The sequence below is a fragment of the Streptomyces sp. NPDC020884 genome, from assembly GCF_044333935.1.
Taxonomy (GTDB): Bacteria; Actinomycetota; Actinomycetes; order Streptomycetales; family Streptomycetaceae; genus Streptomyces.
Genome location: NZ_JBIRRY010000007.1, coordinates 268,739 through 326,409 on the forward strand (window position 1 = coordinate 268,739; position 57,671 = coordinate 326,409).

Consider the following 57,671-nt stretch of genomic DNA (forward strand, 5'->3'; position numbering starts at 1 on the left):
GCCTCGGTGTCCGCCGAGTCCGAGCGCGTACGGCAGGAGGCGGCCAAGCGGCTGGACGAGGTGGAGGGCCGGGGCAACGCGGTCGGCGAGGTCTCGGTCAACGGACTCCCGCTCACCGCGTCCGAGGAGGTCCGCAGCGCCCTCGTCCGGGTCACCAACCCCACCGACGAGGCCGCGTTCTATGCCGTCGGGGTGGAGTTCGTCGACGCCGAGGGCAAGGTCCTGGACACCGTCGTCGTCGGTGTCCAGGACGCGCCGCCGGACCGCACGGTCAGCGTCCAGGCCAACAGCCGCAAGGCCGCCGGGGTGAAGACCTTCCCCCGGGTCGCCCAGGCCGAGCGCGGCTGAGGGGGCGGCGTACATGAGCGCCGCCGACGCGGTGACCGACTCGCTCCAGAATCTGCGCGCGCAGTTCGTCGCCGTACGGGAGGGGAAACCGGCCGACTACATCCCCCAGCTGGCCCTCGCCGACCCGGACGCCTTCGGTCTCGCGCTGGTCAGCATGGACGGACACCGCTACAGCGCGGGTGAGGCCGAGGTCCCCTTCACCCTCCAGTCCGTCTCCAAACCGTTCATCTACGCCCTCGCGCTCTCCCTCCTCGGCCTCGACGAGGTGAGCCGCTGGGTGGGCGCCGAGCCGAGCGGCGAGGCGTTCAACGCCATCAGCCTCGAACCCGGCACGGGCAGGCCCGCCAACGCCATGGTCAACGCCGGCGCGATCGTCACCACCGCCCTGATCCCCGACGCCCCCGACGAACCCGCCTTCGACCGGATCCTGCGCTGCCTCGGCCGGTTCGCCGGACGGGAACTGGACGTGGACGAAGAGGTGTTCGGCTCCGAGTCGGCGACCGGTGACCGCAACCGGGCGCTGGCCTACCTGATCCGCTCCACCGGCACCATGCCCGTCGACCCGGTCCTCGCGGTCGACCGCTACTTCCGCCAGTGCGCGATCCGCGTCACCGCCGTCGACCTCGCCACGATGGCGGCGACGCTCGCCTACGGCGGCGTGAACCCGGTCACCCGCGAGCGGGTCGTCTCCGCCGGGGTCGCCGCCCGGGTCCTCGCCGTCATGGCGACCTGCGGGATGTACGACGGCTCCGGCGAATGGCTGCTGCGGGTCGGACTGCCCGCCAAGAGCGGGGTGTCCGGCGGTCTCATCGCGGTGGGCCCCGCCCGCTTCGGGGTCGCCACGTACAGCCCGCCGCTGGACGCCACCGGCGGTTCGGTACGCGGCCACGCCGCGCTGGAGACGATGTCGGAACGCTACGGGCTCCACCTCATGCTCAACCCGGCGCTGCCGGGTTCCACGATCACCCTCGTCACGACCGCGGACGATCTGCCGTCGGCGCCCTCGGCCGAGGACGAACGGGTGCTCCACGAACAGGTCGGCGTCGTCGTCGCCCAGGGGTCCATCGACTTCACGGCCGCCGAACGCGTGCTGTACGCCCTGGACGAGTCCGGTCCGGACGGCGGCTCCGTGGTGCTCGACCTGCACGACGTCACATCCGTCGACTCCGTGGGCCTGGCCATGCTGCACACCGGCCTCGCGCGGCTCGCATCCGACGGGCGGCGCGCGGCGGTCGTCGATCCACGCGATCTGCTGGGCCCGCCCGACGTCGTCCGGGAAGGGACCGGCCAGGACCTGCCGCGCTACGCCACCCGTGAGGATGCCGTCGAAGGCTGCGCGCAGGCCCTGGCCGGGGAGGACTGAGCCGGGACTACCAGATGGAGCCGACCCACTCGGGGTGGTCGATGAACGGGTTCCGGTTGTGCTGGAACTGCTCGAATATGACGTCGTTGCGGCGCTTCTCGAAGGTGTCCGGCGGGTCTTCCTGGCTCCACTGCTTCAGGACGGACAGCTTGCCCATCTTCGGCGCGGACCCGTTGTCCACCTGGTCGTTGGGTTCGAGGTCGGCGAAGGAGTCGTCGCCCTCGTAGCGCACGGCCATGTAGAGGATCATGCGGGCGACGTCGCCCTTGACCTCGTCGCGCGGCTCGAAGGAGTCGCCGTCGGTGAAGTTGCCCGGGGCGTCGCCCAGTTCACTGCCGCCGTTGTCGAAGTCCTTGTTGCCCCGGGTGGAGTTGACCTGGACGTCCTCGGGCCGAAGGTGGTGGATGTCGGTGCCCGGACCCGTCGCGGTGCCGAAGTCGCCGTGCGACTTGGCCCAGACGTGCTCCCGGTTCCACTGGCCCGAGTTGCCGCCGTTGTCGTTCTTCGACTGGGAGCGCCCGGTGTAGAGCAGGACGACGTTGGAGGAGTTGGCCGGGTCCTCGTCGGTGGCCTTGAGGGCGTCCCACACCTGGCTGTAGGAGAGTTTGGTCTGGTCGCTGACGATCGTGTGCAGGGCGGTTTTCAGCTCGGCGCCCGTCTTGCCGAGCGCGTCCTGGTAGTAGGTGTCGTCGAGGGCGGCGGCGGTGGCGGTGTAACGGCCGGGCGAGGCGTCCGCGGGGGCCGCGGCCGCGACGCCGGCGAGCACGGTGACCGCTGCTGCCGCGGCCAGCAGCGGACGCGCGTAGAACAAGTGACGACGGGACATGTGGGGTGTCCTCTCCGAGACGCGGGCGCCGCGACGAGGACCCTGGGTGGGAGTGCCCCTGCGGCGGCCGTGTGGTAGGTGGTCAGCCGGGAGCCTTCCACACGCACCGTGCCCCAGGTGTGAACAGTCTGTATCTATCATGTGCAGGTCAAGATTTGGGCCGTCGGGACCCGCGGGGAGGCCGTGCCCCTCCGGGGGGTCCAAGGCCTCCGGAGGGGGAGCGGGCATCCCGCCGCGTGCTACCCGGCGGCCCAGTCGCGCAGCGCCCCGACCGAGGCGAAGTCGGCCACGTTCCGGTCGAGTGGATCATCGGTGTACTGGTGGACGCGCCAGTCCGCCTCGATGCGGGGCCTGCCCGCGGAGACGTAGTCGGCGATCCACAGCCCGTCGCCCGCGTAGCCGGTGGTGTCGTGGTTGAGCCAGAAGGAGCGGTTGCAGTACAGCAGGACCCGGTGGCCGGGCCGCTGCCGCTTCACCTCGCGGAGGAACCGGTCCTTGTCCGCGTTGCTCGCCCGGGTCCCACCGCCGGTCTGTTCCCAGTCGACGGCGAGCAGATCGCCCGCCTTCTCCGGGGTTTTGCTCAGGAAGTACGTCACCTGGTCCGCCACATCGCCCGGCCAGAGGAAGTGGTAGAAGCCGACGACGCACTCGGCGTCCCGGGCCCGTTTCACCTGCGCGTCCAGACGCGGATTGACATAGGTGCGGCCTTCGGTGGACTTGATGAGGACGAAGTCGAGGCCGTCCGTGTCGTAGGAGGGCTGATAGGCGCTGACGTCGACGCCGTGGAGCATGGGCACCGCCTTGAGGAATGGGGCAACGACGTCTCCTCTCCTGCCCGCTCTCCCCGCCGGGCAAGGGTTCATTCACCCTCCCGGGTAGCGGGCCGCCGCCGGGGCCCTCGGATGCGGCCGGGTCCGTGCGGCGCGAGAATTGCCGCAAGGACGAGGAGGCGGCATGAGCGAAGAGTCCGAATCCGTATCCGCAGCCGTGGTCGGGCCGGGGGGCGTCACCCCCGACCGGCTCCTGCACACCGGCGCGAGCGACCGGCCGAGCGCGGAGGACCTGGTGCTCGCTTCCGGGCGGGACCTGACGCCCGAGACCCTGGAATGGGCCCGGCGCAAGCTGGCCGTCGAGGGGCGGTCGGCCCTCGACAGGCGACTGCCCTGACGGCCCCGCGGGGCCCCCGGGAGCATCCGGCGGACGGTGCGCGGACCTGGCCCTGACCGGCGAGCCGCCCGAGGAGCCGGGGAGCGCGTGGGGCGCGCCCGGTTCCCTCGGCTAGCCTGAGTGACATATGAACCGTTTGACGACCTCACAGGGCACTTTCGAGCTCGCCCGCTTCCCCGAGCACCCGCGCGATCCCTTCCGGGCGTGGGACGCCGCCGACGAATACCTGCTCCGGCAGCTGACGGACCCCGAGACGGGCCCGGTCGACCTCTCGGGGACGGTCGCCGTCGTGGGGGACCGGTGGGGGGCGCTGGCGACCGCGCTGGCCGCGCACCGGCCCGTCCAGATCAGCGACTCCTACCTGGCCAGGCGCGCCACGCTGGCCAACCTCGACCGCAACGGTCTCGACCCGGACGCGGTGCGGCTGCTGTCCTCGCGCGACACCCCGCCGGACCGGGTCGACGTCCTGCTGGTCCGGGTGCCGAAGTCGTTGGCCTTCCTGGAGGACCAGCTCCACCGGATCGCTCCGGCCGTCCACGCCGGCACCGTGATCATCGGCACCGGCATGGTCAAGGAGATCCACACCTCCACGCTCAAGCTCTTCGAGCGGATCATCGGGCCGACCCGCACCTCCCTCGCGGTGCGCAAGGCGCGGCTCGTCTTCTGCACCCCGGACCCCGGGCTGCCGCGTACGCCGAGCCCGTGGCCGTACCGCTACGAGCTGCCCGCCGACGTGGGCCCCGTCTCGGGCCTGACCGCCGTCAACCACGCGGGGATCTTCTGCGCCGAGCGCCTCGACGTCGGCACCCGGTTCTTCCTGAAGCACCTGCCCACCCGCGGCGGGGCCGTCCGGGTCGTCGACCTGGGCTGCGGCAACGGCGTCCTCGGCCTCTCCGCCGCCATCGCCAACCCGGACGCGCACCTCACCTTCGTCGACGAGTCCTACGGGGCGGTCGCCTCCGCCGAGGAGACCTTCCGGGCCGGTGCGCCGGAGGGCGCGAAGGCCGACTTCCTGGTCGGCGACGGTCTCGGCGACCTCGCTCCGGGCAGCGTGGACCTGGTGCTGAACAACCCGCCGTTCCACTCCCACATGGCGACCACCGACGCCACGGCCCGCACGATGTTCGCCGGGGCGCGCACCGCCCTGCGGCAGGGTGGCGAGCTCTGGGTCGTGGGCAACCGGCACCTCTCGTACCACACCCACCTGCGCCGGATCTTCGGGAACTGCACCACGGTCGCGGGCGACCCGAAGTTCGTCGTCCTGCGCGCCGTCAAGCGCTGACCGGCCCTGATCGGCAGGACGGCTCCCAGGCCCTTCCGGATTCTTGCAACACGTTCTACTGTGTGCGCCGCCGCACACGGGAGACGCCGAAGCGAGACTCTGGAGGGGCCGTGCACCTCGAATACACGCCTGAGCAGCAGCGGTTGCGTACCGAACTGCGCACGTACTTCGCCGCCCTGGTGCCCGACAACGCCTACGCCCGCTACGCGGAGCCCGCGGCCCAGAAGCGCTTCTACCGCGAGACGGTCCGCAGGCTCGGCGCGGACGGCTGGCTGGGGGTCGGCTGGCCGAAGGAGTACGGCGGCCGGGGGCTGACCCCGATGGAACAGTTCATCTTCTTCGACGAGGCCGCCCAGGCCGGCGTGCCGCTGCCGCTGATGGCCCTGAACACCGTCGGGCCCACGATCATGCAGTTCGGCACCGACGAGCAGAAGGCCCACTTCCTGCCCGGAATCCTGGCCGGCGAGATCGACTTCGCGATCGGCTACAGCGAACCGGACGCGGGCACCGACCTCGCCGCCCTCAAGACCCGCGCGGTCCGCGAGGGGGACACCTACCTGGTCAACGGCCAGAAGATCTGGACCACCAACGGCGACACCGCCGACTGGGTCTGGCTCGCCGTCCGCACCGACCCCGACGCCCCGCCGCACAAGGGCATCACCATGCTCCTGGTCCCCACGAGCGACCCCGGCTACTCCTGCACCCTGATCAACACCCTCGCCTCGCACGACACGGCCGCCAGCTACTACGAGAACATCCGGGTCCCGGTCTCCCGCCGGGTCGGCGAGGAGAACAAGGGCTGGCGGCTCATCACGAACCAGCTCAACCACGAACGCGTCACCCTCGCCGCCCACGGCACGATGGCGGTCCGCGCCCTGCACAACGTCCAGCGCTGGGCCGCCGACACCAAGCTCGCCGACGGCCGCCGGGTCATCGACCTCGGCTGGGTCCGCGCCCTGCTCGCCCGCACCCACACCCGCCTCGACGCGATGAAACTGCTCAACTGGCAGATGGTCACAGCCCTCCAGGACGGCGCCCTCACCCCCCAGGACGCCTCGGCGGTCAAGGTCTACGGCTCCGAGGCCCGCCGGGACGCCTACGCCTGGCTGATGGAGGTCGTCGGCTCGGCGGGCGCGCTGAAGGAGGGCTCGGCCGGCGCGGTGCTCCACGGCGAACTGGAGCGCGGCTACCGCTCGGCCGTGATCTTCACCTTCGGCGGCGGCAACAACGAGATCCAGCGGGAGATCATCTCGTGGATCGGGCTGGGGATGCCGCGCGTGCGGCGGTGAGCGGAGCCCGTCCGGACGCACCCGTCAGCCGGCCGGGCCGGACGGGCGCCGCGAAGTGGCCAGGACCCAGGCGGCGAAGGCCCCGACGCCGTCCACGACCGCCTCGAAGCGCGGGGAGTGGAAGATGTCGAAGGCGTGCTGCCCGCCGGGGAGTTCGGCGTAGACCACGGTGCCGCCGGAGTCCCGGCGCAGCCGGCCGGCGAAGTTCCTGGCCCCCTCGACGGTCGCCAGCGCGTCCTTGGTGCCGTGGACGACGAGGAACGGCGGCGCACCGGGGTGGATGTATCCCTGCGGTTGGTACGGGGACGGCGCCTCGTCGGGCTGGTCGCCGAAGTAGTGGCCGTAGTAGCCGTAGAGGCAGATCGCGGCGGTGACCGAGGTGTCCGCGGACTCGAACCCGGGCTGGAACGCCGGGTCGTTCGGCGTGAGCGCGCACAGGCCCGCGAGGTTGGATCCGGCGGAACTGCCCGCCACGAACAGCTTCGAGGGATCGGCGCCGTAGCCGGCGGCGTGCTCGCGGGCCCAGGCGATGACCTTCTTGGCGTCGATCTGGTGGCCGGGGAAGGAGGTCTCGGGCCGCAGCCGGTAGTTGGCGCTGATGCAGACCCACCCCCGGCCCGCGAGCTCGTACAGCAGGGGCCGTGCCTCGCGGTTCTTCGCTCCGCCGGTGTAGTGGCCGCCGTGGAAGTGGATCAGGACCGGCCCGCCCGGTGGCGCGTCGCGGCGGCGGTAGACGTCCAGGAGGTTCCGGCGCCCGGCGTGCCCGTAGCGGATGTCGGGGATCCGCTCCACGTCACGCCGCCGCATGAGCCCCGGCAGCAGCAGGATGCGGACCCAGGGCCGGTGGCGGCGCAGCGGCACGTCCACGCGCTCCCGCCAGTCGGCTCCCAGCCCGTGCGCGAGGGCCCGCCCGACCACCCGGTCCGTGCGCAGACCCCGCCAGGCGGAGAGGGCCAGTCCGACGGCGGCGACGGCGGCCACCGCGGCCGTCGCCCTGGCACCGGGTGACCGCAGATCGCCCTGGCCGGCCGCCAGGGCCGTGGAGCCCACCAGGAAGTAGAGGCCCACGAACGGCACCTCGTTGAGGCCCAGACCGAACCAGAAGCTCATCCCGGCCAGCGGTCGGGGCCGGCGCGGCGCGACGACGGCGAAGAAGGTGCACCAGGCGAAGATCACCGTCGTCACCACATAACCGATCGGCAGATTCATGACCGTTCCCCCGTCGACTCGTCAACGGCCTGCGACACCCCCTCGGCGGGGCGTCCGGCGCGCCCCAAGTCTCCCCTTCTCGGCCCCGCGCGGGGAGATGCGGGAGATCGGGATCTCTCCGGCCCCGGCGGCGACGCCGGTGATCTTCGGCCACCCCCTTAATCGAACGAATATGCGAACATGGGGTTAGAGTGTGCTTCTCCCGGTCGGGATGAATCGGGATGACACGGATGGCACAGACGACACAAAGGGGGGTTATGAGCAACAGGAGGTGTGTATGTCGTTTACGCACCTTCGTGCAGCGAGCGGCTATTCGCTGCGGTACGGAGCCAGCCACCCGCGTGCGCTGGCGGAGCGGGCCGGTGAGCGGGGCCTCGACGCCCTGGCGCTGACCGACCGGGACTCCCTCGCGGGCGTGGTGCGCTTCGCCAAGGCGTGTGCGGGGGCCGGGGTCAGGCCGCTGTTCGGCGTCGACCTGTCGGTGCCCGGCGTGCCGGCGTTCGGAGCCGCGCCGGCGAAACGGCGGCGGACCCCCGCCCGGGGCGGTGCGTTCGTGACGGACGCGCCGCTGCGCGCGGTGTTCCTGGCCCGGACCGCCCGGGGCTGGGCCGAGCTGTGCCGGCTGGTGTCGGCCGCGTCGGACCAGGGCGTCACCTGGGAGGACCTGGCCTGCCCGGACGGCGAGGTGTTCGTCCTCCTCGGGTCGGACTCCGAAGTGGGACAGGCGCTGGCATCGGGGCGGCCGGACCGGGCCGCGGCACTCCTCGGCCCCTGGCGCGAACGGTTCGGCCGGTCACTGCGCATCGAGACGTCCTGGGACGGGCGGCCCGGCACCGGGCCCGGGTCGCTGCGGCTGGCCGCGCGCATGGCGGGCTTCGCCGCCGAGCAGGAGGTGACGGCGGTGCTGACCAACGCCGTGCGCTACGCCGACCCGCGGCAGGGCGAGGTCGCCGACATCCTGGACTCCGCCCGGCTGCTCATGCCCGTCGACACCCGGGACGCGTCCCGGCTGGACGGCGGGCAGAGGTGGCTGAAGGACCCCGGGGAGATGGAGCGGATCGCCGGGCGGATCGCCGAGGCGGGCGGCGGCCGGAGCGCGGAGGCGCGACGGCTGCTGAAGGCGACCGAGGAGACGGCGGCGGCCTGCGTGGTCGATCCGGGCGAGGCGTTCGGGCTCGGGCGGCTGAACCTTCCCGAGCCCGAACTGGTGGGCGCGCATGCCGGGCGTGCCGACCGGACCCTCGCGGACCGGTGCGCGGCGGGCATGCTGAACCGCGGCTACCACCGGGACGCCCGGCGCTGGGACCGGCTCGAGGAGGAGCTGGGGATCATCGCCGGACACGGGTTCGCCGGGTACTTCCTGACCGTCGCCGAGGTGGCGGCGCAGGCTCAGCGCCTCGACATCCGGGTCGCGGCCCGTGGCTCGGGAGTGGGGTCGCTGGTCACCCATCTGCTGGGGATCAGCCCGGTCGACCCGGTGGCGCACGGTCTGGTCATGGAGCGGTTCCTGTCGGCGCGGCGGTCCACGCTGCCCGATATCGACCTGGACGTGGAGTCGGCGCGCCGTCTGGAGGTCTATCAGGCGGTACGGGAGCGGTTCGGGGCCGACCGGGTGGCGACGCTCGCCGTCTACAAGACGTACCGGGCGCGCGGGGCGATCGAGGTCGTGGCCCGCGCCCGCGGCATGGCCCCGGACCGGGCGGCCCGCCTGGGCAAGGCGTTTCCGCACATCCGGGCCAAGGATGTGCGGGCCGCGCTCGCCGAACTGCCGGAGCTGCGTGAGGTCGCCGCCGAGGACCACGGGCGGCTGTGGGAGCTGGTGGAGGCGCTCGACGAGCTGCCGTTCGAGGCGGCGATGCACCCGTGCGGGCTGCTCGTCTCCAACGCCGGGCTCCTGGAGCGCACCCCGGTGGCGCCCACCACTGTCGAGAACATCGCCATGTCCCAGTTCGACAAGGAGGACATCGAGGACACCGGGCACCCGAAGATCGACGTCATCGGCGTACGGATGCAGTCGGCGCTCGCGCACGCGGCCGCTGAGATCGAACGCGTCACCGGCGAACGCCTCGACCTGGACGATCCCGCACAGGTGCCGCCGGACGACCCCGCCACGTACGACCTGATCTCCTCCGGGGACACGCTGGGCACCTTCCAGCTGGATTCTGTGTCAACTTCATGCGTGTTGCCCGCGCGTGGCAGGTGTACGCCACCGGGTCGGACGGTGGCCGGGGTGGTGTCCATCGATCTTTTGTGGTGTCCTTCCGCTGCCCGTACATACCTCGGTGTGCCATGAGAACTCCCTGTAGGCTGCGGTGCTTCGTGAGTAACGACAGAGCTTTGAGTTGTGACGGCCTTACCACGGTGCACGTCGATGAAAGCTTGTGCCAGATGATCGTTTCGATGACCTCACGATCGTCGATTGACCATCTTTCAGGGCCTGTGCGCGGCAGGACTACTCGAATGTGAGACCAGCCTTCGCGGCCGCTGGAGCGCGGTTGATTGACGCGCGCTTCCATGGGCCCATGCAGAAGCGGGCGCGGAGGTGAGCATCGCCAGCGGGTATGCGAAACCGGTGGCCGATCTGTACTGGAGTGTGGTGAGGTTGGCGAGTGAGTTCTAGATCAAAGCGCCGCAAGGTGCGAAACAAGCGGCACCGCCACTCCGTTCCGGCGTCGTCAGGGTTTGACCCGCACGCACAGGTCATTGTTGATACCTGGGGCGCATTGGAAACGCTCCTAGAGCAATTCGCTGCGGCTGACGAACCTGTGGAGGCGATTAGCGCTGCATTCGACGAGGCCGTCACCGAGTTCGTCCAGAAACTGCAGCGATTCGACGCGATCCGGCTCATCGAGGTGGCTCGTCTGGCGTTCCTGCCCTTTGCACCGGTGGGCGCGATGCTGGTCACGCCGGAAGCAGGCGCTGCGCACGTGGAGTTGCTGGCGCTCATTGCTCTCGCGTCCCAGCAGGATGCGGCTGCCGCAGAAGGACTTGACAACGATGCGGTCGAGGACCAGGAGATGAGTCACTTCATCTCCGAGGCGCAGGAACAGATTGTCGCGCTTCTGCACCTCGCGCAGCTGCGGTCCTTTGCGACTGTGGACCGGACAAACAAGCTCGCCCTGATGTCACTCCTTATCCAGGGCGCCGAGGTTTGGATTCGCAACCCGTCCTACCCGGAGATGGTTGAGGCAACCAATCTCGCGCTCCTTGACGGCGACCCGCTCGTTCGTGCGGCTCTCAATGCAGAGCTCGGGTTTGATGCCACCGATGCCCTGGCTGTTCTCAATGCGTGCCACCACCTCCAACAGGTCAATATGAACGGCCGCATGGAGGCCATGGCCACAGCGGCAGAGCGTGCGATGGCATCCACGCGGGACGGCGAGCCTGATCTTGAGTTGACGGAACGGGCCAGGTCCGGGTTCGTGTCGCTGTTCGAGCCCAGCGCTGACGAAGCCACGGTTGCGATCGCGGATGTCGCCGCTCACACGGGGATCACCGAGGAACGTGTCCGAGCTGTAGTCGGACGGTTCAGCCTCGCCCTGGGGACGACCACACCGGCGGAGGCCATCGACAAGTTCACTGCCGGTAACAATCCGCTGCGCATGCGGCCCTTGATCGCCAGTGACGGTGCGCGCATCATGTTGCCGCACCCTGCACTCAGTGTGGTTGCCGTTCGGGAAAACCTCGAAGAGCATCTCAAGACATCATCCGCGTGGAACACATACGCGAAGCACCGCGGTGACCTCCTGGAGTTCCGCACCCGTGCTGCGCTCGGCCGGGTGCTGCCTGGCGCACACTACCGGGACGCGTTTGAGTACTTCGTTCCTGCGAACGACGCCGAAGAGGAGACTGCTGATCCGGCGAAGTACACCAAGCGCGTCGAGGGTGACCACCTTGTTGTCCTCGACGATGTCGCGATCATCGTCGAGGACAAGGCTGTCGCCCTGAGCGCCCTTTCCCGTGGTGGCAAGACCACACGTATCCGCACCGACCTGACCGGCATCATCACGAAGGCGGCCGAACAAGCCGGTCGGATGCGGGACGGCATCGAGCGTGACGGCGGTCTCCGCATCGAAGGTGAAGGATGGGTGGATTTCAGCCATATCCGCGAGATCCACATGGTGACCGTCAGCCTCGATGACCTCTCGACTGTTATGACGGCCACCGCGGAACTGGTGAGGGCGGGCTTGCTCAGCCTCGACAGCATCCCGTGGACCGTGTCGCTGCACGACCTTGACCTCATTACCGAACTCGTCGCTCGACCAGCTGAGTTCCTCCTCTACCTTCGGCGGCGCCGTAACCCCGACGTCACCGTAATGTTCAACGCGCCTGACGAATTGGATCTGTTCCTGTACTTCTTCGAGGCGGGCCTTTGGGTCGAACCCGACCCCGCACGGGTACGCACCACGTTCCCGTTCATGCCCGAGCCAACAACCGCCGAGCTGCGCCGCTACCGCGCGCAGGAGCCAGTCTTCTTGAGCAGCCGTACCGACGCACTAGACCAGTGGTACTACACCAAGAACCGAGCCGGGGACGGCCAGGAGACTACGCCGAAGCCGGCGATGCCAGCGCCTCCGGTCGCGCCACTCATTGACGAACTGCAGTCACGAAATGTCACCGGTTGGCTAAGCATCGGCGCAACACTTCTGTCGGGGGCAACGACGGCCCAACACCAGTTCGCACGAAACGGCGAAGACTTGCTGAACAGCCCTTCGCCGGGCGACAACGGCCGCAGCCTAACCGTACCTGCCACAGGGAGCGTGGATCCGGCTGAAGGATGGCTGCTTGTCTGGGCCACTCGCCCGGCCGGGAAAGATCCACTCGGCGAAGAGAAGAGCCTCCGCGACTACCTGCGCGCAAAGAAGCATCAGCTCGGCATCCCGCGAGGCGTCGTCTTCCTGTACGACGAACCAACTCGGGATCTTGTCGGTGCCTACTACGACGGACACATCGGGTCGCTTGATGCCACCCTCACGGCATCCCTCAAATCGTTGCGGCCCGCCTCGGACCTCCAGAATCGACTCCACCCGAACGCCAAGCGGTCGCCGCGCGGTACGAGGCGAGCCCCGAGAGCCAGCGCGACGCGAAAGTAAGAGTGCTTCCAGACTGAACCAGACCGGTTGAGCCGTTCGTTCGCAACTGTGGTGGTGAGAAATCGGGAGCCTTCGACACGGTTTGGTTATTTCTGCGTCAGCAGGGTGTTTGACGGTGGAGAATGCTGACGACATGAGTGATCTAACTGCAGCCCACCGCGGGTATGAGTACCAGGACTTGATGGAGGCAGGCCGCGTCGTCGACCTGCTGCTCGGCGGGATCGCCAGGGTCCATGTCGACAAGAAGCTGGTGACAGACGACCGCTTCGACGACCTCACGGTGATCAACGCGGACGGATCCCGTGAACGGACCCAGTTCAAGCACTCGGACGAGAAAGGCCCCCTCGGCTACGCCACGTTCACGATTGACGACCACCGCGGACTGGGGCTGGACCGTCTCGTGGCGGCTGCTGTCGCCGATCGGGACGGACCGGGCGCGGACGCCACCGCCCACCGGCTACGCATCGTGATGCGCGACGCACTTCCGGATCACGAGGCACTGAACGCGGTGATGGTGCCAGCCCGCTCCTCCGACGTGCCGTTCCTGCCGGGGATGAACAGCACACTCCTGCGGTTCGACGCGGAAGCACTCTGGCGAGGGTACGACCTGCCCGCACGGGGTCGGCGCCCGGCGGGCAATATTTTCGGGTTCCTGACCAGCGGTGACAGGGCCGTGTCCAAGCAGGACCTGGAATGGCTGTGCGAGCACTTGGTGGTGGAGGTCGGCGCACCGGCCATGACGACGGACCTCCTGCAGCCAGGGCCGGCCGAACAGCTCCTCCTCCAACGGGTGCGTGGCGAGCTCGGTGCGGGGATCTATCCCAACGAGGGACGCTCACCGGTGGACGTAGCCGAGGCGCTGATCCGCGCAGTCCGCTCCGCCCGGCAGCGCGGAACCGACGTGACACCCCGCGAGCTACTGCGCCAGGCCCAACTGCGCAGCGACCTCGGCGCCGTGGTGCGCGCGAACCCTGTCGACCGAGCCCTGGAAGTGGCCAGGCCTGCCACGGTCGGCGTCCTGGCGGAAGCGGCCGGGACAGCGGCAGCCGACGGGGGATTCCTGCTGGTCACGGGCTCTCCGGGACAGGGTAAGTCCTGGGCGTGCCAGCAGTTGGTCGACCAACTCACCAGTGATGGATGGCTGGTCGCCGAGCACTACTGCTACCTCGGCGACGCCGACGGTGACCAGCTGACCCGGGTGGTCACCGAAACGGTCTTCGGCAGCCTGCTGGGCCGGTTGGCCGAGTCGGACCCCGACCTCGTCCAGGAGCAGCGCCCACGTTTTGCCGCCGATGCGCAAGCACTGACTACGGCTGTGGACACCGCTCTGCGCAAGGACCCCACCCGGCGCGTGGCGCTCGTCGTGGACGGACTGGACCACGTCACCCGCGTACAAGGAGGAAGGACCAGGAGAGCCGATCCGTCCCTGGCCCTCGCCGCGGTCCTCGGCTCGCTGTCTCTTCCGCCCGGTAGCGTCCTCATCGTCCTCAGCCAGCCCGGGAACCACCTCGTCCCCCTCCAGGACGCCGAGGTGGCTTCCGTCGCCGTGCCGCCACTGACCGCGCACGAGTGCCGCGCCGTCGCGGAGCGGCTCGGGCTCGTCCCGGCGGCGGACGACGAGCGCACTGAAGCCCTCCTGACCGACAACCGCGACGTGACCGACTTCCTGGACGCGCTGCAGGAACGCTCGGGCGGCAACGCCCTGTACGCGACATACCTCTGTCGCGAGGTCGCCCTCCGGCCGGAGACGATCACGAAAGCCGCGGCAGTGGTGCGGGCACTTCCGGCCTACCAGGGATCGTTGGAGGGCTACTACGCCCACCTCTACGACACGCTCGGCGCGGAAGCCGATGTTGTCGCGGACATCATCGCCCTGCTCGGAATGTCCGTCACCCGCGAGGAGCTCGGGCAGATCATCCCGGACCGGGCGCACAGGATCGACAGCGCGCTGAAGGTGCTGGCCCCGGTGCTCTCCGGGACGGCCGGACCCGGCGAAATCCGCGTCTACCACGAGTCGTTCGCCCGCTACCTGCGCCTGGGCTACGGCAGCGACTCTGGGGCCCTGGAATCGACGCTGGCGCTGATCGCCACCTGGCTGACTGGGAAGGGACTGTTCGACGACTCGCGGGCCTTTCGCCGCCTCCTGCAGATCCTCGCCGAAGCTGGACGCGACACGGAGGTGGTGGACTACATCGGGCGAGACTTCGTCACCCGGGCCGTCGCCACCGCCCACCCGGCCTCGGCGATCAGGGACAACCTGGCCACCGGCGTGCGCTGTGCCGCGCGGACGGCGAACTGGCCGGTCGTCGCGCGGTGCGTCGAACTCGCCAGGGCCGCGCAGACGTACGAGTTCGAGCGCTTCGACTCGGACCTGGTGGAATTCGCCGACGTGCCGATCGCCTTGATGGGGGCTCAGGCGCTGTCGGACCGGATCCTGCACGACGGCCGGACCGTCATGCCCGCCCGGGCAGGTCTGCAGATGTGCGCCGTCCTCGACGCGGCAGGCGCCGTGGCACCCTGGCACGCGTACATCACGGCACACGACCACGAGGCCGAGTCGGACAACACCTCCTACGGGGCGGAGTCCGACCGAGCCGTCGAACTGGCTTACCTGCGGGGCTGGTTGCGCCTGTCGGCTACCGATCAGGGGATAGGTGAGGAGTCCCCCGAGGACAGGACTGACCGGCCGGTGTCGCTGGACCGCATCGCCGAGTGGTTCGACGAACGGGGTGACCAGGCAGCGGCCGACGCCGTCGTGAAGATGCTCCTCGACACCGTCGGGATCGAGGCCGTCACCGACCTGGTGCCGCGCCTTGAAACGGGCGGCCCAGTATGCCTCGCACTCGCCGAGCAGATCGCCGCAGGCGCGGTGCCCGGAGAGGCGGGCACCGCCACGGACTGGGCGCAGAAGGCCGCCGACCTGGGCTACCTGCCGGGAGCGACGCACCGGCTGCTCGCACTGGGGGTCGCCGCCGCCGATCTCGCCGCCGACCTTGCGGTAGACGAGACTTCGACCGCCCGCGACACCCTGTTCGCCCTCACCCGCGGCGTACAGAACGAACAGGTCCGGTGGAGCCCCGAGCCCGTGGCCAGGTGGCTCGATGCCCTGGCGATCACGACCCGGACCGATCTCATCGCCCTGGACGCGGTACCGGCTCTCGTCCAGGGGGCTGGCTGGTACCCCTGCTGGCTGCGGTTCGCGATCGCCCTCGCACGTGCCGAAGCCGCCGAAGCATCCACCCGGTCCGGCCTGGTCATCGAAGCCCTCGGGCTCCTGACCGCAGACCTCAGCCCCTTCGCCGGCGAACCCCGTGCGTGCGACCTCTACTCGATCCATCCGCTCATTGAAGAGTCGGTACGCCGGGCGGCCGCCCTCGTGTCCGACCAGGACTGGCCGCAGGCGTGGAAGACCCTCATCCACGTCAGCCGGAAAATCAGTGTCAGCCTGGGCGGCGAGATGGGCGGACCGCTGCCAGTCGACACACTCCTTACGACCGCTGTCGAGCACACCACGCCCGCACGGCGGGCTGGCGTCGCCGAAGCTGTTCGCAACGAGTTCCTCCAGCAGGCCGGCGGACGCTTCTACAGCGACCTCGCCCGTTACCTCCTCATCCACGCGCGCCTCGCCCTCACCGCCGAGGATCTCGCCGAGGCCGAGAAGCACTGGCTGGCGGCCTGCCACTTCCTAGTGGCCTACGGCTGGCGCAAGGACATCACCGTCTATGAGGTCCTGGATCCGCTGCCCGCCCTGGTCACTGCGGACCCGGCCCGGGGGCGGGCGCGGGTGGCGCGAATCCAGCCACTGTGCGAACGCCTTGTCCTTCACACCGACGGCAAGGAGACCAACGCTGCCCGCCCGCGGTGGTGGAACGCCCTGGCCGGGGCAGACCCTGCGGCCCTTGCCGATCTCGCAGCCACCGGCCTGCTCAGCGACTGCAACGGCCCGAATACCATCCTCCATGGCGCCCGAGAAGACCTCTGGCGCGCGTGGAACGACACCGCCGATCCAGTCGTGGCAACCGCGCTCCGCATCACCTTGGACACCCCGCTCCTCCAAGCTGACGCCGCGCTTCTGGACCGGCTCGCCCGGACAGTCTGCCCCTCCACGCCCGATGGCGTTCGACAACTGCTGCGCATCGCACTGAGCAGGGCCGACGAACGGCAAGCCAACCGCGACTCCTCCAGCGACCAGACCAGGCCGGCCGACGCACAACTGGTCGCGGAACTCAACGCCGTCGCCGAACGCTTCGGCGCCCCGCAGCTCACCCGCCTGCCCGAACCACCGGTCACCGACGAGTCTCAGCCCCGCCGCAGCACACCTGTCCCCGCGCAGTCCGCCACGGCCCCGACCTCACCTGCCGCCCCGTCGCCCGCGCCCTCCGAACCGGTCGGCCTGATCCAGGTACTGCGCGCATGGCACCTGAGCCCGTACGAGGCCGACGCACCACAACACACCCTCGAACAGATGACAGACCTCGTCGGCGACGGCCTGCTCAACCTCGCCACCCGAGGACAGACCGACAAGGCCGCACAAGTCCTGCGTGCCATCGCCGGCCCCTTCGACTTCCGGGACGGCCCACTCCTGCTGCGCCAACTCGCGGACAAGCTCCGTCAGAACGGCCACGACACTCTCGCCGCCGAAGCCTACGCACTGACCTGGGTACGCACCCGCGGACAAGGCGGATGGCTGAACTTCGGAGGCGAAACAGCCCTCGACGCCCTTCGTATCGCCGCGCAACTCGATCGCACGCTCACCCATCGCGTCATCACCGAAGAGGCGGAAGCAGTGGTGAGCGCCGGCCGGTACGGGACCCACGGCATCACCCAGGCACTAATCTTCGCCTTCGCCCAACAAGCCTTCGGCCTGCCCCCGAACGACTCCCTCGACCTGGCCTTCGCCCTCTGGGACGAAGCCGTAACGGTCATCGAGAGCAGAGCACCACGGGTCCACGACAGCGACGACCCCCAGCACCCCTACCGCGCCCCCGACAACGGAACCCCCGCTCCCGGCGATCTCGATCACGCCTTCGCGACCGCGGCACTGGCCGCAGTCGCACACGCGGACCGGGAAGGCAAACGCCGAGCGATGGTTGCGACGCGATCTCTGGTCACACTGCGCCCCGAAGCCACGGCACCCGCCATGGCCCTCGCGCTGGAGCAACTCTCCGATCCGGCGACCCTGATGTGGCTGCTGTGCCTACTCCAGGAGCAGGGGCCGCAAGCCCAACCTGTCGTGGACCACTGCCAGGAGGCGCTCGAGGCACTGGCCCGAGGACCGCTGCTCACCGTCCGCGCCCTCGCCCGTCGGCTGCTCACCGATGCGGCCAGTGTGTCCATGGGAGCATCAGACCCGGCCGGGCTGGACCCGCCGAGCCGCTTGTGGACCTCCGCCGCACAGGGAGACAGCCAGAGAGACCGCGTCGTGACGGGGATGGTGGCAGAGGTGGCTGGCGCGCGGCTGAACGAAGCCGAGCAACTGCAGCCCGGGCTGATCCGAGCGGTCCTCGCCAGGGTTCGCCGCGAGGTTGACACGGAGCGCACCATCGAGAGGAACAAGGTTCAGTCCCGTGCCAACCGCAGCGCCGACGAGGGCGAGCTGCCGGACGCCTATCTCACCATCGAGGAGACCATCGAAGAGGCGATCCAAACGGTGGCGGCGGGTAGCCGCGCGTACAGGCTCTCGCAGGGCTTGGGCGTGAGCGATCCGGCAGCTTGGGAGGATCAGCTGGCCACCGTGCTGACAGACGACCCCCGCTTTCCGCTGGCCTTCGAAGAGGCACGCTGGCCACGCCCCGACCTTCCTGTGCCACCCGGCCCGGACGCCCCGGCCAGCCAGGTCACTCCGCTGACCGGAACAACCGCCGAGACCATCTCCACACGGCCACTGACGCAAGCCGCCGCCCTCACCGGACAGACCCTCCCGGGCTGGCGCATCCTCGCTTCCGTGGAGGAACGCAAGTTCCTGTCACCGCAGACTCGGAAGACCGGCCTGACCGTCGTGAGCTTCTCAGGCCCGGAAGTGACGGATTACGGGAATCAGGACAGCGACGCTATCCCCTTCTCAGACGGCGACATCGAGGAGTGGACCCGACCGCAGGGGCAGCACCCCGCTGTTGACCTCCCGCCGGGGATCCCGCTCCTCGGCCTCGACCGCGCCATGACCGCCGCCGCAGACGCCGCCCAAGGCCTGGGAGTACCCGGCTTCACACTCACACCCACCCCGTGGCTTCGCACTGCACTCCGCCTGGGGCCCGGAGCCCCGCTGACATTGGAGGACGACCGAGGTCCGGCCCTGCGGCTCATCTGCTGGCGCACCGAGTATGAGCGGAGTGCCTACCGCCTGCCCTGGCCACGGACGACCGGCTGTGCCGTCGTAATCCGCCCCGACCTGCTGGACATCCTGTCCGAGCAGGAATCCGCACCGATCGTCATCCGAGATGTCGTCATCCGGTTGGAAGCGGACTGAATAGGAGCAGACGGGACACCGTGGTCTGAAGGGACGGCACGGGAACGGCACCCAGTACCAGGCACGAGTACGACCTGCCCGGCGCCAGGGCGTGCACACGACGTGTGCGGCCCTGGCGCCGGGCGTGCTCGGGATCAGGCGGTGGGCTCTGCTTCGGCGGGTTGGGGCGCGTGGGGCCGTAGGGGGCTCACGGAAGAAAAAGTAGAGGACCGGGACCACCTGTAGAGGGCCCAGACCGCGAGCTGGAGCACGGTGCGGTCGGACTGGAAGTTGAAGATGCCCTTGAGCAGGGTCCTGTACCAGTTGGTCTTTGGGATGGTGCTGAAGGTGTCGCAGGTGAGGTTCTGCAGACCGGGCAGGTTGCTGGCCTCCTGACGCCCTAGGCGACCACTCCGGCGACGATGACAACCAGCCACAGCAAGATCGGTTGGCTGAAATCTTTTTATCGAACTATTGTGCGAGTAGATCGGATGTGGCGTCCTGGGCGCAGGACGCCAGACGAGCAGGGGGTGCCAGAGCAGATTTGGAGGTGCACGATGGGCGTTTTCACGCATCTTCACGTCGCTTCCGGGTTTTCCGCCCGCTACGGGGCCTCTCATCCGCAGGACCTGGTGCGCCGGGCGGCGGAGCTCGGCATGGGTGCGCTCGCGCTGACTGATCGGGACAGTGTCACCGGCGCTGTGCGGCACGCGAAGGCGTGCCTGAGCGCCGGAGTACGCCCAATCTTCGGGGTGGATCTCGCCGTCCCGGCATTCGACACGACAAGGGCTCCTCGCCGCTCGCGCACACCGGTCCGCGGTGGTGGGCACGTGGCGGAGCCGCGCCTGAGGATCACGCTGCTGGCAGGCTCTGTGAGCGGGTGGGCGTGTATCTGCCGTCTCGTCTCCGCGGCCTACACGCATCCGGTCGACGGCTTTCCGGTCACCTCGTGGGAGGCGCTGCAGGAGGGCTTGGGCGAGGATGTGGTGGCGATCCTCGGGCCGACCTCCGAGCCTGTACGTGCGCTGGCCGCCGGGCGGCCGGACGTCGCGGAAAGGCTGCTCGTCCCGTGGCGGGAGATCGCGGGTCAGGGACTTCTCCGGCTGGAGGCGGTCGCCTACGGACTGTCCGGGCTAGGCGCGGGATCGGTGCGGCTGGCCGCGCACACCCTTGCTCTGGGTGACCGGCTCGGCATCCCGACGGTGCTCACCAACGCGGTGCGTTACGAGCGGCGCGAGCAGCACCGTCTGGCCGACGTGCTGGACGCCGCCCGGCTGCTGCGTCCAATCCCGCAGCGTGAAGCCCTCGACCCGGGCGAGCGGTATCTGAAGTCCGGAGCCGAGATGGCCGAGGTGGCAGAGCGGGTGGCCGCGGCCGCGAGCGCCCCGGCCGGTCGAGGGCGGCGTCTCATCGAGGAGACGGCAGCTACCGCCGAGCAGTGCATGGTGGACCCGGTGCGCGACCTCGGCCTGGGGCGGGCACACTTCCCCGAGCCGTACGTGGTGGGAGCCGGCACCCGGCCGGGGGACGGGATGCGGTTGCTGCGGCAGCGCAGCGAGGCCGGGATGACCGCCCGCGGCCTCGACCGGGACGTGCGGGCGATGGATCGGCTCGGCTACGAGCTCGGGGTGATCGAGCGCCTCGGATATGAGGCGTACTTCCTCGCGGTGGCCCAGGTCGTCGCGGACGTGCGGTCCATGGGGATCCGGGTCGCCGCCCGCGGCTCCGGTGCCGGGTCCATGGTCAACCACAGCCTTTTCATCGCCACGGCCAACCCGCTCTCGCACCGGCTCCTGTTCGAACGCTTCCTCAGCGAGCGCCGCACCGCCCTGCCGGACATCGACCTCGATGTCGAGTCGGACCGGCGCCTGGAGGTCTACGACCGGATCTTCGAACGGTTCGGCTCCGAACGCGTGGCGGTCACCGGGATGCCGGAGACCTACCGGGCCCGTCACGCCCTGCGCGATACGGGGCTCGCGCTCGGGATCCGCCCGCAGACCATCGACAGGATCGCAAAGAGCTTTCCGCACATCCGCGCGTGCGACATCGGCTCCGCACTGTCCGAGCTGCCCGAACTGCGGCAGCTCGCGGCCGAGGCCGACCAGTACGGTCCGCTGTGGGAGCTGGCAGAGGGCCTGGACGCCCTGCCGCGCGGCTTCGCCATGCACCCGTGCGGCGTGATCCTTTCCGACGCGAGCCTGCTCGGTCGCCTCCCGGTGCAGCCCGCCCCGGGAGGTTCATATCCGACGGTGCAGGCGGACAAGCACGATGTCGAAGACCTCGGCCTGCTGAAGCTCGATGTCCTCGGCGTGCGCATGCAGTCGGCGATGGCGCACTCGGTCGCCGAGATCCGCCGCACCACAGGCCGGCACATCGACCTCGACAGCCCCGACCACGTCGACCTCGCCGATGAGTCCACCTTCGAACTGATCCGCAGCACCAAGGTGCTGGGCTGCTTCCAGCTCGAGAGCTCAGGCCAGCAAGATCTCATCGCAAGGCTCCAGCCACGGCACATGCAGGATGTGATCGCCGACATCAGCCTCTTCAGGCCCGGCCCGGTCGCCGGGGGCATGCCCGCGAAATTCATCGCCGCCCGGCACGGGGTCGAGGAACCTCGATATCCCCACCCCGACCTTGTGCCGATCATGGATGACACGTACGGGGTGGTGATCTGGCACGAGCAGATCATGATGATCCTGGTCATGATGACCGGCTGCGACCGTGCCGCCGCAGATGTCGGACGCCGCGCCCTCGCCGACGCCGAGCGGCTGCCGAAGGTGGAGGCGTGGTTTCGCCGCTGCGCCGACGAGCGCGGCTACACCCCGGACGTGATCGGCGAAGTCTGGGACATCGTCAAGGAGTTCGGGGCCTACGGATTCTGCCGAGCGCACGCCGTGGCCTTCGCGGTCCCGGCCGTCCAGTCGGCGTGGCTCAAAACGCACTACCCCGCCGCGTTCTTCGCCGGGCTGCTCCAGCACGACCCCGGCATGTGGGCGCCCCGCGTCCTGGTCCAGGACGCGAAGCAGTTCGGAGTGGCGATCCTGCCGGTCGACGTCAACACCTCTCGCAGCACACACAGCGTCGAGCCGACCCCGAACGGCTGGGGCGTACGGCTCGCGTTGTCCACGGTGCGCGGGATCACCGAGGCGGAGAGCGCCCGCATCGAAGCCGGGCAGCCGTATGCCGGACTGCAGGATCTGTGGCTGCGCGCCCGCCCGTCCCTGCCTCTCGCCCAGCGCCTCATCAAGATCGGAGCTCTCGCTCCGCTGCAAGGCGGGCTGACCCGGCGGGATCTGCTGTTGCAGGCCACCGAGCTGCACCGCTCCGCACGCAACCGGACCGCGATCGACGGCCAACTGCCGCTCGGCGACGAGACGCACGCGGGCGAGCCGGCCGGGCTGCCCGAGATGACCGGCCGCGACGTGATGAGTGCCGAAATCGACGTGCTCTCCATCGACGTCAGCCGTCATCTGCTCGAACACCACCACCGCCTGCTCGCCGAGCTCGGCGCGACCGACGCCCGCCACTTGCAGGCGATGCACCGCGGACAGCATGTGCTGGTCGCCGGTGTGCGGGCATCGACCCAGACGCCGCCGATCCCGTCCGGCAAGAGGGTCATCTTCGTGACCCTGGAGGACGGCTCCGGCCTCGTGGACCTCGCGTTCTTCGAGGACTCCCACGACACCTGCGCGCACACAGTCTTCCACTCCGGCCTGCTTTTGGTCCGCGGAGTCGTCGAGGAACGCGGCCCTCGGCGCACCGTGGTCGGGCAGGCCGCCTGGGACCTCGAGGAAGTCGCAACCACCCGCCGCGACCTGGGCCCCGAAGCCGCTCTTGGCCTGCTCGGCCGCACCACACCCGCCCCCACACCTGCCCGCGGTGACAGCACGTCGGGTGCGGGCCGGACACTCGAAGACGGAACGACCGGGGCAAAGCTCAACGCCTGGAGCGATCTGCGACCCGCCGGATCCCGCTCCGCCGACCTGCGGCGCCTGGGACATCGATCTCCCGGATCGGCGGGGTGAGCGCCATGACCACCCGAGCCCGAAGCATCCTGCGCATTCAGCTCCACGACCTCGGCCCGACCGGCCAGGAGACGTACGAGCGGGCCCTCGCGCTGCTGCGTGATCTCACCCCGCTGGTGCAGGCCCTCCCACCGGACACCGCCGACCTCGATGTCACCGGTGCCCTACGGTTCTTCGACCGGGACACGGGTGGCCTGGCGGCCATGGCCGCACTACGCCTGGCGGCACACCTCGGACTACGCGCGACGATCGGCGCCGGCCCGAATCGGATGCTGGCCGCGATGGCGGCCGACACGACTGCTCCCGGTCAGGTCACCGTCGTCGCCTCGGCCCCCGGGGCAGTCGCCGCGTTTCTCCGTCCCAAGCCTGTCGGTGCCCTCTACGGGGTCGGCCCGGCCACCGTCCGTACGCTCAGGGAGTACGGCCTCCACCGCATCGGCGACCTTCTCGACGTTCCGTTGCTGACGCTGCAGCGCATCCTCGGCAAGGCCACTGCCGTGACGCTGTCGCAACGGGCCCGCGGTCTGGACCCGCGCCCGGTCACCTCCGAGGCGGCGCCCAAGTCCACCGGTTTCTCCTACGAGTTCAGCCACGACGAGCTTGACCCCGCCGCACACCGCCGTGCCCTGCTTGACCTCTGTGAACGTCTCGGGCTGCGGCTGCGCACCACCGGCCAGGTCGCCGCGCGGCTCGCGCTGAGCATCTCGTACGCCGACGGCGCCACGACACAGCGATCGCGCACGCTGGAGGAGTACACCGCTCACACACCGGCACTCAGCGCTGTCGCGTACGACCTGTACTCCCGCTTCGGGCTGCAGCGCGCCCGTGTCCGCACGATCACTGTTCGCGCGGACCTCACCGATGCCCAGTACACCGTCCAGCAGTTGCTCCTGGACCCGGCGGACGGCAAACGACGCCGCATCGAGCAAGCCGCCGACCGGGCGCGGGCCCGCTTCGGTGATCAGGCGATCCGCCCGGGAACCCTCGCCCAGCCCAACGGCACACCCATGTCCCACCTCGTGACCCGGGCACCTGTCAGACCACAACGGAGCGGATGTGACGGCGCGGGCACGGGTTCCATTCGCTGACAAGATCGCCCAGCTCTTGGGCCCCACCTCCCACGGGAGTTCACGGTGCTCCGCTCCTATGACCCGCTTCCCCTGCCCCGGCGGGAGGCCGCTGCTGAACTGGGAGTGCCCGGACCACGCCATCCTTCCCGGCCGACTGCCTCAGCTGCTGATTCTCGACCTCCAGCACGTGGACCACACGCGCCATCTGTTTCACGTCCACACGCAGTTGGTTGTACTCGTCGCGCAGGTCCGAGAGCCTTATCTTGAGCTCGTCGTTCTGCCGCTTGAGGCCGTCGAATGCCTTGGGTCGTGCGTCCTGCATGCGCACCAGGGCGTAAAAGAGGTCCTTAAGCCCCGTGTGCTTGTGGGTGAGCTTGTTGCGTTTCAGCCCGGCTTCCTTGGCCAGGGACTTGATCGTCAACTGCCCGTCGGAGTGCAGGGGGGTTCCGATCAAGAGGCGGACCATGGCGTCGGTGATCGCCCGGATCTCTGCGGCGTCGCCGGGGCTTGCCGGGGCTGCCGCATCGGCGGCCATTGTGTAGACCCGCCCGACTGTCTCCGCGATTCCCGCAGCGGCCGGCAGTGCGGCGTCGTCCTCGGTGAGTTCTCGCTCAGAGACTGGCGCTGATCCGAGGTCTGTCGTCACGTGCTGTCCTTTTGGTTACGGTCGGCCGGAGCGGCCTCGTGCTCCGTGATGATCTGCTCCTTGTTGGTGCGGCAGAGCTCAAGCCGTCGGCGCAACGGGTACGGAGTGAGAGGGTCCTGGCAGTCGGCGTCGATTTCCGCGATCTGCTCGCGGGCACGTTCGACGTGGGTGTCGGTGCGGGAGATGTTCGCGCAGGCCGGATTGCAGCGATTCCAGTTCGGAGTGCGCAGCGATGGCTTCCTGCCGACGGTGAGATCGCTGTCGCACACTGCCTTGTACGGATCGAGGTTGCAGGTCAGCAGAGCCTGTGGGTCCTCGAAGATCTGGAGGCGGGGATTTTGGCGCAGGCTCTTCATCTGCCCCTTGGTGGCGAACCCGCCCCGGTATCGGGTGTTGAATTCCTCCACGGTGGCCAGGTAGCGGTCGGCAGCTGGGCCGCTGATCTTCTCTCCGGAGGCGATGCGGTCGCTGGCTTCTGCGAGGGTGTCCGCCAGGGCCAGGGTCTTCTCGAAGTCGAGGATGTCGAGCATGTCGGTCTTGGTGCGCCCACCGTACGACTCGGCCATGGAGGTTGCGACATGGCCGTACTGCAGGCCAAGAGCGATGCGCCCGCCGGGCCGGCGGTAGATGAACCAAGCTACGGTCCGCCGTAGGCGGCGCATGTTAATCCGACCGTGAGGGTCGGCCGGGATGACCTCGTGGTTGCGATCCAGCCGGGAGGCGGCCTTGTTAGCCCATGCGATGAACGTCTTGATGCGATCGATGAACCTGGCGGGCATCAGTCCCTCCGCGGACAGTTGGCGATCGGCCGGCTCCCAGGTGCGGACGGTCATGGACCGGGGGAACAGCAGCCGCTCGTCGTGGAGTTGCTCCATGACCTTCACGGCGAGCGCGACGACTTCGATGACCGTCCACGGTTCTGGTCGAACCTCACCACGGGGCTTGGTGTTGCCGTCCTTGTCGGTCACTCCCTTGAAGTGCAGCCCGCTGATCTGGTGGCGGATGGCACCGTCCTCCCCTTCGATCTCCTCCTTGCTCGAGCATCCGCGCTCCAGGTGCAGCACTTCCTCGGGACGCATGCCCGACAGGTAGGCAATCGTGATCATGGCGGCTGTCATCAAGTGCCCGGCGAGCTGCTGTGCTTCGTTGAAGTCGATGGCGTCGGTCCACGGCACGCCGTCGATCCGGCCGTTCACGGCGACTGGCAGCGGAGACCCGTCTGTCACCGGAAGCGCCTGCCATCGCGCGGGCACCTTCGAGAAGACCTGATTGACGACCTCGGTGGTGACCCCCAATTGCGCAGCTAGGAGAAGGCGGTTGACTCCCTGGCTCGAAGATCCCCAGTGAGTGCGATTGTGCTCCATCAGGGGTGCGCCCCGCGTTCCGACGTATCCGGGCAGGCTGCCGCCGGTGTCCTTCAGGTGCAGCAAGTGGGAGCGGACGATGGCGTATTCGCCGGGCGTGCGGTCCAAGCACGTCTTGGCCCGCAGCGCATACCAAGCACGGTAGGCATCGACGATGTCCGGACCGAGATCGAGCACAAGGCGGACCGCCCAGATAATCAGGGGCGACATGGTGGCAGGGTGAATAACCACCTCGTTGTTCTCGCCGACCTCGCTGCGGAAGTCGTCGAGGAAGTCGATGATGGCGGCGCCGGGGTCTTCCCAGGGCGGCATCACCAGCCGGTCCCCGGGCAGCAGGTACGGCGCATACGCCCACACCCGCGTCAGGGCGTGGAGTTGCCGCTCGTCATGAGGGTCGGTCCACCCCTTCTCGCCCAAGTACTCGGCGTACTCGGAGAGCACGCTCTGGTCGATCTCGGCAATCTGCGTAATGCCCTGCTTCTCGAGCCACTTCGCGAGCTTGCGGAACCCGGTCAGGGCAGTCATGACCGAACTCGCTGAGATCACCGCACGAGACCGAGAGCCCAGGCGCGCGTGGAGCACGTCGGGGGTGGGAATGTTGATCAACGCCCAGGCGATCCGCTTGAAAGAGTCCCGCAGTGCCTCCGGAAAGTTCGACCACAAGAACGCCTTGGTACTGGTGGTGTCCTTGTGCTCCAGATGGGCCAGGTCCCACCGCAGGTGACCGAAGAGGCAGACCTCCTCCGCGCGTAGTCCCGGCCGCAACCGATGCGCCGGCACTACCGGAGTCGTCGGACCAGGGTTCACGAGGCCCACTGCCCCTTGGGCGGACGTGCTGCTATTCACGGGTCGAGTTTCCTTTCCAGCAGGCGATCGATGAGGTCGCGGTCTAGCTTCGTCAGTGCCTGCAGCAGGCCGGAGTGCTGGCCGGGGTCGGTATGCTGTTCCAACAGGTCTCCCACGCGGCGGTGGTGAGCTTTCCAGTCCGTGTTCCAGACCGCCGTCGGCACCGAGGCCCGCACAGCCTCCATGGCCCGGAACAGGTAGACGATCCGCGGAAGGTGCCGCGCAGTGGCCAATGCGTTCGGGCAGGCGAAGCACAAGAGGAACGACACCTGGCACAGGCTGCCGCCGCTGAGCGGACTGTGATCGATGTCCTCGCACGCCCCCACTGCCGTGTCCAGTTCCCCGCGGGCCACCCGATTGGCCACGTCCAGGGGCAGCCCCGCCTGATCGGCGATGTCCTGGGCGCTGGCGTCCTGGCCGTCGGCGGAGATCATCCGCATCTGGACAGTGGCCCGGGCGTGACGGAAAGCGTCCTCCAGACCTGCGGCCACCACGGATGGCGAGTTCTCGACGATCCGCTCGTCGCGGCGCAGATAGTGCTCCTCCTGCACACGTCGGCTGTTGTGGCGAGGCCGCTCGTATAGCACCTGAGCGGTATGACGCAGCAGCCGTCGGTTGAGCCGACGGCCCAGATCGGCCAGCTCTTGCTCCCCCCACGCGTCGACGGCATCGGCCAATCCGACCGAGGCGCTGCTCCACATCGGGTGACGCGCCCCACGCGACCACAGCAGCAGATCACTGGGCCGTCCAAGCAGTTCCAGGGTGCGCCGAGCCTGGGCAGTCATGGCGATGATCTGCCGCATCGCCTGCCCCGGTGAACCTTCGCCCACGTCCACCAAGTTGCTGCTGGAGTGCCGTGCCCGACCGCGGCGGGCCTTGTCGGTGTCCATGCGATGGATCGCCGGCTCGGCCTCGTCCGCGTCCGCGTTCGGCCACTGGTCAGGCACTGTCAGTTTCTCGAGCACTGACCCGTTCCAGGCCTCGTGGCATACCAGGAGCACTGCGGCGGCGCCCTTCTCGTTCACTGAAGGGAACAGCTGCATTACGGCCGTCTGCATACTCCATGCGCCGAGTCGGCGACGGCACTCGTTCTTGGCCCAATGGCGCACGTCTCTGCCGCCGGGGAAACGCGGCACGTCGCCGGTGCGGGCCAGGTGATCCAGGTACTCACCCCACAGGGCATCCGGATGCTCGGTGATCTCGCCGGCCCTCCAGCGCTCCAGGAGCGCGAGATTGGTGGCGATGCGTTGCTCGGCACGGCGCACCGTGTGCGCAGCGACCTGCCGCACACGTTTCATTTCAGTGCCGGTCAGGCTCTTCTTGGGCTTCGCCGCGACGAACCGACGGCGCTTGCTCATCGAAGCGGCCGCCGCTGCCGGCACACCGGGATCCTTCCGTAGCAGGACGGACAGGTGCTTGGCCCGGAAGAATCCGCCCGGCTCCTCCGCCCACGCCGTCCAGATCTCCGCGGTCAACTCGGACAGCGACTCCACAGGCGGCTCCACCTCCGCCATCGTCCGCAGGAAGTGCCGCACGCTCTTGTCGTAACTGGTGCAGGATGCCTCGCTGTTCCAGTGCGCGCGGGCCTGCCGGGCGAAGGCTGCGGCCACCTCGCGCCGCAGTGTCTGCGAGCCTGGCAGTGCGGAATAGTCGTAGGTCCCCAGGTCCTCACCTTTCTCACCGAGGGGGCGCACCACCAGACCCGATGCATCGACGATGGCGCGCCGCCGGTAGCCGGTGGGCGGGAGCGGAGCCCGCCGCCCCGTCGGGCTCATGCGGCATCCAAGATCAGGCCGGTGCGCCGGGCCAGCTCGGTGAACCAGGCACTGTTGCCGGAATTGTCCTCGTCGTTGAGTAGGCTCTCGATCTGCAGACCGCGGACCGGCTCGAGGTAGATCTCCCGCGTCGTGACCTCGGACTGATGGCCCAGCAGATCCTTGACCATCGTCCATACGCTCCCGTACGCGTCCTCGTAGTTCCTCCGCTGCTCGGGAGTCAGTCCGAGACGTCGGTCCAACGCGTGGTGCAGGTGCACGAGAACGCGCAACGCCATCGAATGACGCAGCATCTTCGGCGTCGCGTACACGTTCAGGCCCTGGCTCTTGCACCGCACGCTGGCTCGCTTGAAGACCTTCGTCCAACTCTTGTGGTGCATCGGCATGCCGGTCTCGGTCAGCCACAGCATCGCGGGCTCCAGGCCGTCGAGCCCCTCAACGAACATCCGTAGGCGCTGCACGACGGTGACTTCATCCACGTGCACCTCGAGCGTGCGGCCCGCCTCATCGCTCCACCGAAGGACGCGGCGGTCGTCGGAGATCTCTCTCAGTAGCAGTCGACCCTCCACTTGGTCATAGAGTCCGCGCCTTTGTGCCTTGCGGACTACCGCGTCGCGGGTGCCGATCCGATACACGTCGGTCTGCTGGAGAGCTGGTTCGCTGACGTAGTAGAAGCGCCCGGCCCGCTTGGCCACTTCTTTGGCGACCCAGCCTGAGTGGTAGCGGCGAGTAGCGAGGTTCTCCAGGGGAGGCAACTCCCAGGTCAGTAGTGTGCCGACTTCCCGCCTGCGCAGCCCACTTGAGTAGGTGTAGTCGGCGAACGCCACGTCACGGCCGTCGTTCCGGCCCGGCCAGCTCGGGTTTTCCAGACCGCTGCGAAGCATCCCTCCCAGACCTACGTCCCGCCACAGCCGATACCCCCGCGGCGAGAGCCACTTCACGTTCGAGCTGCGCACATCTGTGGGCGCGAGGTCCGCCACCTCGACCGTGCCGCCGTCCGGCGTGCTCACGGTGTGCGTCAGCACCGGCGAGTGATCCACGAACCCCAGACTCTTAGCGATCTTGTAGAAGAGGCCGAATGCGGCCAACTCCCGTTGCCACTTCGCCCCTCCGATCCTCCGGGGGTTTCCTTCGCCGCGTCGGCGCCAGTCCTCCCAGTCGTCGAGGTCCTCGTCTGTGGCCTGATCCCACCTCACTCCCCGTTGCCACAAGAAAGTGAAGAACAGCCGGTAGTCCGGCGCATACGTCTCCTTCGTGCCATCCGCCTTCCTCGCGAAATCACGGTGTCGGAAGATCTGGCTCAGCCGAGGATCGGACCGGCCTGTGGGATCGATCAGAATTGGCTGCCCGACTCGGATCTTGAGGGCCCGCTCGCGCTCGGCCAGGTCTCTCCAACCGTCGAGAACGTCCATGCCGGCCCCGTCCGGTTCGCCGCCAGCACCCACCCAAAACAGCCGCCACTCGCTCACAACTCAGTCCATCCCGTGCGCAACACGACCTCCAGCAACACGGGGACCGTACACAGAAAATCGAGAGTCCGGGCCAGCGGGAGCTGGTGCGGAATCTGCGGCCGCGGTCGTTCGGGGACCTGGCGCTCGACATCAGCCTGTTCCGGCCGGGACCGGTCGCGGCGAACATGGTGGAGCCGCTGATCAGGGCCCGCGACAGCCGGACCGGCACCCGCTACGCGCACCGGGACCTGAAGCCGATCCTCGAGGAGACCGAGGGGCAGGTGGTCTACCACGAGCAGGTCATCGCGATCATGGCGAAGCTGACCGGCTGCGACCGGGGCATGGCGGACGAGGCCCGCCGCGCCCTGTCCGTTCCCGAGCGGCAGGGCCGGGTCCGGGCCTGGTTCGCCGATCAGGCCCGCGGGCGCGGCTACTCGGCCCAGGTCGTACGGGAGGTGTGGGAGATCCTTGAGGGGTTCGGCAGCTTCGGCTTCGCCAAGGCGCATGCCGCGGCCTTCGCGCAGCCCGCCTACCAGTCGAGCTGGCTCAAGGCCCACCGGATGGCGGCCCTGCTCGCCGGGCTGCTCACCCACGATCCGGGGATGTACCACAAGCGTGTTCTGGCCGCGGATGCCCGGCGGCACGGGGTGCCGCTGCTGCTGCCGGACATCAATCGCTCCCAGTCCGCACATATAATCGAACTGGTGTCCGGTAAGTGGGGGGTGCGGATCGGCCTCGCGCAGATTCGCGGCATCACGGAGGCCGAGAGCGGACGCATCGCGGCCGGGCAGCCGTACGCCTCGCTCGAGGACTTCTGGGGACGCGCCCGGCCCAGCCGTCCGCTGGCCGAACGCCTCGCCCGGGTCGGTGCGTTGGGTGCGTTCGGTCCCCGCCGTGAGCTGCTGCTGAAGGTCGCCGAGCTGCACCGCTCGGGCCGCGGTGCGGGCGGCTCGGCCGCCGGTCAGCTCCCCATGGAGAGCACGGAGAGTACGGAGAGCCCGGAGAGCACGGAGCGTGCCGAGGCCGGGCCGGGCGACGCCCCGGCCGCCGGTACGGGCCTGCCGGCGATGAACGCGTCCGAACAGCTCGCCGCCGAACTGGACGTGCTCGGCATGGACGTCTCCCGCCATCTCCTCGACGAGCACCGCTCCCTGCTCGCGGACATCGGCGCGATACCCGCCGCCGATCTGCCGGGCCTCCGGCACGGTGCCACCGTGCTGGTCGCGGGCGTCAAGGTCGCCACCCAGACCCCGCCGATCCGCTCCGGCAAGCGCGTCATCTTCGCCACCCTGGACGACCCCACCGGCCTGTCCGACCTGGCGTTCTTCGAGGACAGCCACGCGCGCTGCGCGCACACGGTGTTCCACAGCAGCCTGCTCCTCGTGCGCGGCACCCTCGCCCGCCGTCCACCGCGCGCCTTCAGCATCACCGGCACCGCCGCCTGGAACCTGGCCGAGCTGATCGACCTGTACCGCGAGGGCGGTCCCGCCGCCGTCGCCGACCGCCTCACCCGTCCCGCACCCGCCGCGCACCGGGCCGCGCCGAGCCGCACCCTCACCCGGCCGACCGGCTTCGCCCTGCACCCGTGGGCCGACCTGCAGCCGCCCGGGACCCCCGCGTCCGCCGCCCTGACCGCTCTCGACACGCTCGACGGAAGGTCCTTCCACCATGCGAGCCCCGGAAGCGCGGGGTGACCGGGATGATCCTCTACCTCCACTTCGGCGACCCGCAGCCCGACCCCGCCTACCGCCGGCTCCTGGACATGGTCGGTGAGGTCACGCCCGTCGCGCAGGCCCTGCCGCCGGACGCGGCCCTCGCCGACGTGTCCGGGAGCACCCGCTACTTCGGCCGGGACGCCGCCGGGCTCGCGGCCCTGATCCGGATGCGGGCGGCCGCGGTCCACGGCCTCGACGTGACGGTCGGCATCGGCCCCAACCCGCTGCTCGCCCAACTCGCCGCACACCGGGGGGAGCCCGGCGCCATCCGCTCCGTACCGGACGACCCCGAGGCCGTCACCCGGTTCCTCGCCGGGCTCCCCGCCGCCGCGCTGCCCGGCGTCGGCCCGGCTACCGCCCGTGCCCTGACCTCGTACGGTCTGCACACCGCCGACCAGGTCGCCGCCACCCCGCTGCTCACCCTCCAGCGCATCCTGGGCGCGGCCGCCGGGCGCAGGCTCCGCGAACGTGCGGCCGGCATCGACCCCACGGGTGTCTCTCCCGGCGCCCTGCCCCGCACGTTCGACGCCGAACACCGCTTCGGCCGCGACGAGTTCGACGCCGCCCACCAGCGCGCCGCACTGACCCACCTGGCCGAACAGCTCGGCGCCCGGCTGCGCGACGAGCGGCAGGCCTGCCGGGCGCTGACCCTGACCGTCCAGTACGCCGACCGTTCGACGACCATCCGCAGCCGGACCCTGCCCGAGTCCACCGCGCACAGCCCCCGACTCCGCGCGGCGGCCCACGCGCTGCACGGGTCCCTGGGGCTGCAGCGGGCCCGCGTGCGCTGTCTCACCCTGCGCGCGGGCGAACTCGGCCACGCCGCAGCCGCCTCCCGCCAGCTGACCTTCGGCCCCGACGACGACCGGGCCCGCCGCATCGAGGCCGCGGCCGACCGGGCCCGCGCCCGCTTCGGTCCGGGCGCGGTGCGACCCGCCAGCACCGCGGGCCTGAGCTGAGCACCGGCGCGCCCGCCCCGGCACCGGAGTGGCCGGACCCGTGCGTCAGGACAGGTCCTCGCGGCCGTACCACGAAGGAACCTCCGGCACATCGGCGTCCCACGCCTTCGGCGGTTCGGGCGGTGGCGGAGGGGTACGGGGCGCCGGGGCCGGTGCGGGTGGTTCCGGTTCCTCCTCGGGGGAGGGGTCCGGCGCGGGCGGTGGCGCCGGGGCCGCACTGTCCATGAGCTGCTCGGCCACCGTGAACCGGCAGTGGAAGCTGTGCCAGGATCCGTCCAGGACCAGCAGGAACCCGTCGTGCTCCCGGTAGAGCCGCCGGCGCCGGGCGTGATGGGGATGGACCGGCACAAAGGCCTCGGCGCGCTCCCGCAGGGCCTGCAACGCCTCCTCGCGCGTGCCGTCCACATGGTCCAGCACGCCGGCCGACCAGACCCGGCGCTGACCTCCGAACCCGAGATTCTGCTCCACGAGCAGCCCCCACCTGGGCATGGTCCCCCCGATTGCCGTCCGCTCCACCCTGCCGGAAGCGTCCCTCCCCGGCGTACCATTGTTCCCGATCTTGTACGCGTACCGGCACCGCCCCGTGCACCGCCCAGCCGGAGGTACCCGCGGATGAACGACGCTTCCCCCGTGCGCCCCGACCCGGGGCTCTTCGGGCCCCGGTCGGTCACCTGGCAGATGCACGGCGACCCGATGATGTGGATCGCGGGGATCCGCGCCCTCTACCTCCAGGCACTGCACCCGCGCGCCGTGCGCGGAGTCACCCAGAACTCCGACTTCCGCCGGGACGCCTGGGGCCGGCTCATGCGCACGGCGTCCTTCGTCGGCACCATCACCTACGGCACCACCGACGCCGCCGAACAGGCCGGCGCCCGGGTCCGCCGGATCCACCGCGCCCTCAAGGCCACCGACCCGGACACCGGGGAGACCTACGGCGTCGACGAACCGGAGCTGCTGCTCTGGGTGCACTGCGCCGAGGTCGACTCCTACCTCCAGGTCCAGCGCCGTTCCGGCTTCCCCCTCACCGACGCCCAGGCCGACCGGTACATCGACGAACACCGCGCCGGCGCCCGCCTCGTCGGCCTCGACCCCGACCGGGTCCCCGCCACCACCGCCGAACTCGCCGCCTACTTCGACCGCGTACGCCCCGAACTCGCCGCCGGAGCCGAGGCCGCCGACGTCGACGCCTTCCTCCACAGCCCGCCCGTGCGCCCCTGGCTCGTTCCGGCGCGCGCCCTGCTGTGGCGGCGCGTGGCGGCACTCGCCTACCAGTCCCTGCCCCCGTACGCCCACGAGCTGTACGGCAGACCCGCTCCGCCGCCGGCCACCGTCGACCGGCGGTTGCGCGCCACCGGCGCGGTCCTGCGCGCGATCCCGGACCGGGTGCGCTGGCAGCTGCCGCCCGGTCACATTCTCGGGGCGATGGCACGCCTGGGACCCGGCAGCCGCCCCGCCGCGTACAAACTCCGCGGGCAGCCAGCCATACTGGACGGGCCGGGGAGGGCGCAGCGCTAGCGGGGAACAACGGGGGCGGGAAGCGGCAGATGGCGGACACCAGGCTGATCCAGAGCCGGTACCGGCTGCTCGAACTGATCGGGCGCGGAGGCATGGGCGAGGTGTGGCGCGCCCGCGACGAGTCGCTGGGCCGCCAGGTCGCCGTCAAATGCCTCAAACCCATGGGTCCCCAGCACGACCAGGCGTTCACCCGCATCCTGCGCGAACGCTTCCGCCGCGAGGCCCGGGTCGCCGCCTCCCTCCAGCACCGGGGCGTCACCGTCGTCCACGACTTCGGCGAGCACGAGGGCGTGCTGTACCTCGTCATGGAGCTGCTCGACGGGCACAACCTGAGCCAGCTCCTGGCGGAGAACCACCAGCACCCGCTCCCCGTCGAGCATGTCGTCGACATCGCGGAACAGGTCGCCGACGCCCTCGGCTACACCCACCGGCAGGGCATCGTCCACCGCGACCTCAAGCCCGCCAACATCATGCGGCTGACCGACGGCACGGTGAAGATCTGCGACTTCGGCATAGCGCGCCTCGGCCACGACATCGGCATGACCTCCAAGCTCACCACCACCGGCCTCGCCATGGGCACCCCGCACTACATGTCGCCCGAGCAGATCAGCGGCAAGGAGGTCGACCACCGCAGCGACCTCTACTCGCTGGGCTGCGTGCTGTACGAAATCGCCACCGGCGTGCCGCCGTTCGACCAGGAGGACGCCTGGGCCGTGCTCGTCGGACACCGCGACACCCCGCCGGAACCGCTGCGCACCCACCGCGCGGACCTGCCCGGCTTCTTCGACCGCGTCGTCCTCGACCTGCTCGCCAAGGCCCCCGAGGAACGGCCCGTGGACGCGGGCGACCTGCGCCGCCGCATCGTCCTCGGCCGGACCGGGGAACAGCCCGCGCTCGGGCCGGGACCCCTCGTGCCCGCGGCGGCAGGACGGCCGCCGGCCCGGCGCGGAACGGCCCTGCCCGGCTGGACCCGCTCCATGACGGCCGGCCACCGGGCGAGGGGCGCGCGTGACCCCGGCGCCGAACAGCCGGACCCGGCCGCCGGACTGACGGGGCAGTGGACCACCGCGACCGCCACCGCTCCGCACTCCCACACCCCGGTGACGGCCGGGCCCCCCGCCCAGCCCGGACGCGTCCTCGGCCCGGACCACCCCGACACCCTCGCCAGCCGTTACGAGACCGCGCTCGCCCTCAGCCGTACGGGCCGGACCGAGGAGGCGCTGGCCGAGTTCGCCCGGGTCGCCGAGGGCCGCGAACGGGCCCTGGGCGCCGACCATCCCCAGACACTCGCCGCCCGTCAGGCGACCGCCCGCGCCTTGGGCCGCCTCGGCCGGCACGCGGAGGCCCACCAGGTGTACGAGGCCGTCCTCGCCGTCCGCGAACGCGTCATGGGCCCGGACCACCCCGACACCCTGCGCTGCCGCCACAACCTGGCGTTCAACCTCAGCCGGCTCGGGCGGCCCGAGGAGTCCTGGCAGCTGGCCCGCGAGGTCGCCGACGCCCGCGCCCGGCTGTTCGGACCGACGCACCCCGACACCCTCGCGACCCGCTACGAAGTGGCGTACACCCTGGGCAGGCTGGGCCGCTGGGCGGAGGCGCTGGAGACGTATCAGGACGTCGCCCGGCTCCGGGCGAGCACCCTTGGGACCGATCACCCCGACACGTTCGCCGCCCGCTACGAGGCAGGCATCAGCCTCGGCCGGCTCGGCCGGGACGCCGAAGCCCTGGAGCTGTACCGGTCCTTGGTCGCCGACCGCACCCGGACCGCGGGAGCGGCCGACCCCGAGACCCTGCGCGCCCGCCACGGCCTCGGGGTCAACCTGGGGCGGATGGGCCGCTGGGAAGAGGCGCTCGGGGAGGCACGCGAGGTCTGCGCCCTGCGGGAACGCACCCTGGGACCCGACCACCCGGACACCGTGATCAGCCGCCGCGAGGTCGCCGCCGGGCTCGGCTGGCTCGGCCGGTGGAGCGACGCGCTGGTGGCGTACCGGCAGGTCGCCGAGGCCCGCGGCCGGGTGCTGGGCCCCTCCCACCCCCAGACCCTGGCGGCCCGCGACGACGAGGCGCACTGCCTGGAGCGGCTCGGGCGGTCGGCGGAGGCCACCGGGGGCGTCCCGTCGATCACGGCCGGGTTCGATCCGCCGGACACCGACTAGGGCTGTCCCGCCGATCGCGGCCGGGGCCGGCCGACCCTGATCGGCACGACACCCCTAGGGCTGTCCCGCCACCCCTGGCCGGGACGGAAGGCCGCGTGTTACGAAGGTGCATGCCCGCACCCCAGACACCCGCACCCCGGCCACCCGCAGGTCAGCCCGGAGCCCAGGGGTCACCCGGCCCCGGCGCGCCCGCCCGGGACCGCTACGACGCCGTGATCGTCGGCGGCGGCCACAACGGTCTGGTCGCCGCCGCCTACCTCGCGCGCGCCGGACAGTCCGTCCTGGTCCTGGAACGTCTCGACGCCACCGGGGGAGCGGCGATCTCGACCCGTCCCTTCGCCGGGGTCGACGCCCGGCTCTCGCGCTACTCGTATCTGGTGTCCCTGCTGCCCGACAAGATCGTCCAGGACCTCGGCCTCGACTTCGCCGTACGCAAGCGGACCGTCTCCTCCTACACCCCCACCGTGCGCGACGGGCGCCCCACCGGGCTGCTTGTCGCGGGCGACCGCACCCGGGAGTCGTTCGCCGCGCTGACCGGCGGCGAGCGCGAGTACGAGGCCTGGCAGCGGTTCTACGCCAGGATGCGGCGGGTCGCGACGCGGGTCTTCCCGACGCTCACCGAGCCGCTGCCCGGCCGCGACGCGCTGCGCGAGCGGATCGACGACGCCGACGCCTGGCGGATGCTCTTCGAGGAACCGCTCGGGGTGGCCGTCGAGGAGAACTTCACCGACGACCTGGTGCGCGGGGTCGTCCTCACCGATGCCCTGATCGGCACCTTCGCCGACGCCCACGACACCTCACTGCTCCAGAACCGGTGCTTCCTCTACCACGTGATCGGCGGCGGCACCGGTGACTGGGACGTCCCCGTCGGCGGTATGGGCGCGCTCACCGACGCGCTGGCCGCGGCCGCCCGTGCGGCGGGCGCCGAGATGCGCGTACGGCACGAGGCGACCCGGATCGAGACCGATGGGAACACCGCCGAGGTCACCGTCCGCACCCCCGACGGCGAACACGTCGTCGCCGCCCGCCGGGTGCTCGTCAACGCCTCCCCGCAGGCCCTGGCCGACCTGCTCGGCGACCCCCCGCCCCCGCCCGCCGAGGGGGCCCAGCTCAAGGTGAACATGCTGCTCACCCGGCTGCCGAGACTCCGCGACCGCTCCGTCGACCCCCGGCAGGCCTTCGCCGGGACCTTCCACATCGCGGAGGGGTACGGGCAGCTCGCCGACGCCCACCGGGACGCGGCGGCCGGACGGCTGCCCGCCGCCCCGCCCTCCGAGATCTACTGCCACTCGCTGACCGACCCCTCGATCCTCGGCCCCGACCTCGCCGCGCGCGGCTACCAGACCCTCACCCTCTTCGGGCTGCACGCCCCGGCCCGGCTGTTCGCCGCCGACAACGACGCCGCCCGCGCGGCCCTGCTGCGGGCGACCCTGGCCGAACTGGACGCCCACCTGGAGGAGCCGATCACCGACTGCCTGGCCCTCGACGAGCGGGGCGAACCCTGCATCGAGGCCAAGACCCCGCTCGACCTGGAGCGTGATCTGCGGCTGCCCGGCGGCCACATCTTCCACCGCGACCTCGCCTTCCCGTACGCCGCCGAGGGCACCGGACGCTGGGGTGTGGAGACCGCGCACGCCAACGTCCTGCTCTGCGGAGCCGGCGCCGTGCGCGGCGGCGGCGTCAGCGGGGTCCCCGGCCACAACGCGGCGATGGCCGTGCTCGGCCGGTGACGGGACCTGCCGGGACCGTCCGGGCCGCCGGGGGCCGAGACCCCGGCGGCCCGGCGCGGGTCAGTCCGCCGACGGCGCCCAGCCCGTCGCCTCGATCCGGCCGGCGTCCCGGGGCCGTTCCGCGTCGAAGACCGTGCGGCCGCCGTCGCGGACCTTCAGGCCGTCCACGTACGCGCCGCGTCCCACGTACAGCTGATCGGTGGTGTAGCGCCACCGCAGGCGGACGTCCCGGCCGCGCCAGGCCGTCAGGTCCGCCTCCAGCCGGTGCCACACGCGCCCCGACCAGCCGGTCACCGAGCCCGCCGGGTGCGGCTGCGGGTCCGGGTGGCGGCCGGGGCCCTGACGCACGGTGGTGAACGGCACGGGCTGCCAGTCCTGCCCCCCGGCCGACGCCTCCAGGAACAGGTGGTCGGCGGCCGGTTCGGTGTCCCACCACAGGGCGCACTCCAGCCGGGCCCGTGCGGCGTTCAGGCGCAGGGCGGGCAGCGCGAGGGTGGCGGTGGTCGCGCCGGCCATCCCGGAGAACCAGGCGGTGCGCCCGCGTTCGGGCCGGACCGGGACAGCCCGCGCCAGCTGGTTGGCGGCCGCCACCCGCGGCGCGCTGCCCGAGCGCCAGCTCCGTACCGGGTGGACGGAGTTGCCCAGCACGATGAGGAAGGTGTCCGTCGAGGGGTCGAGCACCAGGCTGGTCCCGGTGAACCCGGTGTGGCCCGCAGCGCGCGGGGTCGCCATCGCGCCCATGTACCAATGCTGGTAGAGCTCGAAGCCGAGGCCGTGCTCGTCGCCCGGGAACGCGGTGTTGAAGTCGGTGAACAGGAGGTCGACGGAGTCCTCCGACAGAATGCGCGCGCGGCCGTACACCCCACCGTTGAGCAGCGTCCGGGCGAGGACCGCGAGGTCCCAGGCGCAGGAGAACACCCCCGCGTGGCCCGCCACCCCGTCCAGGCTGAAGGCGTTCTCGTCGTGCACCTCGCCCCAGACCAGCCCGCGCTCCAGCCCGGACCAGGGCAGCCGGGCGTCCTCGGTCGCGGCGATCTTCGGCTTCCAGGAGGCGGGCGGGTTGTAGCGGGTGCGGTGCATCCCGAGCGGGGCGGTGATCTCGTCGCGGAGCAGGGCGTCCAGCGGGCGGCCGGTGATCCGCTCCAGGATCAGCTGCAGCGAGATGAGGTTGAGGTCGGAGTAGAGGTAGGCGCTGCCCGGGGCGCTCGCGGGGACCTCGTCCATGAGCATCCGGACCTTGCCCTCACGGGTGGGCTCCTCGTACAGCGGGATCCACGACCGGAAACCCGAGGTGTGCGTCAGCAGTTGACGGACCGTGATGTCCTGCTTGCCGCCGCCCGAGAAGTCCGGGAGGTACGAGACGACCGCGGCCTCCAGCTCCAGCGTGCCGCGCTCGATCTGCTGGACCGCCAGGATCGACGTGAACAGCTTGGAGATCGAGGCCAGGTCGAAGACGGTGTCCTCGGCCATCGCGATCTGCTGGTCCGCCGGGAACTCCACCCCGGTGTCGCTCTTCTCGTCGTACGCCGCGTAGCGCACCGCCTTGCCGATCGGCCGGTGCAGCGCCACCGTGCCGCCCCGCCCGGCGAGCAGCACCGCGCCTGCGTACCAGGGGTGCTGGGGGGAGTCGGAGAGGTAGGCCTCGGCGTCCCGGACGAGCTGGTCCAGCGGGCCCTGGAGCAGTCCGGCGCGCGCGGCGCTCCCGCGCCGCAGTGTGGGCCGGTGTGCCCCTGACGCCATGCCCGCTCCCGTGTCCGCCGCTCTGTCCGTCACCCCCGCGCCCGGCCCGCTCCTCGTGGCCGCGGCCGCGAGCGGGATCGGCGTCAGCGCGAGCGCGCCGCCCAGCGCCAGTATCCCGCCGCCCAGCCGCCGCCGGGCGATGCCGCCCCCGGCCGCGCGGGCGCCGGTCACGGAGTCGCGGCCCGTGGCCCGCTCCCCGCCGCTCCCCGCGCCCCGCCCGTTCCCCTGCGTGTTCCCGGTCATCCGCAACTCCTTCCCGCGCCGGGCGTCCGGTCACCGGTCCGCCCGCGTTCCGGCGCCCGCGCGAAAGTAACTTCCGAAATATCGCCGAGCAGTGAAAGTTCCTGCCGCCGCAGAGGTTACTGTCACCCCCGCGCTCCCGGGTGCGTCCCGGCCCGCAAAGAATCTGACACTGCATCAGAAAATCTCTTCCCTCGGCTGCCGGGCTGCGGCATCCTGCCGCCCATGGAGACGGAGCTGAGCCAGCAACTGGGAATCGAGCACGCCATCTTCGGCTTCACGCCGTTCCCCGAAGTCGCCGCGGCCATCACCAGAGCCGGCGGCTTCGGCGTGCTCGGAGCGGTCCGCTACACCGCGCCCGACGACCTCGCGCGCGACCTCGACCTGCTGCACGCGCACGCCGGCGGCAAGCCCTACGGCCTGGACGTCGTGATGCCGGCCAAGAAGGTCGAGGGCGTCACCGAGGCGGACGTCGAGGCGATGATCCCCGCCGAGCACCGAGGATTCGTGCAGGAGCTCCTGACCCGCTACGGCGTGCCGGAACTCGCCGACGGCGAGGCGTCCGGCTGGCGGATCACCGGCTGGATGGAGGAGGTCGCCCGCGGCCAGCTCGACGTGGCCTTCGACTACCCGATCAAGCTGCTGGCCAACGCCCTCGGCTCGCCGCCCGCCGACGTCATCGAGCGGGCCCACGACCACGGGGTCCTCGTCGCCGCCCTCGCCGGAAGTGCCCGGCACGCCCGGCGGCACGCCGAGGCGGGCATCGACGTCGTCGTCGCCCAGGGGTACGAGGCGGGCGGTCACACCGGTGAGATCGGCTCCATGGTGCTGGTCCCCGAAGTCGTCGAGGCCGTGGCCCCGCTGCCGGTGCTCGCCGCCGGAGGCATCGGCAGCGGCGAACAGGTCGCCGCCGGACTCGCGCTCGGCGCACAGGGCGTCTGGCTCGGCTCTCTCTGGCTCACCACCGAGGAGGCCGACCTGCACTCGGAGGCCCTGACCGCCAAGCTCCTCGCCGCCGGCTCCGGCGACACCGTCCGCTCCCGCGCCCTCACCGGGAAACCCGCGCGCCAGCTCCGTACCGAGTGGACCGACGCCTGGGACGATCCGGCCGGGCCCGGGACGCTGCCCATGCCCCTCCAGGGGCTGCTGGTCGCCGAGGCCGTCTCCCGGATCCAGAAGTACGAGGTCGGCGAGCTGCTCGGCACACCCGTCGGGCAGATCGTCGGCCGGATGACCAGCGAACGCAGCGTCCAGGCCGTCGTCGACGACCTCACCCGCGGCTTCGAACGGGCCGTCACCCGGATCAACCGCATCGCCGGAAGGAGCGCCACGTGAACCAGCCGCCCAACGGATTCTGGGCCCAGGCCGCCGCCGATCCCGACCGCACCGTCCTGATCGCCCCCGACGGCGAGGAGTGGAGCGCGGGCCGGCTGCACGCCGACGTCAACCGCATGGTCCACGGACTGCGCGCCGCCGGACTGCGCGAGGGCGACGCGTTCGCCGTCGTGCTGCCCAACGGCGTCGAACTCCTCACCGCCTACCTCGCCGCCTCGCAGGCCGGCCTCTACCTCGTCCCGGTCAACCACCACCTCGTCGGACCCGAGATCGCCTGGATCGTCGCCGACTCGGGCGCCCGCGTCCTGATCGCCCACGAACGCTTCGCGGCCGCCGCGACGGCCGCCGCCGACGAGGCCGGGCTGCCCGTGACCCACCGCTACGGCGTCGGCGCGGTCCCCAGCTGCCGCCCGTACGCCGAACTCCTCGGCGGCCACCCCGGCACCCCGCCCGATGACCGCACCCTCGGCTGGGTCATGAACTACACCTCGGGCACCACCGGCCGCCCGCGCGGCATCCGCCGGCCGCTGCCCGGCAAACGGCCCGAGGAGACCTATCTCGGCGGGTTCCTCGGCATCTTCGGCATCCGGCCGTTCGACGACAACGTCCACCTGGTCTGCTCGCCGCTCTACCACACCGCCGTGCTCCAGTTCGCCGGCGCAGCCCTGCACATCGGCCATCCGCTCGTCCTGATGGACGGCTGGGCGCCCGAGGAGATGCTGCGCGCGATCGACGCCCACCGGTGCACCCACACCCATATGGTCCCCACCCAGTTCCACCGGCTGCTCGCGCTGCCCGATCAGGTGAAGGACCGCTACGACGTCTCCGCCATGCGGCACGCCATCCACGGCGCGGCCCCCTGCCCCGACCACGTCAAGCGCGCCATGATCGACTGGTGGGGGAGCTGCGTCGAGGAGTACTACGCGGCCAGCGAGGGCGGGGGAGCGTTCGCCACCGCCGAGGACTGGCTGAAGAAGCCCGGCACCGTCGGCAAGGCCTGGCCGATCAGCGAGCTCGCCGTCTTCGACGACGACGGCAACCGCCTCGGCGCGGGCGAACTGGGCACCGTCTACATGAAGATGAGCACCGGCGGCTTCAGCTACCACAAGGACGAGACCAAGACCCGCAAGAACCGCATCGGCGACTTCTTCACCGTCGGCGACCTCGGCGTGCTGGACGCGGACGGCTATCTCTTCCTGCGCGACCGCAAGATCGACATGATCATCGCGGGCGGCGTCAACATCTACCCCGCCGAGATCGAGTCCGCCCTGCTCACCCACCCCGCCGTCGCGGACGCCGCCGCTTTCGGCATCCCGCACGCCGACCGGGGCGAGGAGGTCAAGGCCGTCGTCGAACCGGCCGAGGGGCACGAGCCGGGCGACGCGCTCGCCGCCGAGATCCTCGCCCACTGCGAGGAGCGGCTCGCCGGGTACAAACGTCCCCGGAGCATCGACTTCACCACCGCCATGCCGCGCGACCCCAACGGCAAGCTCTACAAACGACGGCTGCGCGAACCGTACTGGGAGGGCTTCGAGCGACCCCTCTGAGGCGGGCGCGGAGCCGTCCAGGATGGATCCCGGGCCCGGCGCAACCCGAAACGTTCCAGGCATGCGCGAGCGCGCCTGTCCCCGAGACTCGTCGTGTGCCGGGGGCGAAGGCCTGTACCCCCGGACGACGCGGACCGAGGTCAAGGGGGAACAACTGATGAAGCGGGTTCACACGCTGCGTGCCAAGGCGGGTGTCACGGCTGGGTTCATGCTGGTCGCCGGAGCGGGAATGGTCGCAACGGCCGCTCCGGCGGCGGCTGCCGGCTACTGCGACACCGGCAAGTCGATCATGAAGGGCACCTACAACCACATCTTCGTCCCGGCCAACGGCACCAGCACCAACTGCACCATGGCCCGGGGCGCCACCGGCAACCACGTCAAGGCGCTGCAGCGGGCGTTGAAGGACTGCTACAACGTGGGGCTGGAGGCGGAGAAGGACGTCGACGGGAGCTTCGGCCCGAAGACCTACTCGGCTCTGTGGGCCGCGCAGGGCAAGGCCGGCACCAAGCAGGACGGGATCTACGGACCCAACACCCGCGACGCGCTGAAGTGGCCGCGTTACAAGAAGCTGGACGGCAGCTTCCAGGGCTGCGGGTCGATCTGAGCACCGCCCCGCGCCAACGGCGGTGACCGCGGCCCGGCCGCCGCCGCCAACACGGACGGAGCCGGGTGCGGGGCGACGGCCGGTCGCCGGTGCGGAGGGGCGCCCGCCGAAGCGGACGCCCTCCGCACCGCGGACGGGCGCCCCCACCCGGTCACCGGGCTACCGCCGCTCGTGCACCCGCACCACCCGCAGATCCGGCGAGCGCGCGATGTCCTTGTCGCAGAACCGCGGCGTCACCCAGCGCTCACCCGCGTACAGCCGGGTCTGGTCGCTGTGGTGCGGCGACCGCACGTTCTCCGACTGGGAGTACGTCAGCAGCGTCCGGGCCACCGGGCAGCGGCTGTCGTCCCAGCCGACCGCCTGGATGTAGCTGGAGCCCGACACCACCTCCGTGTAGCCGCCCGCCGCCGCGTTCCACACCGGATCGGTCTTGTTCCAGATGCCCAGCGACTCCGTGCCGCCGCCGATCGGGAACCGCTTGCCGTTCCGCTCGACGAACTGGTGCTTCCCCAGGGGGGCGTCCAGCGCGATGTCCGCCGCCCGCAGCTCCGTCACGGCGTCGGCCAGGGCCCTGCCCAGGCCGGGCGCGGCGGTGTTGAGACCGCGCGGGGTGCGCACCGGGTCCGCCGGGTCGAACGGCGTCTTCCACAGCTCGGCGGCGGGCGTCGCCGAGGCCTTCCGCCAGAACCGGTCGAAGAGCAGCGCGCCCCGGCTGTCGCTGTCCACGCTCCGGTCCCAGCGCCGCAGCACCCGGCAGGCCGCCGACACGTCGACCGGTGTGCCGTCCGTGCCCACGACCGTGCCGCCCGGCAGCGCCGCACACCACTTCGCCACGTCGGACGCGGCCAGATCCCCCGCCGGCGCCCGGTTGGCGAACTGCTGCCGCTGGAGATCCGCGACGCCGAGACGGCCCTTGTCCGCCATCGCCGCGACATCCTCGATCGCGCCCCGGGTCCGCAGGGACCGGGGCGTCGCGACCGTGCCGAAGACCCGCTCGTATCCGGTCAGCGGCCGCTCCGCGTTGGTCAGCCAGGCGCTGTCGTTGGAGTTCTCCACATAGGGCCGGTTGCGCAGCGTGGGCATCCGGCTCGGGCCGAAGATCCCCGACTGCACCGCGTCCGGATCGCTCCCCGGCGCGCACTCCGTCCGCGAACCGTCCAGCACCGCAAGCCCGGAGGCGGGATAGGTGGCCCGGCCCAGCGGGGTCGAGCAGCGCTCCGCCAGCTCGTCCGTGATCCTCGGTAGCACCTGGGACTGGGAGAAGAACGAGTGCCCCGCCCGGTCCGCCGCGATGGTGTTCACCCACGGCAGGCCCTGCGACCGGTGCAGTGAACGCTCGACGTCCGCGGTGGAGCGGGCCCGGCTGAAGCCCAGACCCGTGTCCGACATCCGCAGATTCCTCGCGTTCGGGTCGTTCAACGCGTACGCCGTGTCCGCCGTCCAGGGCAGCGGCAGCGCCGCGCCCATCGCGTTGACGACCGGCCCGTACCGCGTCCACCACTGGGTGCGGGTCACGTCGGCCGCCCCCCGCACGGGGACGCTCACCGTCCGCTTCGTCATCCGCTCCCGCTTCCCGTCCACCAGATAGGCGGTCGGATCGGCCGGATCGAGCGTCAGCTGATGCAGATTCAGCGTGACGCCCGTGGCGACCGTATGGCTCCACGCCACATCGGCGTTGTGCCCGATCGAGATCGTCGTCGAGCCCAGCAGGGACCCGCCCGACACGTTCAGCTCGCCGGGGATCGTCTGCTGCGACTGCCAGAAGCGCCGCCCGCCCTGCCACGGGTAGTGCGGGTTGCCGAGCAGCAGCCCGCGCCCGTTCGCCGTGGTGGAGCCGTCGAAGGCCACCGCGTTGGAGCCCATGTCCGCGTTCTGCGCCGACAGCAGCCGCCGCGCCGCCGCGGCCGCCTCCTCGGGCGTGACCCCGGCCGCCGGGGGAGCGGCGGCCGGCGGCTGCGCGGCCGTGATGCCGTCGATCCCGCGCCCCTGGCCGCCGAGCACGGACAGCGCGTAGCCCCGCGCCGCCACGTCCAGCGCGGTCACCGGGCGCACCCAGGACGCGCCCCGGCAGGCCGGATCGCTGATCCGGTTCTGCGCGATCCATGCGTTGTACCCGGCGGCGAACCCGCGCATCGTCTCCTTCACGTCCCGGCTCGGACCGGCGGGCGCGGGCGTCTTCAGCAGCTTCTCCACCGTGCCGCTGTCCCGGACGCCCCGGAAGTACAGGTCGCTGGAGAGGTTCGTCGCCGCCGACGACAGCGAGAAGTCGGTGGCGGCGTCCGGGCCGAAGAACCTCGACCGATCCCCGCGCACCGTGAGGAAGCCGTCCGCCAGCGTGCACACCTGGTCGGCGGCCTGCGCCCACCCGGTGCCGAAACCGAGCTGCGCGTAGTCCTTCGCCACGATGTGCGGAATGCCGTACTCCGTGTACCGGATCACGGCGGACAGACCGCCGCCGGAGGGATGCCGTGTCTGCGGGGACCCGGACGCGGTGGCCGGCGGCAGCGACGCCGCCACGGTGAACAGGGCGAGACCGGCAACCCCGAGCAGTCTCAGACGGTTACGCGATGTCAAGGAGTTCCTCCCAACGGTGCGGGTGGCCAAGGCGGTTGACCGGACAGTCCGGACAGCCAAGCGCCACTCAGCCAGCCGGCCCCGGGAACTGTCAACCGTCTGGTCGGTATCCGGCCTCTTGACCCCACGGGGCCCGGCCGCACAGGATCACGCCATGACCGGTGTACGCAGCAGCACAGTCGACGGCGTCCTCACCCGCAGCGCCAGGCGCACCCCCCGACGGACCGCCGTGCGGTACGCCGACCGGGCCTGGACCTACGGCTCCCTGGACGCCGCCGTCTCCACGGCCGCCGCCGTCCTCACCGAGGACCACGGCCTCGGCCCCGGCGACCGGGTCGCCGCCTACGCGCACAACTCCGACGCCTATCTGATCGGCTTCCTCGCCTGCGCGCGGGCCGGGCTCGTCCACGTACCGGTCAACCAGAACCTCACCGGCGACGACCTGACCTACCTCCTCGACCAGTCCGGCTCCAGCCTCGTCCTGACCGACCCGGACCTCGCCGGCCGGATCCCGGCCGGCTTCACGGTGCGCGCGCTGCGCGACGCCCCGGACTCGCTGCTCGACGCCCTGGAGACGGAGCGGCCCTTCGCCCCGGCCCGCCCGCCCGCCTCCGACGACCTGGTGCAGCTGCTGTACACGTCCGGCACCACCGCCCTGCCCAAGGGCGCGATGATGACGCACGGGGCCCTGGTCCACGAGTACGTCAGCGCGATCACCGCGCTCGGCCTCGCCGCGACCGACCGGCCCGTGCACTCCCTGCCGCTGTACCACTCGGCCCAGATGCATGTGTTCCTGCTGCCCTATCTGGCGGTGGGCGCGGAGAACACCATCCTGGACGCCCCCGACGCCGTCTCGATCTTCGACCTCGTCGAAGCGGGCCTGGCCGACAGCCTGTTCGCCCCGCCGACGGTCTGGATCGGGCTCGCCAACCACCCGGAGTTCGCCACCCGCGACCTCGGCGGACTGCGCAAGGCGTTCTACGGGGCCTCGATCATGCCCGTACCCGTCCTGGAGCGGCTGCGCGAACGCCTCCCGCACCTGGCCTTCTTCAACTGCTTCGGCCAGAGCGAGATCGGCCCGCTGGCCGCCGTGCTGGGCCCCGACGAGCACGAGGGCCGGATGGAGTCCTGCGGCCGCCCCGTCCTCTTCGTGGAGGCCCGGGTCGTCGACGAGAAGGGCCAGGACGTCCCCGACGGCACCTCCGGCGAGGTCGTCTACCGCTCGCCCCAACTGTGCTCCGGCTACTGGGACAAGCCCGAGGAGACGGCGGAGGCCTTCCGCGACGGCTGGTTCCACTCCGGCGACCTGGCGGTACGCGATGCCGCGGGCTTCCTCACCGTCGTCGACCGGGTCAAGGACGTCATCAACTCCGGCGGCGTCCTCGTCGCCTCCCGCCAGGTCGAGGACGCCCTCTACACCCACCCCGCCGTCGCCGAGACCGCCGTCATCGGCCTCCCCGACGACCGCTGGATCGAGGCCGTCACCGCCGTCGTCGTCCTGCGCGGCGAGGCGAGCGACACCGAGCTCATCGCCCACGCCCGCGAGCGGCTCACCGCGTTCAAGGCGCCCAAGCGCGTCGTGTTCGTGGACGAGCTGCCGCGCAACGCCAGCGGGAAGATCCTCAAACGACGACTGCGGGACGAGCTGGCGTGACCCGCGGGCGTGGGCTCACAGCCGCCCCGCCGCCACGATCCGCCGCAGGAACCGCTGGGTGCGCTCCTCGCGCGGCGCGCCGAACACCTCCTCGGGGGTGCCGCGTTCCAGCACCACACCGGCGTCCAGGAAGCACACCTGGTCGGCGACCTCGCGCGCGAACGCCATCTCGTGGGTGGCGATCACCATCGTCATGCCGTCGTCCTTCACCTCCCGTACGAGACCGAGCACTTCACCCACCAGCTCCGGGTCCAGCGCTGCCGTGATCTCGTCCAGGAGCAGCAGCCGGGGCCGCACGGCCAACGCCCGTACGATCGCGGTCCGCTGCTGCTGACCGCCGCTGAGCCGGTCCGGATACTCGTCCGCCTTCGCTCCGAGCCCCAGCCGCTCCAGCAGCTCGCGGGCCTCCGCCTCCGCCCGGGACCGGGAGAGGCCGTGGACCCGGCGCGGGGCCAGCGTGATGTTCTGCAGGACGGTCAGGTGAGGAAAGAGGTTGTACGCCTGGAACACCACGCCGATCCGGCGGCGCACCGCGTCCGCGTCGGCCCGCGGATCGGTGATCTCCTCGCCCTCCAGCCAGATCGCCCCGTCGTCCACCTCCTCCAGGAGGTTGGCGCAGCGCAGCAGGGTCGACTTCCCGGACCCCGACGCGCCGATCAGCGCGGTCACCGTGTGCGGGGCCACCTCCAGATCGACGTCCCGCAGCACCAGCGACGTGCCGAACGACTTGCGGACCGCCTCCATCCGCAGCACGGGAGCCCCCGGTTCCGGGGCCGGCACCACGCTCATACGATTCCTCCCTGGGCCCGCCGCCGGTCCATCCGGGCCGTGACCCAGTCGGTGAGCCGGGTCATCGGAATGGTCAGCGCCACGAAGACCAGACCGGCGACGACGTACGGGGTGTAGTTGAAGTCCTTGCTGGCGATGATCTGCGCCGCGTACACCGCATCCACCGCCCCGGCGATCGAGACGAGGCCGGTGTCCTTCTGGAGCGACACCAGGTCGTTCAGCAGGGGCGGCACGACACGGCGCACCGCCTGGGGCAGCACGACGAAGCGCAGCGCCTGCCCGCTGCTCAGACCCAGCGAACGCGCCGCCGCCCGCTGCGAGGGGTGCACGGACTCGATGCCGGCCCGGAAGACCTCCGAGACGTACGCCGAGTAGGTGAGCACCAGCGCGCCCCCGCCCAACAGCACCGGATCCGTCGTCACCCCCTCCAGCCGCAGGGCGGGCACCCCGAAGACCACCATCAGCAGGCAGATGATGAGCGGCAGCCCCCGGAAGAAGTCCGTGTACGCGGTCGCCAGCGCCCGTACCGGGAAGAACACCGGCCCGCGCAGGGTGCGCGCCACGGCCAGCAGCAGGCCCAGGACCAGCACGGCCGCACCGCACAGGGCCAGCAGCCGCAGGTTCAGCCACAGCCCCTCCATGACCTGCGGGAAGGCGACGCGCGCGTAATGGGCGTTGAAGAACGTCTCCTTGGTACGGGTCCAGCCGGGCGAGCCCGTGATGAGCAGGAACAGCACCACGCCCGTCACCAGGGTGCTGGTCGCGGCGATCGCGGTGGCCCGCCGGGTACGGGCCCGCCGGTGCTGCTCGCGGGCGATGCGGCGCTCGGAGGGGACGTAGACGTCCGCCACGGCCGGCGTCTTGTGCAGGGTCACTTGAGCACCGGCGCGTCGACGGCGTCGGAGAGCCACTCCTTCTCCAGGGCGGCCAGCGTGCCGTCCTCGCGCAGCGCGTCCACCGCACCGCTCACGCAGGAGGTGAGCGTGCTCTCCCGGTCCAGCACCAGACCGAATTGCTCGGAATCACCGGAGGGGGCCGCGAACTGGCCCACCACCTTCGCCTCGGGCACCTCGGCCCCGGTGATGTAGAAGGCGGTCGGCAGGTCCACGACGATGGCGTCCACCTGGCCGCTCTTCAGCGCCGACTTGGCGAAGTCGTTGCGCTGGTAGACGGCGGGCTTCTCGCCGGGCTTCACCAGATCGTCGATGAAGTCGAGGCTGGTGGTGCCCACCTGTGCGCCCAGCTTCACGTCCTTGAGATCGGCGACGCTCGTCGCCTTCGCGGCCTTCGACGTCTTGAGGGCGACGACGGCCTGACGCACCGCGTAGTAGCCGGAGGAGAAGGCCACGGCCTTCTTCCGCTCCTCGCTGATGGAGACCTGGTTGATGTCGAAGTCGAACTTCTTCGCACCGGGCGCGAACGCGGTGTTGAACGGCGTGTGCTGCCACACCACCGCGTCCTTCCCGTAGCCGAGCTCCTTCGCCACGGCGTAGGCGACCGCCGACTCGAAGCCCTTCCCGTTGGACGGCTCGTCGTCGGAGAACCAGGGGGCGTACGCGGGCTTGTCGGTGCCGACGGTCAGCTTCCCGGAGACCTGGGTGGCGAGCTTTCCGGGTGCGCAGGACGCCGTCGCACCGGCCTTGCCCGAAGCCTCCTTCTTCTCCGCTTGCGGGGCACAACCCGTCAGGGCCGCCCCTAAGGTGACGGCGGAGCAGACGACGGCGACCAGGGACCGGTTGACGAGATGCATAGCGGGAGACTGGCAGTGATTGGCCCTCTGTGTCGAGACTTCTCAGAAGCTGTCCGCATAGTGGGAACGGGTGTTGCGACGGTGTGAACGGACCGCCCCGACCTGGCCCGGGACCGCCCCTACCCGGCGTCCGAATCCCGCAGGTCCACCATCCGCCGGATCTTGCCCACCGAGCGTTCCAGCGACTCCGGATCCACGATCTCGACCTCCACCGACACCCCGACGCCGTCCTTCACCGCCGCCGCGATGGTCTGCGCCGCCTTCTCCCGTTCGGCCGCCGTGGCGTCCGCCCGCGCCTCCGCACGGACCGTCAGCGCGTCGAGCCGGCCCTGCCGGGTCAGCCGCAGTTGGAAGTGCGGGGCCACGGCGGGCGTGCGCAGCACGATCTCCTCGATCTGGGTGGGGAAGAGATTGACCCCGCGCAGGATCACCAGGTCGTCGCTGCGCCCGGTGACCTTCTCCATCCGGCGGAACGTCCGGGCCGTCCCCGGCAGCAGCCGCGTCAGGTCCCGGGTGCGGTAGCGGATGACCGGCATCGCCTCCTTGGTCAGCGAGGTGAACACCAGCTCCCCCTCCTCGCCGTCGGGGAGCACCTCACCGGTGAACGGGTCCACGACCTCCGGGTAGAAGTGGTCCTCCCAGATGTGCAGCCCGTCCTTCGTCTCCACGCACTCCTGCGCTACCCCCGGTCCCATCACCTCGGAGAGCCCGTATATGTCGACCGCGTCGATGGCGAACCGCTCCTCGATCTCCCGGCGCATCGCCTCGGTCCACGGCTCCGCGCCGAAGATGCCGACCTTCAGGGACGTCGTCCGCGGATCGACGCCCTGCCGCTCGAACTCGTCCAGCAGCGTCAGCATGTACGACGGCGTGATCATGATGATCTCGGGCCGGAAGTCCTGGATCAGCTGCACCTGGCGCGCGGTCATCCCGCCGGACGCGGGGATCACCGTGCAGCCGAGCCGCTCCGCCCCGTAGTGCGCCCCGAGCCCGCCGGTGAACAGCCCGTATCCGTACGCCACATGGACCTTGTGACCGGGCCGGCCGCCCGCCGCCCGGATCGACCGGGCCACCACGTCCGCCCAGGTGTCCAGATCCCGTTCGGTGTACCCGACGACGGTCGGACGGCCGGTCGTGCCGCTGGAGGCGTGGATCCTGCGCACCTCGTGCTCCGGCACGGCGAACATCCCGAAGGGGTAGTTGTCCCGCAGATCCGCCTTCGCGGTGAACGGGAAGCGGGCCAGATCGGCGAGCGTGCGGCAGTCGTCGGGCCGCAGCCCGGCGCGGTCGAAGGCCGCCCGGTAGAAAGGGACGTTGTCGTACGCGTGGTGCAGCGTGGCCCGGAGCCGCTGCCGTTGCAGGGCCTCCAGCTCGCCCCGGCCGAGCCGTTCCGCAGCGTCCAGCATGGCCGTCATCAGGGCCCTTCCTTCCGAAACAGGGGACAAACGGGTCGCAACGAGGCGACCGATCATTCGGTCGATCTTCCTGGGAGCAGTAATGCAGGCGGCCGGGGGTGCTGGCAAGAGGCGCGCGGAGTTCGCCGCGGCTCAGCCCGCGGCGAACTCCGCTGCGCCCGCCCACGGGTTCCTGTTTGGATGGGGCGTATGCCGACCTTCTCCGCTTACGACAGCACCCCGCTCGCCTATCGCCTGGTGGGGGAGGGGGAGCCGCTGATCTGTCTGCCCGGCGGGCCGATGCGGGCGAGCGCGTATCTCGGCGACCTCGGAGGGCTCGCCGCCCGGCGGCAGCTCGTCCTGCTCGATCTGCGCGGCACCGGCGACTCCGCCGTGCCCGAGGACCCCTTGACGTACCGCTGCGACCGCCTCGTCGAGGACGTGGAGGCCCTGCGCGAACACCTCGGCCTCGACCGGATCGACGTGCTGGCCCACTCCGCGGGCGCGGACCTGGCTCTGCTGTACGCGGCCCGCCACCCGGACCGGGTGCTCAGCTTGACCCTCGTCACGCCCAGCACCCGGGCCGTGGGCATCGCGGTGAGCGACCAGGACCTGCGCGAGGCCGCCGAACTGCGGCGCGATGAGCCCTGGTATCCCGAGGCCCGCGCCGCCCAGGAGGCGCTGCTCGCCGGCGGCCCGTTCGCCGAACTGTGGCCCGCTGTCCGGCCCCTCACCTACGGCCGCTGGGACGACGCGGCCCGCGCGCACGCCGCCGCCTCCGCCGGACAGACCAACGCGCAGGCGCGCGGCCGCTATGCCGAGGACGGCGTCTTCGACCTCGACGCCACCTCCGCCGCCCTGCGCGGACTGGCCGTGCCGGTGCTCGTCCTCGTCGGGGAGTTGGACGGCCACCCGAGCCCGGACCGGGCGACCGAGCTCGCCGCGCTCTTCCCGGGCGCCGAGTTCGTCGTCCAGCGGGGCGCGGGGCACTTCCCGTGGCTGGACGACCCGGGCGCCTTCACCCGTGCGGTGGCGGCCTTCCTCGACCCGGACGTCCACCCGGTGCAGACGGGCGGCTTCCGGCTGGCGTACCGGGTGTGGGGCGAGGAGGGGGCCCCGCCCGTCGTCCTCCTGCACGGCCGGACGGGCTCCAGCGAAACCTGGACCCGGATCGCGCGGGACCTGGCCGCCGACCACCGGGTGTACGCCCCCGACTTCCGGGGCCACGGGCTGAGCGACTGGCCCGGCCGGTATTCCTTCGAGACGTTCCGCGACGACCTGCACGCCTTCCTCGAGGCCCGCAACCTGGCCGGCGCGACCGTCGTCGGGCACTCCCTGGGCGGGGTGGCCGCCTACCATCTGGCCCAGCGGGAACCGGACCTGATCGGGCGTCTGATCGTCGAGGACCCGCCGCCCCCCTTCCCGCTGGAGGCGCCCCGGCCGCCCTCCGTCCGCCCGGAGGGCTCCCTCGACTTCGACTGGCCCGTGGTCCCGGACACCGACGCCCAGCTCAACGATCCCGACCCGGCCGTCGTCGAAGGGCTCGCCGGGATCACCGCGGCCACCCTCGTCATCGGCGGCGGGCCCGACAGCCACATCGACCAGGACCAGGTCGCGCGGCTGGCTCGCGCTATACCGGACGCCGAGCTCGTCACCATCGCCGCCGGGCATCTCGTCCACACCACCCGTCCGGACGACTTCCTCGCGGCGATCCGGTCGTTCGGCCTGGCGTGACCTTCGGCGTTCCGGCGGGGCCGGGTCGGGCCGGGCGGGGCCGGGCCTCCCCGGCTCAGCCCGCCGCCCCCGCCGCCACCGCCTTCGCCCACCGGTAGTCCGCCTTGCCGCTGGGGGAGCGCCGGATCTCGTCGGCGAGCACCAGCGCCCGGGGGATCTTGTATCCGGCGAGCCGGGTCCGGCAGTGTGCCTGCACCCTCTCCAGGGTCAACGCCTCGGCTCCCGCGCGCAGTTGGATCACGGCGGCGACCCGGCTGCCCCAGCGCTCGTCGGGGACGCCCGCGACCAGCGCGTCGTACACGTCCGGGTGGGACTTGAGCGCCTGCTCGACCTCCTCCGGATACACCTTCTCGCCCCCGGTGTTGATGCACTGGGAGCCCCGGCCGAGCACGGTGACGATGCCGTCCGCGTCCACGGTCGCCATGTCGCCCAGCAGCACCCACCGCTCCTCTCCTCTGCGGAAGAAGGTGTCGGCGGTCTTGGCCGGGTCGTTGTAGTAGCCCAGCGGGACATGCCCGCGCTGCGCGATACGGCCCGGCTCGCCGGGGGCCACCGGCTCGTACGTCACCGGATCGACCACCGCCGTACGGGCGTTGACCTGGACCCGGAAACCCCGCTCCGGACCCGAGTCCGCCGTCGCCGTGCCGTTGAAACCGGACTCGGAGGAGCCGAAGTTGTTCAGCAGCATCACCGTCGGCACCAGCGCCTGGAACTCCGCCCGCACCGAGTCCGACATGATGGCCCCGGAGCTGGAGACGGAGAACAGCGAGGAGCAGTCCGTCCCGCGCAGCGGCCCCTTCAGGCAGTCGATCAGCGGGCGCAGCATCGCGTCGCCGACCAGCGACACGCTCGTGACCTTCTCCCTCTCGATCGTCCGCAGCACCTCGTCGGGCACGAACTTGCGGTGCACGACGACGCGTTGGCCGAAGTTGAAGCCGATGAACGCGGTCAGCGTGGACGTCCCGTGCATCAGCGGCGGGGTGGGGAAGAAGGTGATCCCGTCGCCGCCCGCGGCGACCCGCTCCGCCAGCTCCTGCGGCGCCTTCACCGGCTCACCGGTCGGCGCACCGCCGCCCAGACCCGAGAAGAACAGGTCCTCCTGGCGCCACATCACGCCCTTCGGCATGCCCGTCGTGCCGCCGGTGTAGATGATGAACTGGTCGTCGGCGGAGCGCGGTGCGAAGCCGCGCCCGGGGTCACCCGCGTCCTCCGCCTCGGTGAACGCCACCGCGGCCACGGCCCCGGGAGCGGCGGGGGCGGACCCGACCCGGACCAGGTGGCGCAGGCCCGGGGCCCGCGGTGCGGCCGCCGCCACCCGCTCGTCGAACTCGCCGTCGAAGACCAGCGCCGCCAGATCCGCGTCCCGGTAGAGGTAGACCAGCTCCTCCTCCACGTAGCGGTAGTTGACGTTCACCGGCACGATCCGGGCTTTGAGCGCGCCGAGGACCGTCTGGAGGTACTCCACTCCGTTGTAGAGGTGCAGCCCCAGATGCTCGCCGGGACGGATTCCCGCGTCGATGAGGTGGTGGGCGATCCGGTTGGCGGCGGCGTCCAGTCCGGCGTAGGTGAGCCGCCGCTCGGCGCCCGTGCCGGGATGGTCGACGTACAGGAGCGCCTCGCGGTCGGGGACCGCGTCGACGACCGACTCGAACAGGTCGGCAAGGTTGTACTCCACCGTTCCTCCTGACCGCGGATGACTGGCGACTCGGCCGTCATTAGAGCGCCGGACGGCACAAGTGGGAAGGGGTGCCGTCGAAAGAATCTGACGAGCTGTCAGAAAACTATTGAACTGCGCCCCCGCCTACTGCAACCTGTTCCAGGTCTGGAGACAGGAGTCGGTCATGGGCGGTACGGAACACCTCACCGTGCGGCGCGAAGGCGCCACGCTGGTGCTCACCTTGAACAGACCACAGGCCAGGAACGCGCTCTCGCTGCCGATGCTCGTCGGCCTCTACGACGGCTGGCTCGCGGCCGACGCGGACGACACGGTCCGCTCCGTCGTGCTCACCGGGGCGGGCGGCGCGTTCTGCGCCGGCATGGACCTCAAGGCGCTGGCGGGCGGCGGAATGGAGGGGGAGGAGTACCGGGACCGGATGACGGCCGACCCGGACCTCCACTGGAAGGCGATGCTGCGCCACCACCGCCCGCGCAAACCGGTGATCGCCGCCGTGGAGGGCCCCTGCGTCGCGGGCGGCACCGAGATCCTCCAGGGCACCGACATCCGCGTCGCCGGGGCCGGAGCCACCTTCGGGCTCTTCGAGGTCCGCCGGGGCCTCTTCCCGATCGGCGGCTCCACCGTCCGGCTGCCCCGCCAGATCCCCCGCACCCACGCCCTCGAGATGCTCCTCACCGGCCGCGCGTACACCGCCGACGAGGCCGCCGCCATCGGGCTGATCGGCCGGGTCGTGCCCGAGGGAACCGCGCTGGAGGAGGCCCTCGCCGTCGCCGAGCGGGTCAACGCCTGCGGCCCGCTGGCCGTCGAGGCCGTCAAGGCCTCGGTCTACGAGGGCGCCGAGCTGACCGAGAGCGAGGCACTGGCCGCCGAACTCAAGCGCGGCTGGCCCGTGTTCGCCACCGAGGACGCCAAGGAGGGCGCGCGCGCCTTCGCCGAGAAGCGCCCGCCGGTCTACCGGCGCGCCTGAGCGCTGAGCCCCCGGCCCCGAGTCCGCAGCCCTCAGCCCGCAGCCCTCAGCCAAGGAGGCAGCAGCCATGTCCGACGTCCTCAGCGCCCCGCTGGTGGTCGAATTCCCCTTCACCCGCTCCCTGGGCCCCGTCCAGAGCGCCTTCCTCACCGGACTGCGCGAACGCACCGTCCTCGGCGTCCGCACGGAGGACGGCACCGTGCTCGTGCCACCCGTCGAATACGACCCCGTCACCGCGAACGAGATCCGCGACCTCGTCGAGGTCGCCCCCACCGGCACCGTCACCACCTGGGCCTGGAACCCGGCCCCGCGCCGCGACCAGCCGCTCGACACCCCCTTCGCCTGGGTCCTCGTCCGCCTCGACGGGGCCGGCACCGCGCTCCTGCACGTCCTCGACGCGCCCGGCCCGGACGCCGTGCGCACCGGGATGCGCGTCCGTATCCGCTGGGCCGCCGAGCGCACCGGCGCGATCACCGACATCGCCTGCTTCGAACCGTACGAGGGCGAGCCCGGACCCGCGGAACCCGCCCCGCACAGCGGGGAGTTCGCCGACCCGGTCACCGGCATCGTCGCCCCGGCCCGCCTCGACTACGTCCACACCCCGGGCCGCGCCCAGAGCGCCTACCTCACCGCCCTCGAAGGGCGCCGCACCGTCGGCGAACGCTGCCCCGCCTGCCGCAAGGTCTACGTCCCGCCGCGCGGAGCCTGCCCCACCTGCGGAATCGCCACCGCCGAACAGGTCGAGGTCGGCCCGCGCGGGACCGTCACCACGTTCTGCATCGTCAACATCAAGGCGAAGAACCTGGACATCGAGGTCCCGTACGTCTACGCCCACATCGCCCTCGACGGCGCGGACCTGGCCCTGCACGGCCGGATCGCCGGAATCCCGTACGACCAGGTGCGGATGGGGCTGCGCGTCGAGCCCGTCTGGGCCGATGGCGCCCGCCACCCCGACCACTACCGGCCCACCGGAGAGCCCGACGCCGACTACGACACGTACAAGGAGCTGGTGTAGATGCGGGACGTGGCCATCGTCGCCTTCGCCCAGACCACCCACCGGCGGCGCACCGACGAGCTCTCCGAGGTCGACCTCCTGATGCCCGTCCTCCACGAGGTCCTGGGCGCGACCGGCCTCAGGGCGAACGAGATCGGGTTCACCTGCTCCGGGTCCGCCGACTACCTCGCCGGGCGGGCCTTCTCCTTCACGATGGCGCTCGACGGCGTCGGCGCCCACCCGCCGATCTCCGAGTCCCATGTCGAGATGGACGGCGCCTGGGCGCTGTACGAGGCCTGGGTGAAGATCATGACCGGCGAGGCGGACACCGCGCTCGTCTACTCCTACGGCAAGTCCTCGCCCGGCCGGGTCCGCGACGTCCTGACGCGTCAGCTCGACC

The 57,671-nt window shown here is 71.0% G+C and carries 35 protein-coding genes and 3 pseudogenes (2 of these 38 running past the window's edge); 23 read left to right on the forward strand and 15 right to left on the reverse strand.

The window, feature by feature from the left end; translation table 11 throughout:
- A protein-coding gene (locus ACH4UK_RS22675) for a hypothetical protein (protein WP_398358915.1) crosses the window boundary here: on the forward strand, nucleotides 1-348 show its 3' portion. Its footprint begins 216 nt before the window's first position; the window shows 348 of its 564 coding nt (coding positions 217-564); its start codon lies off the left edge, out of view; it ends in the stop codon at nucleotides 346-348.
- 13 nt (nucleotides 349-361) lie between these two features.
- A complete protein-coding gene (glsA, locus tag ACH4UK_RS22680) occupies nucleotides 362-1,711 on the forward strand; it encodes a glutaminase A (protein WP_398358916.1) in 1,350 nt (449 codons plus the stop codon).
- Nucleotides 1,712-1,718: 7 nt separating this feature from the next.
- Here the strand turns inward: glsA and ACH4UK_RS22685 are convergent, their stop codons facing one another.
- Both ACH4UK_RS22685 and ACH4UK_RS22690 read right to left on the reverse strand, forming a co-directional pair.
- Nucleotides 1,719-2,537 (reverse strand): endonuclease I family protein, encoded by an 819-nt coding sequence (locus ACH4UK_RS22685; protein ID WP_398358918.1) that lies wholly within the window; start codon nucleotides 2,535-2,537, stop codon nucleotides 1,719-1,721.
- A 239-nt stretch (nucleotides 2,538-2,776) separates the two neighbouring features.
- Nucleotides 2,777-3,328: a GH25 family lysozyme gene (locus tag ACH4UK_RS22690; RefSeq protein WP_398358920.1), complete on the reverse strand. Its 552-nt coding sequence runs from the start codon at nucleotides 3,326-3,328 to the stop codon at nucleotides 2,777-2,779.
- Between the two features lie 163 nt (nucleotides 3,329-3,491).
- Between ACH4UK_RS22690 and ACH4UK_RS22695 the strand changes: the two genes are divergently transcribed.
- The 3 genes from ACH4UK_RS22695 (at nucleotide 3,492) to ACH4UK_RS22705 (ending at nucleotide 6,275) form a co-directional block, all read left to right on the forward strand.
- Nucleotides 3,492-3,704 (forward strand): hypothetical protein, encoded by a 213-nt coding sequence (locus tag ACH4UK_RS22695; protein ID WP_398358922.1) that lies wholly within the window; start codon nucleotides 3,492-3,494, stop codon nucleotides 3,702-3,704.
- Nucleotides 3,705-3,831: 127 nt separating this feature from the next.
- A complete protein-coding gene (locus ACH4UK_RS22700) occupies nucleotides 3,832-4,986 on the forward strand; it encodes a methyltransferase (RefSeq protein WP_398358924.1) in 1,155 nt (384 codons plus the stop codon).
- Nucleotides 4,987-5,096: 110 nt separating this feature from the next.
- Nucleotides 5,097-6,275 (forward strand): acyl-CoA dehydrogenase family protein, encoded by a 1,179-nt coding sequence (locus ACH4UK_RS22705; protein ID WP_398358926.1) that lies wholly within the window; start codon nucleotides 5,097-5,099, stop codon nucleotides 6,273-6,275.
- 24 nt (nucleotides 6,276-6,299) lie between these two features.
- Here ACH4UK_RS22705 and ACH4UK_RS22710 read toward each other — a convergent pair whose 3' ends face one another.
- On the reverse strand, nucleotides 6,300-7,484 hold the full coding sequence (locus ACH4UK_RS22710) for an alpha/beta hydrolase (protein WP_398358928.1): 1,185 nt from the start codon (nucleotides 7,482-7,484) through the stop codon (nucleotides 6,300-6,302).
- Between the two features lie 277 nt (nucleotides 7,485-7,761).
- On the opposite strand from ACH4UK_RS22710, the pseudogene ACH4UK_RS22715 reads away from it, so the two are divergent.
- The 5 genes and pseudogenes from ACH4UK_RS22715 to ACH4UK_RS22735 form a co-directional block, all read left to right on the forward strand.
- Nucleotides 7,762-9,648 (forward strand): annotated as a pseudogene (locus ACH4UK_RS22715) (PHP domain-containing protein); the annotation flags it as partial.
- Between the two features lie 472 nt (nucleotides 9,649-10,120).
- Nucleotides 10,121-12,577, forward strand: coding sequence for a preprotein translocase subunit SecA (locus tag ACH4UK_RS22720; protein WP_398358929.1), 2,457 nt, complete (start codon nucleotides 10,121-10,123; stop codon nucleotides 12,575-12,577).
- Between the two features lie 133 nt (nucleotides 12,578-12,710).
- Nucleotides 12,711-19,043, forward strand: coding sequence for an AAA family ATPase (locus ACH4UK_RS22725; protein WP_398358931.1), 6,333 nt, complete (start codon nucleotides 12,711-12,713; stop codon nucleotides 19,041-19,043).
- A 536-nt stretch (nucleotides 19,044-19,579) separates the two neighbouring features.
- Nucleotides 19,580-23,047 (forward strand): DNA polymerase III subunit alpha, encoded by a 3,468-nt coding sequence (locus tag ACH4UK_RS22730; RefSeq protein WP_398358933.1) that lies wholly within the window; start codon nucleotides 19,580-19,582, stop codon nucleotides 23,045-23,047.
- Nucleotides 23,044-24,135 (forward strand): DNA polymerase thumb domain-containing protein, encoded by a 1,092-nt coding sequence (locus tag ACH4UK_RS22735; protein WP_398358934.1) that lies wholly within the window; start codon nucleotides 23,044-23,046, stop codon nucleotides 24,133-24,135. Before ACH4UK_RS22730 ends, ACH4UK_RS22735 begins: the two co-directional genes overlap by 4 nt.
- 40 nt (nucleotides 24,136-24,175) lie before the next feature.
- On the opposite strand, the gene ACH4UK_RS22740 is transcribed toward ACH4UK_RS22735, so the two are convergent.
- The 4 genes from ACH4UK_RS22740 to ACH4UK_RS22755 are packed head-to-tail and all read right to left on the reverse strand — an operon-like array spanning nucleotide 24,176 to nucleotide 30,217.
- A complete protein-coding gene (locus ACH4UK_RS22740) occupies nucleotides 24,176-24,763 on the reverse strand; it encodes a hypothetical protein (protein ID WP_398358936.1) in 588 nt (195 codons plus the stop codon).
- The gene (locus tag ACH4UK_RS22745; protein ID WP_398358938.1) at nucleotides 24,760-26,973 is read right to left on the reverse strand and encodes a hypothetical protein; all 2,214 of its coding nucleotides are present in this window, start codon (nucleotides 26,971-26,973) and stop codon (nucleotides 24,760-24,762) included. The genes ACH4UK_RS22740 and ACH4UK_RS22745 overlap by 4 nt, the downstream gene beginning before the upstream one ends.
- Complete coding sequence (locus ACH4UK_RS22750; RefSeq protein WP_398358940.1) at nucleotides 26,970-28,748, reverse strand: hypothetical protein; 1,779 nt, start codon at nucleotides 28,746-28,748, stop codon at nucleotides 26,970-26,972. The genes ACH4UK_RS22745 and ACH4UK_RS22750 overlap by 4 nt, the downstream gene beginning before the upstream one ends.
- Entirely contained in the window at nucleotides 28,745-30,217 is a 1,473-nt protein-coding gene (locus ACH4UK_RS22755; protein ID WP_398358942.1) for an integrase, read from the reverse strand. Before ACH4UK_RS22755 ends, ACH4UK_RS22750 begins: the two co-directional genes overlap by 4 nt.
- Before the next feature lie 56 nt (nucleotides 30,218-30,273).
- Between ACH4UK_RS22755 and ACH4UK_RS22760 the strand changes: the two are divergent.
- Both ACH4UK_RS22760 and ACH4UK_RS22765 read left to right on the forward strand, forming a co-directional pair.
- Nucleotides 30,274-31,893, forward strand: a pseudogene (locus tag ACH4UK_RS22760) (OB-fold nucleic acid binding domain-containing protein); the annotation flags it as partial.
- A gap of 5 nt (nucleotides 31,894-31,898) precedes the next feature.
- Nucleotides 31,899-32,873 (forward strand): DNA polymerase thumb domain-containing protein, encoded by a 975-nt coding sequence (locus tag ACH4UK_RS22765; RefSeq protein WP_398359251.1) that lies wholly within the window; start codon nucleotides 31,899-31,901, stop codon nucleotides 32,871-32,873.
- A 45-nt stretch (nucleotides 32,874-32,918) separates the two neighbouring features.
- On the opposite strand, the gene ACH4UK_RS22770 is transcribed toward ACH4UK_RS22765, so the two are convergent.
- On the reverse strand, nucleotides 32,919-33,362 hold the full coding sequence (locus ACH4UK_RS22770; RefSeq protein ID WP_398358943.1) for a hypothetical protein: 444 nt from the start codon (nucleotides 33,360-33,362) through the stop codon (nucleotides 32,919-32,921).
- A gap of 123 nt (nucleotides 33,363-33,485) precedes the next feature.
- Between ACH4UK_RS22770 and ACH4UK_RS22775 the strand changes: the two genes are divergently transcribed.
- From ACH4UK_RS22775 to ACH4UK_RS22785, 3 genes and pseudogenes are all read left to right on the forward strand, one after another.
- On the forward strand, nucleotides 33,486-34,388 hold the full coding sequence (locus tag ACH4UK_RS22775) for an oxygenase MpaB family protein (RefSeq protein ID WP_398358945.1): 903 nt from the start codon (nucleotides 33,486-33,488) through the stop codon (nucleotides 34,386-34,388).
- Nucleotides 34,389-34,417: 29 nt separating this feature from the next.
- The gene (locus ACH4UK_RS22780; protein ID WP_398358947.1) at nucleotides 34,418-36,544 is read left to right on the forward strand and encodes a tetratricopeptide repeat protein; all 2,127 of its coding nucleotides are present in this window, start codon (nucleotides 34,418-34,420) and stop codon (nucleotides 36,542-36,544) included.
- Between the two features lie 110 nt (nucleotides 36,545-36,654).
- Nucleotides 36,655-37,623 (forward strand): annotated as a pseudogene (locus ACH4UK_RS22785) (phytoene desaturase family protein); the annotation flags it as partial.
- Nucleotides 37,624-38,334: 711 nt separating this feature from the next.
- On the opposite strand, the gene ACH4UK_RS22790 reads toward ACH4UK_RS22785, so the two are convergent.
- Nucleotides 38,335-40,257 (reverse strand): serine hydrolase, encoded by a 1,923-nt coding sequence (locus tag ACH4UK_RS22790; RefSeq protein ID WP_398358949.1) that lies wholly within the window; start codon nucleotides 40,255-40,257, stop codon nucleotides 38,335-38,337.
- 222 nt (nucleotides 40,258-40,479) lie between these two features.
- On the opposite strand from ACH4UK_RS22790, the gene ACH4UK_RS22795 reads away from it, so the two are divergent.
- The 3 genes from ACH4UK_RS22795 (at nucleotide 40,480) to ACH4UK_RS22805 (ending at nucleotide 43,740) form a co-directional block, all read left to right on the forward strand.
- Nucleotides 40,480-41,589 (forward strand): NAD(P)H-dependent flavin oxidoreductase, encoded by a 1,110-nt coding sequence (locus ACH4UK_RS22795; RefSeq protein ID WP_398358951.1) that lies wholly within the window; start codon nucleotides 40,480-40,482, stop codon nucleotides 41,587-41,589.
- The gene (locus ACH4UK_RS22800; protein ID WP_398358953.1) at nucleotides 41,586-43,136 is read left to right on the forward strand and encodes an acyl-CoA synthetase; all 1,551 of its coding nucleotides are present in this window, start codon (nucleotides 41,586-41,588) and stop codon (nucleotides 43,134-43,136) included. Before ACH4UK_RS22795 ends, ACH4UK_RS22800 begins: the two co-directional genes overlap by 4 nt.
- Nucleotides 43,137-43,293: 157 nt before the next feature.
- A complete protein-coding gene (locus ACH4UK_RS22805) occupies nucleotides 43,294-43,740 on the forward strand; it encodes a peptidoglycan-binding protein (protein ID WP_398358955.1) in 447 nt (148 codons plus the stop codon).
- A gap of 159 nt (nucleotides 43,741-43,899) precedes the next feature.
- Here the strand turns inward: ACH4UK_RS22805 and ACH4UK_RS22810 are convergent, their stop codons facing one another.
- Nucleotides 43,900-46,314 carry an acylase gene (locus ACH4UK_RS22810; protein WP_398358957.1) on the reverse strand — a complete coding sequence of 805 codons (2,415 nt, stop codon included), beginning with the start codon at nucleotides 46,312-46,314 and terminating at the stop codon, nucleotides 43,900-43,902.
- Nucleotides 46,315-46,468: 154 nt separating this feature from the next.
- Here ACH4UK_RS22810 and ACH4UK_RS22815 point away from each other — a divergent pair, with 154 nt between their 5' ends.
- Nucleotides 46,469-47,968, forward strand: coding sequence for an acyl-CoA synthetase (locus ACH4UK_RS22815; RefSeq protein ID WP_398358959.1), 1,500 nt, complete (start codon nucleotides 46,469-46,471; stop codon nucleotides 47,966-47,968).
- A gap of 15 nt (nucleotides 47,969-47,983) precedes the next feature.
- Here ACH4UK_RS22815 and ACH4UK_RS22820 read toward each other — a convergent pair whose 3' ends face one another.
- The 4 genes from ACH4UK_RS22820 to paaK form a co-directional block, all read right to left on the reverse strand.
- Entirely contained in the window at nucleotides 47,984-48,757 is a 774-nt protein-coding gene (locus ACH4UK_RS22820; protein WP_398358961.1) for an amino acid ABC transporter ATP-binding protein, read from the reverse strand.
- The gene (locus ACH4UK_RS22825; RefSeq protein WP_398358963.1) at nucleotides 48,754-49,632 is read right to left on the reverse strand and encodes an amino acid ABC transporter permease; all 879 of its coding nucleotides are present in this window, start codon (nucleotides 49,630-49,632) and stop codon (nucleotides 48,754-48,756) included. Before ACH4UK_RS22825 ends, ACH4UK_RS22820 begins: the two co-directional genes overlap by 4 nt.
- Nucleotides 49,629-50,507, reverse strand: coding sequence for an ABC transporter substrate-binding protein (locus ACH4UK_RS22830; RefSeq protein WP_398358965.1), 879 nt, complete (start codon nucleotides 50,505-50,507; stop codon nucleotides 49,629-49,631). Before ACH4UK_RS22830 ends, ACH4UK_RS22825 begins: the two co-directional genes overlap by 4 nt.
- A gap of 119 nt (nucleotides 50,508-50,626) precedes the next feature.
- A complete protein-coding gene (gene paaK / locus ACH4UK_RS22835; RefSeq protein ID WP_398358967.1) occupies nucleotides 50,627-51,922 on the reverse strand; it encodes a phenylacetate--CoA ligase PaaK in 1,296 nt (431 codons plus the stop codon).
- Between the two features lie 189 nt (nucleotides 51,923-52,111).
- Between paaK and ACH4UK_RS22840 the strand changes: the two genes are divergently transcribed.
- Complete coding sequence (locus tag ACH4UK_RS22840) at nucleotides 52,112-53,635, forward strand: alpha/beta fold hydrolase (protein WP_398358969.1); 1,524 nt, start codon at nucleotides 52,112-52,114, stop codon at nucleotides 53,633-53,635.
- Nucleotides 53,636-53,690: 55 nt separating this feature from the next.
- Here the strand turns inward: ACH4UK_RS22840 and ACH4UK_RS22845 are convergent, their stop codons facing one another.
- Nucleotides 53,691-55,310: an acyl-CoA synthetase gene (locus tag ACH4UK_RS22845; protein ID WP_398358971.1), complete on the reverse strand. Its 1,620-nt coding sequence runs from the start codon at nucleotides 55,308-55,310 to the stop codon at nucleotides 53,691-53,693.
- 166 nt (nucleotides 55,311-55,476) lie between these two features.
- Here ACH4UK_RS22845 and ACH4UK_RS22850 point away from each other — a divergent pair, with 166 nt between their 5' ends.
- The 3 genes from ACH4UK_RS22850 to ACH4UK_RS22860 form a co-directional block, all read left to right on the forward strand.
- The gene (locus tag ACH4UK_RS22850) at nucleotides 55,477-56,277 is read left to right on the forward strand and encodes a crotonase/enoyl-CoA hydratase family protein (protein ID WP_398358973.1); all 801 of its coding nucleotides are present in this window, start codon (nucleotides 55,477-55,479) and stop codon (nucleotides 56,275-56,277) included.
- Between the two features lie 67 nt (nucleotides 56,278-56,344).
- Entirely contained in the window at nucleotides 56,345-57,292 is a 948-nt protein-coding gene (locus tag ACH4UK_RS22855; RefSeq protein ID WP_398358975.1) for a Zn-ribbon domain-containing OB-fold protein, read from the forward strand.
- Nucleotides 57,293-57,671: the start of a thiolase domain-containing protein gene (locus ACH4UK_RS22860; RefSeq protein ID WP_398358977.1), read on the forward strand. 674 nt of this gene lie beyond the right edge of the window; 379 of the gene's 1,053 nt are visible here — the first part of the coding sequence; it begins with the start codon at nucleotides 57,293-57,295; the stop codon falls past the right edge of the window.

Coding starts and splice junctions, on each gene's coding strand:
- glsA (WP_398358916.1), top strand. CDS start 362: ATGAGCGCCGCCGACGCGGTGACCGACTCGCTCCAGAATCTGCGCGCG.
- ACH4UK_RS22685 (WP_398358918.1), bottom strand. CDS start 2,537: ATGTCCCGTCGTCACTTGTTCTACGCGCGTCCGCTGCTGGCCGCGGCA.
- ACH4UK_RS22690 (WP_398358920.1), bottom strand. CDS start 3,328: ATGCTCCACGGCGTCGACGTCAGCGCCTATCAGCCCTCCTACGACACG.
- ACH4UK_RS22695 (WP_398358922.1), top strand. CDS start 3,492: ATGAGCGAAGAGTCCGAATCCGTATCCGCAGCCGTGGTCGGGCCGGGG.
- ACH4UK_RS22700 (WP_398358924.1), top strand. CDS start 3,832: ATGAACCGTTTGACGACCTCACAGGGCACTTTCGAGCTCGCCCGCTTC.
- ACH4UK_RS22710 (WP_398358928.1), bottom strand. CDS start 7,484: ATGAATCTGCCGATCGGTTATGTGGTGACGACGGTGATCTTCGCCTGG.
- ACH4UK_RS22725 (WP_398358931.1), top strand. CDS start 12,711: ATGAGTGATCTAACTGCAGCCCACCGCGGGTATGAGTACCAGGACTTG.
- ACH4UK_RS22730 (WP_398358933.1), top strand. CDS start 19,580: ATGGGCGTTTTCACGCATCTTCACGTCGCTTCCGGGTTTTCCGCCCGC.
- ACH4UK_RS22750 (WP_398358940.1), bottom strand. CDS start 28,748: ATGAGCCCGACGGGGCGGCGGGCTCCGCTCCCGCCCACCGGCTACCGG.
- ACH4UK_RS22765 (WP_398359251.1), top strand. CDS start 31,899: ATGATCCTCTACCTCCACTTCGGCGACCCGCAGCCCGACCCCGCCTAC.
- ACH4UK_RS22770 (WP_398358943.1), bottom strand. CDS start 33,362: ATGCCCAGGTGGGGGCTGCTCGTGGAGCAGAATCTCGGGTTCGGAGGT.
- ACH4UK_RS22775 (WP_398358945.1), top strand. CDS start 33,486: ATGAACGACGCTTCCCCCGTGCGCCCCGACCCGGGGCTCTTCGGGCCC.
- ACH4UK_RS22780 (WP_398358947.1), top strand. CDS start 34,418: ATGGCGGACACCAGGCTGATCCAGAGCCGGTACCGGCTGCTCGAACTG.
- ACH4UK_RS22790 (WP_398358949.1), bottom strand. CDS start 40,257: ATGACCGGGAACACGCAGGGGAACGGGCGGGGCGCGGGGAGCGGCGGG.
- ACH4UK_RS22795 (WP_398358951.1), top strand. CDS start 40,480: ATGGAGACGGAGCTGAGCCAGCAACTGGGAATCGAGCACGCCATCTTC.
- ACH4UK_RS22805 (WP_398358955.1), top strand. CDS start 43,294: ATGAAGCGGGTTCACACGCTGCGTGCCAAGGCGGGTGTCACGGCTGGG.
- ACH4UK_RS22815 (WP_398358959.1), top strand. CDS start 46,469: ATGACCGGTGTACGCAGCAGCACAGTCGACGGCGTCCTCACCCGCAGC.
- ACH4UK_RS22820 (WP_398358961.1), bottom strand. CDS start 48,757: ATGAGCGTGGTGCCGGCCCCGGAACCGGGGGCTCCCGTGCTGCGGATG.
- ACH4UK_RS22830 (WP_398358965.1), bottom strand. CDS start 50,507: ATGCATCTCGTCAACCGGTCCCTGGTCGCCGTCGTCTGCTCCGCCGTC.
- paaK (WP_398358967.1), bottom strand. CDS start 51,922: ATGACGGCCATGCTGGACGCTGCGGAACGGCTCGGCCGGGGCGAGCTG.
- ACH4UK_RS22840 (WP_398358969.1), top strand. CDS start 52,112: ATGCCGACCTTCTCCGCTTACGACAGCACCCCGCTCGCCTATCGCCTG.
- ACH4UK_RS22850 (WP_398358973.1), top strand. CDS start 55,477: ATGGGCGGTACGGAACACCTCACCGTGCGGCGCGAAGGCGCCACGCTG.
- ACH4UK_RS22855 (WP_398358975.1), top strand. CDS start 56,345: ATGTCCGACGTCCTCAGCGCCCCGCTGGTGGTCGAATTCCCCTTCACC.